This is a genomic window from Bacillus sp. 2D03 (genome assembly GCF_003946765.1).
GTDB lineage: Bacteria > Bacillota > Bacilli > Bacillales > Bacillaceae_G > Bacillus_A > Bacillus_A cereus.
Genome location: NZ_RPSJ01000008.1, coordinates 1 through 57,671, shown reverse-complemented (window position 1 = coordinate 57,671; position 57,671 = coordinate 1). Strand labels below are relative to the sequence as shown.

Below are 57,671 nucleotides of genomic sequence, written 5' to 3'. Positions count from 1 at the left end.
TCCAAAGTGTAATCATCACCAAACTATGTGCAATTTCAATTGTATTCGAGTTCGTTAAGAATAACGATAATATTTCTCTTGAGAATAAGTAAATAAAAGCGATTAATATACCACCAATTATATAATTCATAACAATTCCAGCGCGAATGACTTCCTGTAATCGGTTAAATTGTTTCCCACCAATAGATTGCGCAGCGAAAATAGATACTGTAATTCCAAGACTGACCGCAGGCATCTGAACATAACTTGCAACCTGGTTTACAACCCCATATGCAGCAGTCGCCTCAGAACCAAAACGATTCACAAATGCGATTACCGCAATCTCAGATAATGAAACAAGAATCATATTAATACTCGCTGGAATTCCAAGGCGTAATAATAGTTTTAATAGATCCAAATCCATACGAAGATATTTCCGTACAGCCTCGTCTAAGTTCAGTGGATGATTCTTCTTCTTTAAATAAATAAGCATAACTATAAATGTTACAATGGTTGAAATAACAGAAGCATACGCTGCTCCGTACACACCAAGTTTTGGTATTCCTAGCCAACCAAAAATTAGAATAGGTAATAGAATTATATTTAAGACTGTGCTAACAATTAAGAAATAAAATGGCGTCTTAGAATCTCCTGTACCTCTTATAAATGTTGTATAAGAGAAATATAGAAATAAAACTGGCATAGAATTAAATAAAATACGTGCATAATGTACACTCATATCAATTATATTCTCTGGTGTACCCATAAAACGCATAATGTTCAGTGCAAATACATTTCCCGCTATTGCCAAAATAACTCCTATTATAAAGGTAAATGTCAACGTCGTACCAACTATGGCTTTTAAACGATCTTCATTACGGGCACCAAATGCCTGACCAATTAAAATCGAACTACCTGATCCAATTCCAATTACAAACGAAACAAGCAAAAAGAATAATGGAAAAAATGCTGAAATGGCAGCTAATTCATTCATACCAAGCCATCGTCCTACTACCACCATACCAAATAATTGTCCAACTGATTGTAATATGTTACTTAAAAGCAAGGGAACTAAAAACATAGACATCGATTTCCATGTTGCTTTCTTTCCCTTTTGTTGATTTTTTAATCTTTTACTTTCTTGAATACTATCTATTGATGATTTCATATTTGATTTCCCCTTTTATTTGGAGGAATTATGTCATTCTAAGAATAATACGTTAAAGATAAAAAAAAATTTTAAGTTAACGTTATTATCTTATTCATAGATTTCCCCCTACGTAATAATAGTTTTTAAGAATTTGTTTATTTATTCATTCTTTCTACCATTTATCTCTTTCCTAAAAATTTTGATATAACCGAATTGAAGCTTTACCCTTATAAACCTATTCCTATATTTCTTCTAAGCGATAGTAAACATCTTCCTTACCTACTCTTCAACATGTACAGCAGTTAGATTAATGTGCGTTGCACCGTTTATTTTAATAAAATTATTTAAATTATTAAATGTAATAAACAATTAATAAGCAAAATTGGTATAAAAAAATGATTTTTTCTAATTAACTAATGTCATTTCTTATATTAGGATGTAAAAATTATATAATATAAATATTATATTAGCCCCTTGTTGCTGTGTTTTTAGGGCATTTATGTTGTATATTTTTTAAAGATTTGTCCAAAATATAACTAACCTGTTTTAGAACAAATCGGTTATCGAGTAGCTAGCTTTTGCTAGCTGCTCTTTTTAATGTCGAATTCAATTATTTATCTCATTTCCTATAAGTTAACTTTAACAATCATTTTTGAAATAGATGAGAAATATTCTATCTAATCTTAATGCTCAATACAAAAAGGTTACTTTTAATTTAGGCATTTTTTTATAGTATTTCTCCAAAAAATTATAATAGCTTCTGTTCCTTTCCCTTTAACTTTGTTTTTATTGTGAATATTTTAACCAAACATATACGTTTGATAGTGAAATTGCAGATCAAGAGCACGTAATAACTAGTTAATATAATTCATTTTTCGAATAAAAATGAGCATTTCATCTATACTAAATATTACAACTCGCTCCTTATCCAGGTTGTATGAAATAGAGCAGTTGCTACCACTAACTGCTCTATTTTAATTTTAGTTACATAAACTTGAAGCTTTTGTACATACTATGTGTACTCCTTAAATTCATGGATGTAATGTTCTTATGGCAGTTAGCTTTTGCTAACTGCTTTTTATTATTAAGTATGTTCTCATCAAAATGATGAATTCCTAACTATTAGCTCAGCTCTTTCTATCTAGAAGAGTAGTTTGTACTTTTACTTAAAATTCCTTGAAAACAATTTGAGCATAGATTTTTCCCATAAAAAAAAGGAGAGATTATAATCTCTCCTTCTAATCCATACACTATATAATTAGCGAGTGAATCGACCGACAAGTTGTTCCTCAGCCATTGCTACTAGACGTTTTGTAATTTCATCACCAACAGTCCGTTTGGACGAGCGGTTGCGTCTGCACCAAATTGTACATCAAACTCTTATGCGATTTTATATTTCATTTGATCAATTACACTTTCAGTACCACGAACTAATAATTCGTTACGGCTTCCACTATTCTTACGTATACTCGTCAAATTTCATGCTCATACTGTTTAGAGACGGTAGTCCATGCCATTCGGATTGACCTCCAGCACATGATAAATTTATAACCGTTCCTATAATTAGGAGCGGTCTTATTTCATTTCCTATAATTCTAATGATAAGAAATCATTATTTGTTCCCTTCCGATAGCTATCTATAGTCACCTTTAGAGGGAAACATATCAATTTATTAGGAGAATACCTTTTTAATATGGATAATATAGTATCATTAGATTCTTTAAAGCCACTATAACTCTCTTAACGTTTTTAAATACGAGGGAAGCGTCTTAAAAATGGGCATAGCGTTGTAAACCCGCATTTTTCTGATGGTACCCCATGACCATCAACTTAATAATTTTATAAAACCCCCAGGATGAAAATTTTGTGTATTTCTGATAGAGGGCAACTTATTTTTTCGTTTTGGGGAAGAATGTATTTCTTAACCTGATAGCAATGGGGTATAGCCGAGATACGTATAAAAATAGGCCATAGACTTACGTTTATTTCCAATTTCGTTTGAAATCAGCTATTATATTTTCATAAAATTACAGCTTAGATGATATTTAGCTAATTGTCTAAAGAAAATGTATGCATAGCTTTGCTGTGTGTTTTATCAATGTAGTTTTTGAATTTTAGAAACAAGAAAAGGAATCCTTAATAGCTTAAGGATTCTGCAACAGGAAAGAACAAATATATAATAATAAAAAGAATTACTTATATTATAATTTTTAAAAAAGACAAATATGTTGAGAAAACTCGGAATGGATTGAATATTTATATGTGCTTATTTATAATTAATTAAGAGTTGAAGTAGTAATCTGTCATCTGTTCCTTTTTTAAAGAAGATTGATCTCAATCTTCTATTTTTTTTTGTTTTTTCCTCTTCTCTCGAAAAAAGGAAAAAGAATTACTTAAGAATTGTGGAAATTACTTGCTTGTAGACTAGTTGTTGCTTACCATGAACCATTATTAGGACGGTAATTTTATCTGTTGCAAGGATCTGCCCACGTACTGGAACACCATTCCCTAAAAATACAGTTACTTCCCCTTTTTTCTCTTTCAATTGTTCATACATATCTTCTTGTAAGTTATACATGAAATACGCACCCTATTTGTATCTACTTTTCTTTTAATACTTGCTGCCGCTCATTGTTATCTATTTGTATTTCCCATTCACCTTCTATTTTTCTAAACCATTTTCCTATTTTGCTTACATAATATTTTTTCACTTCACCATTTGGAATCCATATTTCTTGTTCCTGTATTTGACTCATCACTTCATGAAGAATCTCATCATGCTCGTTTTTTCTAGGTTTTCGATGATGCGTTCTTACAAACTGTATGTATTCCCTACGTAACCAATTAGAAATATGATCTTTTTGTTTTTGCCGGAGATGTGACCACTTTTTATTAGTCTGAAGGAGTTTTCCGTTTACCATTGTATGGTTTTTCATCAACACTCATCCCCTTTTACCTTCTAAATGCATATATACAATTATCGTATCACATTTAAATTAATATACGGCTCTAGATACATATTTCGAAAGAAATCTATCCTAAATAAAAATAATATCTCCATTTCACATAAAGTAGTATCCAAAATAGACGAGACCGAATCCATTAAGCGAATTAATTAGAGAGTCCCACCAATAAAACGCGAGTTTCGTACGCTAAGGATTTATTTCTTTAAAGAACTTGGTTTTTTCATACGTTAAGGAGGTTCCTTAAATGGTCGTTTTTAGAATTTGATAATCGAGTATATTTTATTGAAAATTTAGAGTTGACCATAAAACCAATATCCGATATATTGGTTTTATGAAAAAAGATATTATTAAACCCATTAAACGTATGTCATTTAGAGATGAAGTATATCTAACTTTGAAAAAAGCAATCGTTACATTAGAGGTGCAACCGGAGCAACGCTTAAATGACAAAGAATTAGCAGAAGAATTTGGAATTAGCCGTACTCCAGTTAGAGAGGCGTTGAAACGTCTTGAGGATGAAGGACTTGTTGAATCTATTCCTGGTTCAGTTACTCGTGTTGCACCATTAAATATTGAGGAGGCGAAACACGCATTTACTGTGGTAGCAGTTTTACATTCGTTAGCTGCTCGTTTAGCAGTACCATTATTAAAAGAATCGGATATTCAAGAATTAGAGTTCAGTAATAAGGCTTTACTATTATCTATTGAGAAAAAAGATATTATAAAATCAATTGAAGCTGACGAGTTATTCCATAATGTTTTTTTAGATGTGGCAGGAAATCCTGAAATCATTCGTGCGTTAGAACGAAGTATATCTAAGATTCAACGTCTCGAAATTTCTCAGTTCACTTCGATAAATGGTCTAAAGTCAGTAGAACAACATCAGCAAATTATAGAGGCGTGTAAAAATAAAGATAAAGAAACAACAGCGCATCTTGTAGAACAAAACTGGTTAAGCCTTGAGAAATTAATGACTTATGAGGTAGATTAAAGTGAGAAATTTGCGTCCTCTTTTTTTAGGTATATGTGCTGCTTTCTTTTTTGCTTTCACATTTATATTAAATCGAGCAATGGAATTATCAGGTGGTAGCTGGATATGGAGTGCTTCATTAAGGTTTATTTTCATGCTGCCATTCCTTTTACTTCTTGTTATGAGTCGAAAAAAATTAAAAATATTATTACAAGTTATGAGAGAGGATTTAAGTGCATGGTTTTTATGGAGTTTTGTAGGTTTTGGTCTATTTTATGCTCCATTATGTTTTGCCGCTGCACATGCACCAGGATGGATTATTGCGGGGACATGGCAAGTTACTATTATATCAGGATCTTTGTTAGCTCCTCTTTTTATCCAAACTTATCAAACACCAGATGGAATTATTAAGAAAAGAGGAAAAATTCCAATGAAGGGTATGAGTATGTCATTAATTATTCTTCTTGGTATTTTCCTTATGCAAATGGAACAAGCAAAATCGCTTGCTGTAAAAGATATTATGTTAGGTATTATCCCTGTTATTGTAGCTTCTTTTGCTTACCCACTCGGGAATCGTAAGATGATGGAGGTTTGTGGAGATCGTCTAGATGCTTATCAACGTGTCCTTGGAATGACATTAGCTAGCTTACCATTTTGGTTTTTATTATCCTTGTACGGTCTTTTTACAGCAGGAATACCTAGTAAGGAGCAAACTATGCAATCTATTTTAGTTGCTATTTGCTCTGGTGTAATTGCAACTATCTTATTTTTTAAAGCTACTGATATGGTTAAAGGAGATATGCAGAAACTTGCAACTGTTGAAGCAACACAATCTATGGAGGTCCTTTTTGCTGTTATTGGAGAACTAATCTTATTACATTCTTCATCCCCCTCTATTTTATCTTGGTATGGCATGTTTGTAATAATGCTAGGAATGATAGCACACAGTTATGTTTCCCATAAAGGTGAAACAGTGCATAACCAAAATATTAGTGCTTAATTGATATTTTAAAATGTACAGTATCAACCCTTTTCTAGCTAGTAAAAGTAATGTTATTATTATAAGTTTTATGTCAGAAATTAATTAAGTAAAAGAATATGAATAAAAGCCGATACCCTTAATATATAGGGAAATCGGCTTTTTCTTTATAAAATTTTTTCTTAGCTTCCTTTACATTAAAGGATTAGTTTGTATACTTGAGGAGATGTGCGGGACAGGTGTACATTTAGGATGATCTAATATTTTCCATTCGAATATGATAGAATAGAAGTATATCCAAAATGGAGGAATAGCAAATGAACTCAAACACAAAACAGTTTATTTATGATATCCAGCAAAGAAAGAACAATTATATAGAAAATGCTTTAATAGCAATACAGCACCCTAAAAAAGAGCAATCTGAACAGGTCATTCAAAATATAGTAGAAAAGATGGATATGATGATTAGTCTAGTTACTACGTACATGAAGATTGAATCAGGATCTACGGAAGAATTAAAAGAACTTCAGAAAGAAATTATCCATGCTCAAGCATATATCCAAAAAAGAAAATTTGAAGAAACACAGAGATAAACCCCTGTGTTTTTCTTTGGACGTCTATTAAACCAATTTTTTATAAATCAAATTACATATAATTTGATCATTGTTTTGGCATAATCCATACAATTTGTTGAATTCGTACAATATACGGTACCGTATATTCAATGAGCAAATGATCTGGTTTCACATCCTTTAACTTTCCTCTTACATTACCTCTTACAGTTTCAATAACCACATGTTTACCCATTACTGATTGTAATGTCTGATATACGTAGGGATTAGGCACACTTACCATATTTTATTCACTAACGTCATTTCCCTCCAAATAACTCACTCTATAAGACTCCCTTCTAACTTTCATTCTTTCTCCTAATATATGATATAAATCTTATATATATGCTAGAAGGATAATTCATTATAGGAACGGAAATAACATTTTAATAAGGTACGGTTTCTATTCCTAAATTGCTAAAAAACTATTTATATAAAGTTACTTTTACTAGTTAACAGATGATGATATAGGGATATTTTGAATGTACATCTAGTTTATTCCTTTCAGGATATGTATCATTTTAAATACGCCCTTTATTTGAATATTGCTCATGCTTTTTTGAGGTTCTTTAGTAATACGAGCGTTAAGTAAAATTACTAACAATAAAAACACTACATATTTTCCTCCTGTAGCTCCTATGATAACTACACTACTACAAACAAATAAAATTAATAGGAGAAACGAAATAAATACGGTTATAGTTCTTTGACATCTTCTCGTATTTTCTGCGTTCTTTCCTTGCATCCATTTAAATTCCTCCTTTAAATTATCTATTTCACTTTAAATAATGCCTTAAAATCCTCTTTTTTCACCCTCTATTCCTATCATGTGGTATCAGCCTTCCTTTTTAGTAATACTTTAGTAAACTAGACAACAAAAATGATATAGTCTAACATCTGTAAACGGTTTGCAGGATTCCGATTAGTTTTCATAAAAAATCTGTTGTTTTCGTTGAAATGGATAAGTTGTAATCTCATCTGCATCTAAATTTTCATGAAACAAATTGACAGCTGTAATCTGCCGACACTCATAGGTATGGTAATAATAAGTGCCTGATTCCATGCACATTGCGCTGGTATAGATGGTATTATCTAATACTCCTTCTTCCGTTATCACTCCACCTTTAGGAAGCTCGCAAGTTGATAAGATATGAAAAACTGCCGATACCCCCTCCTCTTCGTTATCTATACCTTGGATATTTTGTTTGCCATATGCTGCCCGAACAAATCTTGATGGTGGGGTAAAATCACCCGGAAGCCCTATTGAACCTGAACCTTGTCCAAAAGCACTTAGTGATAAATCCCCCCATTGTGTAGACTCATAGGGCTGCGATCTAAGACCAATATATTGTCTTAAATTTTGAAGATGCCAGTTAAACTCTGGACTATTGGTCATTACCCCTAACGGATTGTCATACACTTTTAGCCCCTCAGTTGTCGGCTCTAGTACAATACATTCTCCCCATTTATCCGCTATAATCCAATGTAGTGGAGGAGTAAGTCCTAAAATAGGTAATGGTACATCCAAAAAAGAAATACTATCAACAGACTTTCTTAACTCTTCAATAGAATTGAACTGCGTGAGACTCCAAGCCACAAAATCAAATGGAGCCAGATTCGTTTTATTGTCATCTATACTTTCATTATAAGTGGCGAAACCTGGGAAATAGAGTGTTGCACAAGTCATACCTGCTTCATTTACTCCATCTGCCAGAATGACCCTTCCTTGATAGTTAATCCCCATCCCGACAACTGCTTGTTTCGTTTCAATGGTTTCACCTGTTATATTGTTCCATCGATAACTTCGAGGAACTATTATTACTTCTTGATTGAAATCTAATGTAAAATCCATCGTTCTTGCAAAAAGATGTTGACCGTTTTTTGTCTGTAATGTCAAACTAGTACACATAAAGAACACCCCTTTGTTTAGTTTATTTAAACAAAAACCCATTTAATTGCTATCCTTAAGTTGATAGGCACGTATCTTTTTTCTTACTCATATTTATTGATACTCCTTTCAAAATTTGAATTTTCTAATACAATAAGTCCATTACTATAAGGAAAATAAAAATGATCAAAGAGATTACTAATCTCCTTTATGATTCCCCCTAACAAGTTAAAAAGCTATTATAAACAAACTTCAATAAAAGATACTTTCTCCCTCCTTTTTTATTACTGGATTTTTAAGTGGTTGGATGTTATCTAAAACAGAATTATTTATTGCATATGCTTCTTTCTAATTAACTAAATCCCCTAGTGAATAAAAATAAATGTTTGATGTGAATGTGTTAGATTTATTAAATGGAATGCAAGCAGTACTTACTTCTATTATTGAGTGCCAAATAAATAATTAATAAAAAATTAGGGGTTATCTGGAATATGTTTAGAATCACTTATTTTGCATTTTTCTTATTCTCCTATTTAAAAGGTATTTACTATGTAATTGTGCATATTAACCAAATACTTAATAAACTCAATATTACATGTGGTAAAATATATGAGAAAGGTACTTTCTATAAAGTAGGTTCTTAGACCAGAAGCCATAATGCATCTTATATTCATGATGTAGCGTTACTGTTATCATCCATACATATGTAAACTATTTTTCAAATGAAGTCTATTGGTGTCTAGGATCCTGTTTTATAGGAAGTGTTTTTATGGGATGGGGAACATATATAGGAACATGGTTCAAGTTAAAGAAAAGGCACTCCTAGGAGTGCCTTTTCTTTAACTATTTAAATGTGCGAACGCTTTCAAAACTATTGGATATAAATTGATGTACGCATTGTATTAAATAGTGCATTTATAGATGTCTTTTGGTACTCAAACGTTCCTTGTGTGAAAAGCATAGTAATAAAACTGAAGTGGTTCTGTAGATTTTTAGTACGGATGGCTCCAACTAAATCTTAGTAAACATTATTCGATTGAGGATATATCAAAAATTCAATTAATGTTAAAAGCTAGTTAACTCAATGTTAGGTGATTTTCTTTAAAAAGATTTCTACATTTCTTTGGTAACGTACCTCTCCTTTCATACAAAAAACTGAACATTATTACATCAAAAAGGTTCTTTATCAAAGCATGTGGAATTAGCACATATGCAAGTTTTTATAAATGAAGAGGTGATTGTGTTGAAGTATTTAATAAAAGCAAAAAACTCATCAACAATTCTGAGAGGGTATTTGGAATCCTATCCGTTAACTTCATTTTTTGTAATGGCATATTTATTTTCATGGGTTGTATTAATTCCATTTATCTTCTCACAATGGGGTATTTTCCCTAAAACAAAAGTATTTGATATTTTCTTTTTTGCCAATGCATTTGCAGGCCCTATGTTAGCAGCGTGTATCATGTTTCGAACTCTTGAAGGCAAAGAGGCATGGAAAAAAGTTAGAAAAAGCATTCTCACTACTAAGGTCGGTTTAAAGTGGTACTTGTTTACTCTCATCGTTATCCCCGCTGCAATGTTTCTAGGTATGGTGATATTAAATGGAGAGGTACCTACTTTCCATGACCTTAATTTTGAATTTTTTATAACCTATCTTTTCTCTTTTGTAGCAATTTTCTTTCTCGGTGGACCTTTACCGGAGGAAATCGGATGGCGTGGTTTCGCTCTGCCCCGATTACAATCGAAATTTGGACCGTTAAAAGCTACATTACTACTTAGTGTTTTGTGGACTTTTTGGCATCTTCCACATTTCTTAACAGCTGCACAAAGGGGTGGCCCAGGTTCTGACCTTTCTCTCCTATATATTCACTTGCCAATTTTTATTTTACTATGTTTGCCGATCTCAATCATTCTTACTTGGGTCTATAACTGCAATCACGGTAACTTATTTATTGTCATGCTAATTCATGCGAGTGTAAATACGTTTAGTTTGGCACAAACTCATTCCACCAACCCTATCTTAAAGAATACAGATATATTTGTAGTGATAGGATTGGGATTTGTCGCTTTACTTATTCTTATTTTCACACGAGGCAATCTGGGATATAAACAAACTTTTAATGAAGTAGAGTACAGTAAAAATGAAAATATAAGTAAATAGAAAAAAATCATAGAATAATAGGTTAATGACAATAGTGTACCGCACTGCTATCAAGTTATAAATCATATTCTTCTTCAAAAAAACGTGCTTCTTTATTCAAGCTAAAATACAATTGTTTGCAAAGAGATTCTCAGATATTTGGTATCATATACCTTGCAGAAATAGGATTTTTTCAACAGGAAAATAATTTATAGCGGAAAGAGTATAATCATATTGATTATACTAATGTGTTTTGAATTGTACCTTTAAGGAGGCGTTGTCGATGAAAAAATATTTATATTTAATTTTGAAAAAAAACAAGAGGATAACGTACCACTAACCCCTAAAATACGTGCTTCCTCTTCAATATTGGAAGGAGAGTATCAGATTGAAGAAACTTTATTTAAAGGCTATTGACAAAAATAATTGGGAAGAAGCAATTAGGCTGTCAGTTAAAGAAGAACAACAAACATTTATTGCATCCAACCTTTATTCTATCGCAGAAGTTCAATTTCTAGATAATTTCTATGCAAAAGGGATTTATTTTGATGAGAAAATGATAGGATTTACTACGTTTGGGATAGATCCTGATGATAATAATTATTGGATTTATAGACTTATGATTGATGAAAAATTTCAAGGGAAAGGTATAGGTAAACAAGCTATATATCTGGTAATTGATGAGATAAGAAGAAATAATAATGCAAACATTTCTATAATAATGATTGGATATGCTCCTGAAAACCTTACAGCTAAATTTGTATATAAAAAAGCAGGATTTATTGAAACGGAATTATCATCTTGGGGTGAACAGTTAGCTAAGTATTCCTTGTAAGCACTTGAATCTTTTAGACTTATTAAAGAAAAGAGTCTGATAGTATAGTAATGCAGATAGGAAATAATTAAACTTTTTTCAAACACGAATTTTTTCTATTCTTAATGGTTCTAATATACAAATAAAAAGTAGGAGGAGCCTATCGTGATAGACTCCTCCTAAAATACAACTCCCGTATACATATCGGAAATGAATTTATTTTACTAATAATGAATATTCACCGTTTTTATCATCGAATTTATATACATTTAAATAATATTTCCCTGGTTTCGCTACGACTTTTCCCTTTATAGTATTTCCTTCATCTTCACCACAAGCTACATAATTTTGCATGTCTGATTCATGATAAAGTACCCATGTCATCCCAATATTTTGTTCATTTACCACAGAAATCTGTTTCAATAAATGATTGATGTAGATGGAAAGGAATACATGAATGAACTATAAAGTAATTTATGTATATTAATTAATAATTACTTATTAATATTTATTTTCAGAAAAGAGGAACTTATTTTGTGGATCTTTACATAAAGTAATACTATAAAAAATAAGTTCCAAATAACACTAGGAATCCATGGTGGAATCCATTTTATACTGTTTTTATATGAAAAATTCTCTTCAAAACGCAAATAAAAAAGGGCAATTTCAGCCCTTTTTTATTTATAAATCCTCTATATCATATTCAGTATATCCCTCATAATAATAACTAATATCAATGCCTTTCATGAATACTTCACGACTATTAATTTTATCTACTAGTGCATTTTTGAGTAAATGCTTAATTTCAATATCTTTAATCGGGCTGCGTTCCATTGCCAGTAAATAATCTTCTTTATCAATCCTATTCCAGTCAACCACCTGTTGAATTTCATTCTTAAAGATTAAATCTAACCATATTCTAGTCGCTCTACCGTTTCCTTCTCTAAAAGGATGAGCAATGTTCATTTCAACATACTTTTCAACGATTTCATCAAAGGTTGTTTGTGGCATAGTATTTATATGTTCTAGTGAATGGCTTAGATACATAACAGGAGCAAATCGAAAGTTCCCCTTCGCTATGTTAACCTTTCGAATCTTCCCAGCAAAGAAATAAATATCTTCAAATAGATAATTATGAATGTCAGAAAGACCCTTAAATGTGCCAACTTCTATGTGGTTTATTTCTCCTGAATCATATAAATCTTTGGCTTTCATTTTTGATAGTCGTTCTTCCACTCGATTCAATTCCAACTGATTTTTGATACCTAATTTATTTTCTAGCACGGTCATTCTCCTCTTTTCCTGCCATTAATCCTTTTAGCATATCCAAATCTTCTTGTGTGGCTAAATTCTTGATGAAACTTCTAGCCATAGTTTTATAATTGAGATATTTCGTTTGTTCTGGATTACGTTTTTTATAGTTTTTTGTGGCTTCATTTTGCGCCTTGCTATATGCCATTCTCTCCCTCACTTTCAAGTATATAAGCATATTATATATGACTTAGTAATATATTCAAGCGAAAGAAAAGCTAGTGCCGAAGCCCTAGTCTAACACTATACCAAATATATAATTTTAAATTTTATCATTTCACAATATTTATCTTTTTAGAATAATCTCTCATATGTAATCAAGATTTTTCACTCTCTGTAAAAAGTGATTTATGTTCTACTGGAGAAGAAAGCACTATTAAGGTTGTAGGCTTTCCATACTCTAAGCACAAATTAATATAGTCTTCAAGTGTATGTACTGATTCTGTCACTACCTTTGTTAGATAACTGTATAAACCGGCAATACGATGGCATTCGACTACATCTGGATGTTCCATTGCAAATTTTTTATATTTGTTGCAATCTCTTGGTTCCATTAAAACAAACGCGGTAATATGTTTTTTTAATTCTTTCGGATTAACAATCGTACGATAACTTATAATGATACCCTGTTCCTCTAGTCTTCTGACTCGCTCTGTAACAGAGGGGGAACTCAAACCTACCAGCTTTCCTATTTCAACCATACTTAAACGTGCATTTTTCTGAAGATGTGAAAGAATTTTTAAATCTGTTTGATCCATTAATGTATCTCCCCTTGATTAATTAAGAATACAATTAATAATTCTTAAATTTTTCAAGAAAATTATAATTAATACATAAATTATAGCATGTTATCTTTTTTTAAAACTTTATATAATTGATATCAATTAACGAAAGAGAGGCTGAGTATCTTGACACAACAATCATTGAAACGTTCAATTACTTGGGTACAAGGGACTGCATTAACCATAGGGGCTGTGTTGGGTTGTGGAATTCTTATATTGCCCTCAATTACTGCAAATAGCGCTGGACCAGCTTCGCTTTTATCTTGGGTTATCATGTCTATATTAGCTTTTCCCATTGTCGCAACTCTGGCGCATCTTGCTAAAATGATTCCTAGTGCAGGAGGAATTACAGCTTATGTTCAAATGGCATTTAATGCAAATACGAGTGCAATCCTAGGATGGATTATGTTAGGATCTATTCCTATTGGATTACCTATTATCGCTTTAACAGGTGCCCATTATATTGGTTATGTTTTTCCAATAAGTAATGCAGGAGTTATAGGCATCGCGGCAGTAATTTTGATTACTTCTTTACTCTTACATATTAAAGGAATTGAGTTATCATCAAAAATAAGTGTGTTTGTCATTTGTATAATTTCACTTCTAATAATTGTGGCTGTTGTCGTTTCTATCCCCTATGTAAAATTAAGTTCTTTTACACCTTTTGTACCAAACGGATGGTCTTCTGTTGGAGCTTCTTCTGTAATTATCTTTTTCTCATTTGTAGGATGGGAGATGATAACCCCATTAGCTGAAGAGTTTAAAAGACCTGCTAAAGATATTTCCATTAGTCTATTTTTAGGGGCAATTTGCATCTCAATTATGTACATTGCAATATCTTTTGTAACAATAGGGACTCACTCATATGGTGATAAGAACCAGATAGCTTCCCTTAGCATTCTAATATCAAAAGGATTAGGATCAATAGGTACATATATAACCACTATTTTAGCAATTTTCATTTCGTTTAGTGCTGTACATGCTAACATTGCAGGTTTTTCAAGAATGATTTACGCCCAAGCTAGAGAAGGACATTTCCCTTCCTTCTTTGCTAAATTACATTCTAAATTCCAAACTCCAACTAGGGTTTTACTAGTTTTAGGCGGAATTTTTAGTTGTATTTTAATTTTTTATGGTATAGCACGACCAAATTTAGAGATGCTTCTAAAAGGCCCTAGTGTAATTTTTATTACCTCGTATATTTTTACAATGTTAGCTGCTCTTAAGTTATTAAAAGTTCAAGATATAGGTTGGTGGATGGCCTTCCTATCTTTAGTTATATGTATTTTTGTATACTCATTTAGTGGTTGGGCGATTTTCTATCCAGTAATCTTATCATTCATAGGTGGGATCTATATACTTATGAATAAAAGGTCCAGCACAGTAATCAATCATCAATTAGATACACCTAATGAAAAATAGTTTCATAATCTCTATAAACTAATTCTACAAATTATATAATGTTATTAACACTATCAGATTGGAATAGATATAAATTCTGCTAACTTATAATTAACTCAAATTAATTTTATGAAATATGAATAATTATGTGTATTCAAGAAAAAACCAGGATAACTTTTTAAAATCATCCTGGCTTTTTCTGTATAAAATGAATTTCGTTATTTTATTTATTTCCCCAATTATATATTTCTTCAAAACGAATAAACAAACATATACATTATTTAATTATGTAAAAAATATATAACTAAATACCCATATAAACTATATAAAGTTTAAATCAGCATATCAGCGAAAGTAGATCCAACGTTGTTTTTACGCTTCATATGCTTTTCTAAATATATTTTAGTCGTTTGAATATTTTCATGGCCAAGTGTTTGCATTAAATGATATAAATCTGCATTACCTTGTTCTACTGCCATAATTGCGAAAGCATGACGGAATGTATGCGCCGTTACTGGATTTTCACGATACAGTAGAAACTCTAAGTTTGTCTTTTTTATCATATCTGTTACTTGATTCGATAGTGTTTTAGAGTTATAAGTATTTCCTCTTTGATTTATAAATAACGGACTCTCATCCCCTTTTTCCAATACCGTTTGGCATCCCCTTCTCCGCCTCATTTCACAAATACACTGGTATAAGTGTTCCGAAATGAAAAGTTCACGCACTTTATCTCCTTTTCCAGTGACTTTTAACCAGTACTTTCCGTCATAATGTAAATCTTTCACTCTCGCGGTGCACAATTCTTGAATTCTTGCACCAGTACTTGCCAGAGCAAGTAAAATTGTATAGTTTACTAAATGTCCTCTTTCTTTATAAAACCCTAAAATTTTCATAACCTCATCATAGGATAAGTCCCGATTTGGCCGATCCTGCTCATTTACATTTGCCCGCTGCAATTCTTCATGAAGAGGCTTTTCAATATAAGAAAATACATGAAGATGTTTTAGAAAAGAACGAATGAGTACTGTTTTCTTTGCAAGTGTTGCGACTGCATATGTGTCACCATTCCTACCGTTCTCTACCCGTTTCAGCCAAGAATTGTATTTACGAATATTCCAAGGTTGCAATGTTTTCAATAAAGAGTCATTTTTCTGTACCTCTTCCCCATTCAATTCAAATTCTTCTGCATGCTGCACCATGCACTGACAAAATGACAAGATTTCAGAAACATAACTCTTTTTCGTATCCTCTTTTCTATTCTTCTTCTCATCCATATCTTTTTGTAAATGTACGAAATGATAAATAACTTCCAGATCACTTAAATACGTATATTTACTCTTTCCCTCTTTTTCTGCAACCTCCATTTTCTCTTCCAATTTATCCACATAACTATCGTTATACAGAAATGGAAATACATCCCTTAAATTCTCTACATATGTATCTATATATTCACTTTGTTTATTTATAATAGATAAATTTTCTTTTTCATTTTTATTATCCATATTTCAAATTCACCTCTCCTATTGAAGATTATAATAATAATTCTCTTTATTACCTATAATTATTATTTTATTTTACTTCTATTAATTATACAAATGATAATTCATTTTCTTTCTGTAAGAACGCTACATTCTTCTCTATTTACTTATAATTATATTTTTTTATAATTTATTATTAAATAGATATCTTTTAACAATTAAATAATTAAAATCCATAGTGATTTTATAATAAAAACAACTATAATAATTCATTAACATATAGATTGAATGAAAAATATTTCTAAACGATAACAATGCATACTATATTTAATAAAATCTATTTCTTATTTTAAATATAAATCAGATTCTGATATGATATATACATACCTAAAATATTAACAAACGATAGTTATGGAGGTGTCCTTTTATGACACAAGATTTATTGTTCATTACAAAACCTACTGTAACGACCAAAGAGGCAGCTGACTTATTAGGAGTAACGGTACAAACAATTTTAAAAAAAGAAAAAGATGGATTAATAGAATGTGTATATAAAGATAACTGGAAGCAATTCGGTAGTAAGATTTTCTATTTAGAGGATATTGAACGTTTACAAAATGAAAATAAGGTTAAAGGCCTTAGCACAAAAGAAGTAGCTGAAATTCTTAATGTTGCACCATCTACTATCTTTACATACATCAAATCTGGAAAATTACCCGCCACAATGGTAGAAAAAAGAGGAAAACAAGTATATCTTATCGATGAGGAAGAACTAGAGATTTTTATGCTTGATTATGAAAAAACCAAAACAAAAGAGCGAAAAACATTCATTACGAAAATTCAAAATGAAGATATATACTTATATCAATTATTAACACATCAACATAACGGAAAAACAGCTAGGGTAATAGAGATCAATGGAGCAGACGGTAAGATTCTTACAGAAGACGAGGATATTTTCCCTCTATCCACTTATAAACAACATGATTACACCTTTAAACCATTCATTAAAAAAGCGGTAATTACAAAACGAGGGTATTTATCTTTTTCCTTTAAAAAACCTCAATTATTTAATTCCATTACTTATAATCTAATAAACTTATTTTATAAGGAGCTAGGTATCACAAATATGAGATTGAGTATTTCAGCAGATACTATCAAATTAGAAATTAAACCTTTCGTATTACAAGTAGATCCATTGCAGTTTCAAGAAGAGATTAAGTACTTACATTCTCATATGAAATCTGGCACGATTCTTCCACATGTAGAAGGTATTTACTTTAAAAGTAATGTAGAGCCATTAACTTTTCATGCAGATCATGAATTTAAGCAAAAAGTAGTTCAAATGGCAGCGGAAGCTGGTATGAGACAGGAAGAATTCTTATTGCAAGCTGTAAAATCTTATATAACAAATTTAAAAAAACACTAAATCTACTACTTATTAAAAGAAGCGTAGAAATAAGATCTTTCTACGCTTTTAAAATATTAGTCACTCGCAATGAATACAACAAAGGGAAAATATCATAAAATTAAAATGTACATTTCCTATTTTTGTGAATTAAAGGGATCCATATCCAAAAATGTATAATTTATTTGTATATAATTATATAAAAGCGATTAATTCTTTATAGATTACTCTAAATAGTCACTTAACTTAAACTGGCTATGAATTATAAACCTAAAAATCAAATAAGCTACCGCTATAATAGGAATAGAATTTCAGTATCCAAGAGTTCGTTATATCAGAATTTAACGAACTCTTGGATGATGGTCAGTTCATCTCCCCTTCTATTATTGTACTGTACAAAGACATGAAACTCTAAACTATTTAGACAAGAAAATCTAAACTTTTGTTTTTAGAACTTGATTGGGACAAGAAAGTCTCTAAACTAAAGCTTTTTTAGATTTACATGCTAAACCAAAAAAAATTTCATTTTGCGGATTAAAAGTACTATACGTATAAACGTTTTAAAACTTGTTTCATTTCTGAATTAATATTAATAATTGAACTAATCTCTTTTGCTGATTGTTCGAGACATTTTAATTTATACTTAAAAAACTACACCCTATATAGGGTGTAGTTTTTTATCGAGGTTATTACTTCTTATTTAATTTCTTTAATATATTTTCTGGAATCTCTTCTTTTTTAATAACTAAAATATCATGCATTCTTGTATCACTTCCCCTTTTCGCAGCTTTAATATATGTGCCAATAGGGAATTTGTTATCTGACCCAAAACCTAAGTCTATTTTATTTAAACTCTCATCATATCCAATTAAATCATATGAATAATGAATTACATCTTTAGGGGCCTTAGTGTCTCTTTTAGCTTCTTCTTTCACTACACCATATACATCTATCGCACTTGCAAACGGACTATAACGATTCCATTGCTCGCAGCCAGCCAATCCAATACTAAATAGCATAGATAACATTATTATAAAAAATCTATTTCTCATTCTTATTCAATCCCACTGTAATTTATAGTTCTATAAAAATAGCGTACAGACGTACATATATGGATTGTTCTCCTAAGATTGCTTCTTAGTTTGTATATCCCTTACAGGCATCAATCCACTTTAAATATTTTGAGTATCGTTCTAGTTCTTCTATTGTTAATTCAATAGCACTATTTCCACTTCCACAAGCAGGAAAAACAGTTATAAATCTTTGTAGTGATACATCCAAATACACTTCTACATCTTTATTTACAGCAAACGGGCAAACACCACCTATTGCATGTCCAATTAACTCTTCCACTTTGTTTGCATCGACCATCTTAGCTTTAACACCAAACTGTTCCTTGTATTTACGATTATCAATTTTAGCATCACCTGCAGTTACTATTACTAAAACACGATCTTCTATTTGAAAAGATAAAGTCTTTGCGATTCTTTGAGGTTCACATTGTAACGCTTTTGCTGCTAATTCAATTGTTGCACTAGATTCCGTTACCTCTATAATTCTATCTTCCATACCATATTGTTTAAAATAGGAAATAACTTTTTCTAATGACATTTTACGGACCTTCCTTTCCCTTTTGGGGTATCATGTTAATGTGAGCTTTATAAATATATTAAGATTTATTTATATATCCTCTAAATAAATGTTTTACATATCTGTTTGGATATAAATCATTAATCATTGCATACGGACTATTTTCATATTTATGTTTCAATACGCCACGTAAACGATACTTTGCAATTAATGCGTTATTCCAATTCTGTTTGATTTCTTCTTCGTTCCAATTTAAAATGTTTGTTACTAAATATCTTGTTACTCTTTAGCCATTTCATTATTTTCATCTAATTTCCAAGTGTTTGGCGGGAATCTATTTCTTTTTCCATCTAATATCTCCTGATAAATTTCCTCTATAGTAATTGCTTTAATCTGCATTTCACAAGTTGCATTCCTTTCCTGGAGTTTGAATGAAGAAAATTCTGACTTTATGATGTGAGTTAATATACTATTACTTTGCTCTTCTAGTGAAAAATTTCAATAAAGCTTTACATGAAAATACAGGTTGGTATCTATAAAATGATTCATATTGCCACTGATCATTATTGGAAAGTTTAAGATCTTTACATTTGGTTTGATTATCATTGAAATCGTTCTTTTTATTCATATATTCTTCTCCATGTAATGCAAGTATTATAATTGAAAGTTAAATTTTAATACTTGCTGAATATGTCTAACACTAGCATGTGATTTTAGTATTAATTATTATTTTTAAGGGGAAATTTCATTTATAATTAGCTTATTGGCCCTGAATTTCGAAGATAGAATCAATTTCCACTGTGATATTCATGGGTAGCTGATTCACTCCAATTGCCGTTCGGGCATGTTGACCTTCCACTCCAAAGATATCATGTAATAATTTTGAAGCAGCATTAATAACAATATGTTGTTGATTGAATTCAATTTCACAATTCACAAAGGCTTGTAGTTTCACTACATTTACAATACGGTCTAAATCACCAATATACTCTTTGACTGCTGCCAGTGTATTAATAATACAAATTCTTGCTGCTTCTTGTGCTTCTTCTAAGGTTCTTTCTCCACCGACTTTTCCTGTATAAGCGGGTGTACCATCTATAAATGGAGCTTGTCCTGAAACAAAAAGGGAATTCCCTAATTGTTTGACAGGTACATATAATGCTTTAGCAGGCGAAGTATTAGTTAATATAATACCTAGTTCTTCCATTCTTTGTTCTATTTTCATGTTCTAGCCTCCTTTTTATTAAATTTGAATCTCACCAATGGCATATACAATTGCTGTTCCCGCAATCTTTACTCTGTCTCCCTCATGTTTACAATATAATGTTCCGCCTCGGTCAGACAGCTGCCTTGCTACCATTTCATCTTTACCAAGACGTTGTGCCCAAAATGGGATGAAACTACAATGCGCTGAACCGCAAACTGGATCTTCATTTACATTTAGTTTTGGAAAAAAAACTCTGGAAACAAAATCATATTTAGCACTTCTGGCAGTAACTGATACGGCTAATCCTTCTGTTAGCTCCTTCATTTTCGCAAAATCAGGAGTTAGATTTTGAACATCCTCTTCATTTTCTAATATGAAGATCAAATCTCTACCTAAGTAGCTTTCAATAGGGTTTATTCCAATGGCTTTAACCATCTCATCTGTTAATGTAATCTTTTCAGGCATTCTGCTTGGGAAATCCATCTCATAAAGATTACCGTTCTTGGATACAACAAGTTTTCCGCTCTTTGTTAGAAATATAATTTCCTCAATACCTTTTTCATAATAATTTGCAATAACGTATGCTGCTGCTAAAGTTGCATGGCCACATAGATCAATTTCTCCTCCAGGAGTAAACCATCTTAGTTGATAGCACTCCCCTTCTTTTACAGTATAAGCTGTTTCAGACAGATTATTTTCTATCGCAATTTTTTGCATCATCTCATCTGAAATCCAATCTTCCATGATACAAATTGCTGCAGGGTTTCCTTCAAATATGTTTTCTGCAAATGCGTCTACTACATAATATTTCATTACATATACCTCCATAGTGTCCCATTGTGTATTAAGATCAAATGATTATGATGTTTTTATCTCAACATCGGAACACCTTTAGGTGCCTCAGCATGTTCCGAAAGTACGTTCCTTATTTCTTGAGATAATGGAATTGATTTTTGTGATTGAAAATTAAAATGAACTAAAATAACTTTTCCTCTTGCAATCCAATTTTGATTTTCATCTTGTATAACATGTTCAACTTGAAAACTTGCATTACCAATTTTGCTAATCCATGTAGAAACAACTAATTTTTGACCATAAACCACCTCACGAATAAAGTCACATTGAGTTGAAGCAACAATTAAATTCCAAGATTCTATTTTTAGACTCGGGTTAAAAATTTTAAAGAGGTCATTTCTTGCTTCTTCAAAATACGTAAAATAATTTGAGTTGTTTACATGTCCTAAAGAATCACATTCACTAAAACGTACAATAGTATCGTGTTTAAACATAATATCTCCCCTTTTAAGCGTGATAATATTGCAATCTCTGACTACCTAAAAAATTATTTGATCAAAATTAAATATTTGCATGAATCTTAAAAATCACGTATATTGCCTCTATACTATAAGTCTCGTTTAATTCACATTACTTAATGGGTTATAAATATAAATCGCTTTTGTGCGAGATAATTAAATTATCATCACATATGGGTATCATTTTAAGTAAAGACGTTTAACCTAATACTTATTAATAGAGCTATTACCTCCTTTCGCATTTTAAATTTTATTTTAAAAATCCCTTGAACTACTTGTATGTTATATCGAAACCCTATATAACACGCAACCGCCTTCTATAACACTGAAAGGAGATTTAATATGCATTTTGAAATTCAACGCAATAGTGAAATTTCACTTTCCAGCCAAATATATCTATCTATTGTGGATCATATACGTTCTGGTTTTCTACAAGAAGGAACACAATTACCTTCTATACGCACACTTACAAAACAATTGAAGGTGAGTCTAGTAACAGTAGCAAAAGCATATAAGAAACTCGAGGAAGATGGCTTCGTTACTTCTATTCAAGGGAAAGGGTCTTTTGTTAATCCCGAAAGAAAAGAAGTTGTTAATCGACAACCAAAAGTTTCACCTTATAATTGGCAGCTCTCAATTCAGGATTACTTACCTAGATCTCAATTTTCTCGTTTTCATCAAGTTCCAGAAATGATTCAATTATCATCTTCAATGATTGATCCCAGGTTATTTCCTAACCGCTTTTTAGAACAAGAAGTTCAAAAAATATTTGTTCATAATCCAAGGATCTTATCCCAGTATGCAGAAGTTCAAGGAGATCTTGAACTAAGACATGCAATGGCTGCATATTTAAAAAGAACTGATATTACTACGGATCCAGATAATATATTAGTTACAAATGGCTCTCAGCAAGGAATCGGTCTAATTGCTCGAACATTTATCGGGCCTGATGATGTGGTTATTATGGAGGCTCCTACTTATCCAGGAGCAATCGATGTTTTTCGTGGGAGAGGTGCTACAGTCCTTACCGTTCCAATTGATAAAGATGGCATGAGGATAGATATTCTTCAGAGTTTATGCGATAAATATAAACCAAAGGTTATATATACAGTCCCTACTTTTCATAATCCAACAGGTGTTATCACAACTGCCAAAAGGCGTAGACAGATTCTTGATATAGCCCAAAGTAGCAATAGCATAATTATAGAAGATGATCCATGGAATGAAATTTACTATAGTAAAAAACCACCGATTCCTATAAAAAGCTTAGATGATTCCGGGCATGTTATTTATTTAAAAGGTTTAAGTAAAACATTTGCACCTGGTTGCAGAATTGGGGTTTTAGTTGCTTCTGGTTCCATATTTAATCGATTGTTAGCAGCAAAAGCTAACGCAGATTTGGGTAGTCCTTTACTCACTCAGAAGATGATTTTACCGTTTATTAAATCAGAGAAATCAATGGAGCATATAAAAAAGTTACGAACTGCTTTGAAATTACGAAGAGATCTAGTTTTAGATTTATTATCAAAGTATGCTCCTTCTGAAGTTTCATGGTACACTCCTGAAGGAGGATTAAATCTTTGGATTAGTCTTCCTGAGTGGGTAGATACAAATTCTATTCTTTTAGAAGCACAAAAGAAAAAAGTGACATTTTTGCCTGGTTCAGCTTGTTATCCTGTAGAATTAGAAAATCATCATATGAGATTAAGTTTTTCTTATATGAGTGAACAAGAATTAAAAGAGGGTGTTAAAGTTTTATGTCATATATTCCATTCGGTTATTTCATCGAAGACAACTCATGACAATTCACCATTCTTTTAATTACAGTATGGTGCCAAATGATTAGTAGTTCAAAAAATCTATTCAATCTTATAAATATAACAATAGGACTGCCTCATTTAAAAACATATAACCTTATCAAAAAATAACTTGTAGCTAGACTACAAGTTATTTTTTGATAGTAATAAGATTAAGGGTTAGATGTTAAATAATTTAAACTGAAAAATCAAGATTTTATACATATGTTGGTTGGTATAACTAATAGAAAAGTTTAGCGATAATTAAATAGACAGTGTTGTATTAAGACAAAATCCATTTAGATACTTGTATGTTACATTGGAACCATATATAACACTCCCCCCCATTTATAACACTGAAAGGAAATTCAAAATGTATATAATGATGCTACTCATAAGACCCATACATTACGGATAATTACATCTATAAATTCAGATTTTTAAATTTCGAACTCTCTCTTTTTATTTACTTTTCCTCCGTATATTACAGAATTTTTATGATATTAAAATCCAGGTGTTATAATCAAATATTGACTGTTATATATACATACCTATTATCATATTCCTTGTAACTGGAGGATTGTTCATTAATCTGTATATAGCACTTTCATCAGACCGAACTGTTCGGTCTGAAATAATTATAGGATGTGTATAAAATATGAAATTTCAAGTTGTTTTATTTGATGGGTTTGATTTAATGGATGCACTTGCTCCTTATGATGTCTTTCACGTTGCAGCAGCTCTTTCTCCAGAAGAAGTAATAGTGGAGTTAGTAACTGTCGAAGGGAAAAGATTAGTTAAAAGTGGAGTAAATGGCGTAAGAATCGAAGCCACAGGCATACTCGATCCAACCGCTGAAGGTGTAATTTTAATTCCAGGTAGTGCTGGCGAATCCTACGATGATGGACCAAATTCAGTTGTAAATAGGTTAAAAAAGCTTCTGAGACAGAGTTGAAAACTATACTACACCAAGCAGCACACAACCCTAATATTACTTTAAATACAGTATGCGTAGGTGCTAACCTTTTAGGCATGTTTGGACTACTAAATGGTCGATATGCTAGTACACATTTTATGGGGATGGGTGCTTTACCTAAAATGGGAGCTACACCAGTGCATGCTCGTATCGTAGATGATGGAGATTTAGTATCTAATAGTAGTTAGCCACACGAAACAATCTGAATTTATTCTGAAATCTCGATACAATGTAGCAGCTGCAGCTTGTAGCATCACTTTGCCCACCGTCAGCAGTAAACAACATTTCGTATCGATCACCCAAAACAACATGTTGGATGTTTTTATCCATATCAAACATGCTGTAGATAACACCTTGAGGCATTACTCGTTTACCATACCAATCTCGTTCCAATAGATACGGATTCTTAGGGAAAACCTCATGTATTTCCTGCTTACGTTGTTCTGATAATATCGGATTATCATTAGGAGTCCAATGAGTCCAACGTGTGTTTTGAACGTCGAATACTTCCGATATAACAGGATGGTTAGGAGCAGGAGGGTTTAGTCTGCTAAATGATAACGGTCCTGAGCAGCGAATGTACGACGGAAGCACTCTTGGATCATACCCATGTTTAATAAGTTGATTTCACAAAAGACTACACTACCGAGTGACATACCCGTTATAGCGCCGACACTGTTACTTTTGCCGCCGTCTTTATAAAAAAGTCTCTTTATGCCTCGCGGCGTGTGTATCTCTAAATGAGATCCGAGCTCGTTATGTTTTATAACCGCTAAATCTCCGAATATATGAGCTAATCCAGTTCCGTCTCCATCAATAAAAAGTCGTTGCGCCTGTTCTTGATTGTACGCAACGACTAAATGGTTTTCATCTCTTGAATTAGTTAAATAACGAGCATATCTGAAGTGCCCGGCAGTTGTCTTACCGGAACGTGGCGTTATGTGCCTTCATTAACTTCTAGCGTGTAATTGAAAGGGGCTCTAATTACTTGTAATTGTTTATCACTGAAGTTGATTTTAGGCATAGCACCACCTCCTTTTATACTAATTCGACTTTATAACCTTTTATCGAATTGTAATATCTCTTGCTAACTTGTTCAAATCTCCATTATGAAGTGTAAGACTCATTACTTCTCCTCCTTATCTTTCCTTAACAACAAACAAAACGCCACCCAGATCACGGCAGCGCCTACGATAATTGATATACACATGTTTGTTCTATCTACATAGTAAAATAAAACACCCATAATTGACATATCATAAGATTAGTAACCATATTTTCTGTTCGTTAATTATTATGTTTATAGGCCTAGATTGTGCACATCTATATTCAGTGAGCGCATACCCTATTACATGAATACTACTTTAGGAGTGATTATATTATGAATCCTTTACCGATGAGGATTGTTGTAGCTCCAGCTTCATCTTGGCAACATTTACCTCAATATCCTTCATATGGTCAATATGGTATGCAACCTGGGCACATTCCCTTTACTCCTACAATTCCGCCTTCTCCCGTAATATACCAGTATCATTATCCTTTCCCGACATTGTATTTCCAAGAGTTTCACGGTACATTTAACATCTAATCTAAATAGAAAAATATCCGTTATCTAATTTGTTGAATTCACGTTATACCTAAAACAGTATTTAAATACGTTTAATGTGTAATTTCTATATAACAAAGAAAAAAGCACCCGTTATGGATGCTTTTTTAGATAGCTTTGTATAAGTCGATAATGGACTTTGAATATTTTGATACCCAATGCTTATTAGAATCTTTTGTACTGCTTAAGAAGAACTCTTTCCCATTATCAAACTTTACTTTTAATTGATGTTCATTATATTCATACAGTTTCTTAGTTAGAGACTTAGACAATACTTTTCGGTAGATAACATCGTCATTGACGACATACATATTTCTTATGTATTAATAATTTAGACCCGTATATTCGCAAGTTTGCCAGTCCGTTATTTTGGACATTCTCACCATAGATATTTTGTAGCATCCCGACCTATCCATTACCATATGATTTCTCACTTAGGTTTTGTTCAGCCGACTTCACCTAGCTTCATACAATTTGCGACTACTATCACGCTTTGCATGTAGGAGTATCAGATAAGTAGTTTCAGCTCAACTTGACGGCTTTAATTCCTACTTTCAGTCAATCAGTTATTGTTATCAAATTGATAACCCTCCTATTTCGTGTTTACACACTTATAAGGAAACGTGTCGCGCAAAGGATTATTTTGTTCAAATTTTTGATAGATGTTAATATTTTCTATAAAGGGGGTCTACTAATGAAAAATTCCTGGAAGAAAGTTTCTTTAATTGCTTTCATAGTAATTGTCCTTTTAATAATTTTATATTTTGGCGGTATATCACTTTTTTGGAACCAGCCCTGAATAAAACTCAATATTCCGTCAATACTGTAGACACATGGTTATCTTTCTCCTTGTTCCCCCTTGGAGTACCGAGCAGTTGGCCATTGCTAGCTGCTCTTTGTTTTTCTTCCTGTCTCTTTAAAAACACTTTCGCTTTCGTAATTGCCTCTGCCCTTGTTTGACCTTCAGCTATACCTTTTAATCCAGTGTCGTCCTTAATGCACAACATCTTCTTCTTGCCATTATCCATAACAACTTCAACATGCGAATAATAAGCACTGTGTAATGTATCGTCTTCAAGAAGAAAACTCATAAATTCCGCACCGACTTTACCTGTAAACTCTTTAACCTTCCTCATATCCATTCCTCCTTGAATAAATCCCTAAACCTTGTCCATACTATAAATGCACTTGAGTTCTGAACTTCCTTCTTAATGCTTTTCTGGAGAGCAGTTAGCTCTTGCTAGCTGCTCTTTATTTGTACAAGGTACTCAATTAACTGACGCACATATAATATCCTGAGTTCCTTTCTTTATAAAATAGTCGTTATAAAATGAGGCTCGTCACGAGAGCGCTTTACTAAGTGCTCTTTTTATATTCCAACTTAATACAAAATGAAATTTTTGTTTAGTTTTCTTTCATGCATATTATTTTGATATTTGTTTATAATATAGTTGTAACTTTTTGTTACAACATATATCTGTATCTAGTTGTACTTCTAAAATTGTACGACAAAGCAGTTAGTTACTTCAGCTAGCTGCTTTGTTGCGTTCAATGAATTTTTCATTAGATTATTCCTGCATAACATTTTCAAATCTGTTTATACTATAACTGTAACTTGTGGTTACAATTTGCGTATTCATGTGGAATAGTATTTACAGCAGGCAGTTAGCTACTTCAGCTAGCTGCTTTGTTGTGCCAAATAGCGTTTTTGTTTAAAATAATGCCCCATTTATTTGGATATATTTACCGGTTTTTTTACCAAAAAATTCATGATATTGTTAATTAGTCGAGTACGTCATTCCTTGACAATTACCCTTAGAAGCCCCGTGAATAAACGGGGTTTCTTTTTTTAACATTCGAGTCTCAATATATATCTGTAAAAATAATCAGTTAAATGTTAAAATTCCATAGATACTCTTTAGGGAGTTTTCATGTAATTAAACAAGAGTTTAAAAATTCTCGAATCTTAGCCCCCTGGAGCGCTCTCAATTTGCGCTCTTTAATTTTAAAATCTTTTCACATTTAAACTGGACAAGCATATATTATTGTATCTCCTCTTTTCTTTCATAGAATGTTACATTTGTTGAGAGAACATTCCCCTTCGGATGTTGTCTTTTTTTATGCATCCAAATAAGAAGTTTGTTTAACAATTTAATAAAATTCAATATTCCGCCAATAGTAATCACAATAAAATCTGTTTCTTACCCAGGTTGTAATTCACAACAGAGAGCAGTTCAATGCATGTTGCTCTTTTTCATTTTATTTTTTTCATTTCTGCATAACATTTTCTACCCTGTTCATACTATTTTTGTAACTTAAATTTACAAACTATTTCTGTAAGCGCAGCGTTTCTTTTGTACAACAAGCAGTTAGTTTTGTTAACTAGCTGCTTTGTTGTGTAAAAGAAAGATTTTGTTTTAAAACTGAACCTATCTAAAAAACATACATATAATATCTTGGGTATCCTTTTTCAATATTAGTTTTAGTCAGAGAGCACTATCAAAAGTGCTCTTTTAATGTATTGCAATGTATCACGTTTTCCATACAATAAACATAGAATGCAATGGGCACGCAAGACATAGTTTCTATATAAAAACTGCACATATACTAGAAACATACATACATACATACATACATACAATACTCATGATCATTTCAGAATTAGCCATTGAGCACCTTTTACGGTGCTCTTTATTTGTTACTAAATAAGAAGTTTGTTTAAAATTCATTAACCTTATTGATTCCTTTGCATACATTACAATCACAAGGAATTCTACAGGTTTCCCTAGGCCAGTTACCTTGTATTCCTTGCACACCTTAAGGGAAGAATCCGTTTATAACAAACGGGTTCTTTTATTTTGGGTTATAAAATAACTATTTTGTCCAGTTTTCTAAAATCTCTAAATTCACATATATATTACCTTTTACATGATTCAGATTTACTAAGCTCCACAGCAATTCAGCATGATCCACTCCATTACAAATCCACCAAGCACCTTCCTTCTGCTTAACTACTCCTGTAAATCCATGTTTTTCTGATATACGATCATAAAACTCTTGATATACAATGGCCCCTTCGAATATTTCCGTGTCGTACGCATCTTTTTGTCCTGTATATTGGAGTAGTTCTGCATCTTCAAACTTCCTTCCCCAATACAAATTTGTTTTTTGATCTTTAATATGAACTACACCAGAATCAAAATTTATATTTAATACGTCACACATGATTTGTTTTCGTTTATCCCACGCTTGTATGTTGAAATCCATTTGAAACATTACTTTTGGGAATACAATTACTATTATAATCGCAATTTATTTTCTACAAACTGATTGGGTTGCAACCCAAACTGCGGCTTTATTCCGCACTCCTTAACAAATTGTTAAGGAACTTTTTTATTTGTCCTTTAATTGCAAAAAATAAAGTTTTCATTCTGGGGGTATCTTAAATGGAAATTTTGTTTTTTTTTACTTTTATCGTTTTGGAGGCGTTTATTTTTCTTAAGTTGATGGGTATGGGTCCCGCCATCATTTTAACGAAAATATACACTAAGTAAATTTCGACATAAAAAAGCCGATTATTCCCACGTTAAGGAACTATCGACTTTAATTTATTTAAATTATAAGTTTCTGTACATTCATGAGTAAGTAGATGGTTCCCAATTATTAAGATTGATAGTAAGGCAATAAATACAGAAGTAAGATCCTTGCCACTAAACCAACTCAAAAATCCCATATCTTCATCACGGTTGTTCCCTGCTTATTCATAATTAAACTTTTTATTAATAATCCAATAATTCGTTACGAAGAGTGTGAATAAAATCAAAAAAACAGTTAGTAGCATATTGCTTATTGCGCTTGAATTTACTAATCCCGTAACTAGCGTTTCCATTGCATGTTTACTCATACTGGCTGGATTAATCTGATTCATTATTGGACTCAAACCGACGATTAATCTACAACCTAAAAGGAAAACAATTGAAATTAACGTAATAATACCTTGACTGTAAAAAATAGCACTTATCATTGTTGTGAAAGATACGATAAAAAGAACCCAAATTAGATAAAATATTAATCCAGTAATCATGTGTAAAAATGGAACAGCAGTAAAAAAATAATTTACATATAGATAAGAGGTAAAGTATCCAATTGTTACACTAAAAGCTACCATTAAATAATTAGATACTATTTTCCCACCTATATATGAAGTAACAGTAACGGGCCTTGTTAAAATAAAGGCCAACATACCGTTTGCTTTATCTGTTTGAATGACACCCATCATAGAAATTACCAGAATCATAATTCCAAGCTGATCAAACTGAGATCCCAAAGTACTCGCTAGTACTTCGCCTCCTTTTTGTGCTGCCATACTCGAATCAATGGTAATACCCTGACCGCCACCTAATGCTTCTAGAATTGATGGCAAGTAATGAGTTACTACTGGCTGTATTGCCCCTAAAAATATAAAAACAACTGGTAGCCAAATCACCTTAAAATCACGTGACATTTGAACACATTCTTTTTTTATCAATACCATTAAGTTATTCATTTTTGCACCACCAATTTCAAGAAAATTTCTTCTAAAGTATCGTTGCTCACTTCAAACTTAATGATGTCCACTTTATGTTCCAGTGCATTTTGTAGCAATAAATTTTTGTTTACTTCGATACTTTCAACCTTCACTTTAACTTTAAGCCCAATCACTTCTACGTCCTTCACATACGGTAATTTTTTAACAACGTCAATCCATTTTTGATCTTTAGCTGTGATTTCAATAATTAATTTATTTTCACTATTACGTTGTAAAAGCTCAGTAATCGTTGTATCTTCTATTTTTGTTCCATCTTTTATAATGACAAATCGTTCACAGATTTCTTCTGCATCGCTTAATATATGGGTTGATAATAAAATGGTTGTATCTTTTTTTATTTCTTCAATCAGATTCAATACTTCCCGTCGGCCGATTGGATCTAATGCGGATACCGGTTCATCCATGACAATTAGCGAAGGTTTATGCAATAATGCTTGTGCAATACCAAGTCGTTGTTTCATTCCACCAGAAAATGTACCAACCTTTGAGTTTTCTTCGCCCCTTAGTCCAACTTTCTGCAAAATTTTTGGAATTGACTTTGACAATTCCTCTTTTTTCAATCCCGAAAGTTGCCCCATAAACGTAAGGGTTTCTCTCGCTGTCATCCAATGAAAAAAATTAGGGTATTGCGGTAGGTAACCAATTTCTCTTTTCATTTTTGATATTTTTATCCCATTCAACAAAACTTCACCAGCATTCGGATTAATAATATCCGAAATCACTTTTATTAATGTGGATTTACCTGCTCCATTCGGCCCAATTAATCCGACGCATTCCCCCGATTGCAGTTCCATCGAGAAATTATTGACAGCAATTTTCCCTTTAAATGATTTTGTTACATTTCTAATTTCTAATTTCATAATTTCTCACTGTCCTTTCTCCCTATAACAAAGTACAGAATAGGTCCCAATACATTAACAAAAAGAATAATTAGCGTCCATACAAGTACATTTTTTCTTGTTTTCCTATGTCGGTATAAATCAATTAGTGCAATGAAAACTAATAGTGCCCCCACTGCAATAATCGGCAATACAATGGGGAGAAAAGCCATAATATCAATGTCTTTAAGGTCATTCAATCCATAATGTAGTTGCATTTTCACCATTCCTTCCCAAATTCATTATCATTATTAATAATGATAAAACAAGAGCTGATACATTGCAATCATTATTCTCATTATTTATAATGAGAATAAAATAAACAATAAATAAGGTGATATAGTGAGTAATAAAGTTGAAGTTTTAATGCATCCCGTAAGAATGAAAATTTGCCAAGTACTTATGAGAAATAAGGAAGATGGGTTAACACCATTAGAAATGGTAAAAATCATTGAAAATGTACCACAAGCAACTCTATATAGACATCTACAAACCATGGTTGATTCTGGTATTGTCCATGTGATTAAAGAAAAAAAAGTGAAATCTGTTTCTGAAAAATATTACGCAATAAATGAAGAAGATGCAAAAATTGAAGGAAGTGAATGGAAGGGATTATCTAATAAGGAAAAGTTAAACTACATTTCCTATTACCAGTTATCACTTATGACACAATATCAAAGTTATCTTAAGAAATTAGATGAACAAAACAGCCAAGAAGATAATGCTTCTTTTTCTGTAGTGGAATTAAAGTTAGATGAGGAACACTTTATAAATTTTCAAAATGAACTTAATGAATTAATGACCAAATACTACCATGCCCAAAGTAAGGGAAACGCAATAGAGGATCCAGTTCGGACCATCGCTATTACAATTATTCCAGAAGCTTAAACTAATTCGATATAAAAAATACAGGCTGATGATTCTTTAGCATAGGAAAAATCGGCTTTTTTTATGTCTAAATTTACTTAGCGTATGTTTTTCGCTTTTTTTGGTAGGACCCCATGCCCATCAACTTAAGGAGTGTAAACACCCCCACAACAAAAAATGAGCTGACTTCTCAAAATAACTAACTGTAGAGAAAGAGAATTTTCATTTAGGGGGTACTTTTATGCTAAAAAAAGGCTTATAAAGTTGGTAGCTCAAAAATTAAATTAGGATACTCCGTAAGTATATGCTAGACTTGGTTTACCATTTGATTTACTGTTTTCATGTCCTTTACGAGTCGGGGGTTCTTTGTTTCACGGAAAAAAGCAGACTCTTATAAAAGAGCCTGCCTTCCCTGGTTTGTAAAATTAAGAAGCTTTACGTACGTTTGAAGCTTGAGGTCCACGTTGACCTTGCTCCAAATCAAAAGTCACTGCTTGACCTTCTTCTAAAGTTTTGTAACCTTCGCCTTGAATCGCTGAGAAATGAACGAATACATCGTCTCCACCTTCACGTTCGATGAATCCGAAGCCTTTTTCGCCATTAAACCATTTTACATTACCTTTTTCCATTTGTATTGCCTCCTAGTGTGTAAACACACACAATGTAATACTATCCTTGCTCTCAGTGATCATAAAGGTGAAAAGTTACAAATCCTTTACACCGAACAAAAATAATTCAATTTAATAATAACATTTTTTGTAATAAATGTAAAGGTGAAGAAAAGACAGCTACTATGTTTATGCAAATGTTAGAGCTAAAGAAAAACACGTTTCATAAAATAATGACGGAATATGAGGAAATAAAGTAGGATCTCTCTTATTAGAAATCCTACTTTTTCTTTGGTTGTAAGAATCTTGATGTTTTTGTATCAGAATAGTATTGTGTATATCGAAAAAAATAAAAGACAACTCCAATTAAGAGTTGTCTTTTTGTGTAATAAAATCCCCAAAATATGAAAATATACAAACAAATATAATACGCTATGGTTGATATTATAACAAAACCGATGAGTATTGAAAATAAAAAGAATGTAGTAATGATTTTTTAAGGTTTTAGTTAAAAAAGCCTCGAAAATAAACCTTTTATAAATGTTTCCTTTAAATATGATTATTGTATTTCGAGGGGTTCCTTATAAATCTTAGCTATATATTTTACAAAATCAATGACGGGATAGTATATGAGTGAACGGTGCTGCGTAAAACGAACCCCTGCTTTTTCCATTTTCGAAATGAGTTGTTCAACTTCCATCTCTTTTTGTTGTATTCTATCATAATTTTGATATACAATGTTTTTCCATTGATAGGAAGAGCCGTGAAAATAACTCTCCCCTTTTACCCTGTGACTAAATATAATTTCTATTTTTTCTCTACGTTGTTTTTCCTTCATATGCGCTTCTGTTGACTGCATGTTTATCGCCTCTTCCCTTTTTTGTTGTATAACAAAATTTGGTCTAACTCACCATACATAGCCAATGTACATTGTTCTAGTTGGGATTTGTCGTTTAAGGCTATCTCATCCACTTTATTTGGTTTTCAAGTGCTTAATCTAATATATTGGATTTACATCTAAATAAGTTGTTAATGTGTATAAAACACTATCTATCTTTATTATAAAATGATTCTTTATAAGCATGCACCTTTTTACACTCACGAAGATTTATAACATGAAGAGTATCTTCATCCATGAATGTTATTCTGAATTTACTGAGGTTAGTTTCTTTATTTAGGCTAACTAACATATTGTATGCCTCAGTATCTATTTTATAAAAAAAAGAAAATAGATGTAACGGTCCCCCTTTTAATAAAAAAATCCTATAAAAATATAGCGCTCTTAAAAGGTTTTGTTACAAATTTATTATGTTTGACTAAAAAAAAGGAACGTAATATTTATTTGTAGAAAATTTTAAGAGTAAAAATAGAATGACTATCTGTGATAAGAAATGGGGGGACTTTTATGCTAACAAATGATTTAGATTTCCGATTAGAACCACGTTTAAAAGAACTGTATGAACAACATAAAATTAGAGCGCAGAAGATAGACTGGGGTTATCATGAGTTTTTACCATGGGATAAGGGAATGGACTTTAAAAGAGTTCCTTGGGATGAAAGTCAAGTTACTCTTCCTACTGGTGTAATTACAGCCATTGAAACAGCTTTATTAACAGAAGTGAATTTACCTTGGTTTACCACGTATTTATCTGCGACTTTTAAAGGGTCCCTCTCTGTTATTACAGACTTTATTCATACTTGGACATCAGAAGAGGATCAACATTCGAATCTATTGGAGACATATTTACTACTCACTCGAAGTGTGAATCCTAAACGAATACATGAATTAAGAAAGTCAGTCGTTGAGGGAGGATTTGAACCTGATTTTCATACACCAATCGAAGCTATGACGTATACGACGCTACAAGAACTTGCAACGATGGTGTTTTACAATAATGTTGCTAAGGTTGCAAGTAAGCATGATCCAGATCTTGCTACGTTATTACGTCGTCTTGCCAAAGATGAGACTCTTCATTATGCTTTTTATCGAGACGTCATTCGAACACATTTGGAATTAGAACCTAATTATTGCTATCATATTGCCAATGTAATTAAGAATTTTAAAATGCCAGGTGCCGTCATGCCTGATTTTGAAAATAGAATGGCTGTAATTGCAAAAGAAGCGAACTATGGACCACTACAATATTTTGATCAAGTACTTGATGTAGTGATTGAGTATTGGGGGTTAAAAGCCCTACGACCAATTGCACCTCTAGCTGAAAAAGCAAGAATTGAGATTTTGGATTACCACACAAGATTGAAAAAAATAAGGGATCGATTTGGTCGTTTTCAAGGGAAAAACTGATCTACGTTAATGAGTAGAGGTTTCAGAATATACGAGGGGAAATTCCCCTTCCCTTTATGGGAAATCTGACACACTCCCTATGTTTTTTGTGCTATTTTTATTCGATTTGATTTTTAAAGAAAAAGTAATTGACAGCAAAAATAATTTTATGATATTATTAAATATTTGATAAAAAAACACATATATGTTAAGGTTAAGAAGGTTACCATATATGGAGGTGGATTATATGTTTCAAATTGGCGATAACATTGTTTATCCAATGCACGGAGCAGGTATAATTGAAGCCATAGAAGAAAAAGAATTCTCAGGAAAAAAACAACAGTATTTTGTCATAAAAATGTCGATCAGTAATATGCAAGTCATGATTCCTACGGGTAAAATATTGAATTCGAATATACGCCCAGTTATTGATATACTTGCATTAAAGCACATTATACACATTTTTCACCATGAAGAATCCTGTAAATTACTGCCGTGGAAACAAAGGCATAAAGTGAACACGGACAAAATAAAAACGGGTGAAATACAAGAAGGTGCTGAAGTTGTACGGGATTTAATGCGTATGAAGAAAGAAAAAGCACTCAATACAAGCGAAAAAAAATTGTTGGATGATGCATATAGATTTTTGGTCAGTGAACTAGAATTAATTAAAGGAATCACTGAAAATCAAATAAAAAGTTTCTGTTAAGGTTCATTATAAATAATTCGTTATATCCTCTAAAAACATTCTAAATCTTTCGGGAATATGATGAGTATTAAAAGCAACTCATTTCAAAGACATTCAATTTCTTCAACTCACTTTTAGAGTAGGAACCTCTTTTGTTATTACTTCAATCTAATCCATTTTTATTTTTAAATTTCTTTTACGAACGTTCGAAGTTTCATTAAATAACTCGATCAAATAGTCACTTGAATTTTTGCAATCCTGATTCACACTGGCACGGACAAGGAGCCGTAAGGATGAAAGAGAGGTAGGGCTTTCATTGTTTTAGGTATATATCTAAGTCATTATTTCTAAAAGAAAAAACAATCAATCTCATCTCTATCTTTAAGAATTTTTACATTCACTGAGACAGTGAATAGTAATTGTTTATCTTCTTTTCATAAGAGAGATACGCGAGTTGGTAACATCTAAATATATGGTCAACGATACAAATTGATGGGATTTCTAGAACTAGAAACCATTTTTACAATTTATTTAACATAATAAGATTAAATGAAACAATAAGAAGGAGTGAAGATATGAAACGCATGCCAACGCAAGAATTAAGTAACGAGTTAAAGAAGCGGAAAGGGATTACTTCTATAAAGATTGAGCCTTATGAAAAAATTGAAGTTGGTGGAATTGTTGTAGATGGACCGGCTGTTATTTTAATCAATCAAGAATACCTGAAAATTGTTGAATGAAGAAAAGGATGATCCTTTACGAAAAGGGATGATCCTTTTTGTTTGCTGCAACTTTTATTTGATGTGTTGGGATTAAAAGGAAGGAGAGGGTCGGAATTATCATAATGGAAAGCTTAATATTGGTAGGGTTTCTTTTTACGTTATATAAATTAGTTGATAAAAAAACAAACTAATTTACATAACGTTATATTATTTCCTTTTTAAGGGTGAGATTTATTTGATAGTGAAATGGATAATTTAAAGGAGGAATTTAGATGAATGCAAGGAAAGAACGCATAAAATACGAAAAGATGTCAAAGAATTATGACCGTATTTATTCAGTTTCGTTTATCCTATTAATTATACTTGTTTGTAGTAGTGTGATTATCATAGGAGCTACAGGAGGAAAATATGGAGTGTTTTTATTGTTAGCAATTTTACTTAACGCACGTATTACGAAAGAATCTCAAAAAAAGTATGAGCACTATTCTAATAAAGGCCGTATTTAAAATGATACATATCCAGAAACGAACAACCTAGATGTATATTCAAAATATCCCTTTATCATCTCCTATTAACTAGTAAAAGTAACTTTATATAAATCATTTTTTTAGCAATGTAGAAATAGAAACCGTACCCTATTAAAATGTTATTTCCGTCCATATAATGAATTATCCTTCTAGCATATTTATAAGATTTATATCATATATTAGTAGAAAGAATGCAAGTTAGAAAGGAGTCTTATAGCATGAGTTATTTGGAGGGAAATGACTTTAGTAAACAAAATATGGTAAGTGTGCCTAATCCCTATGTATATCAGACATTACAATCAGTAATTGGTAAACATGTGGTTATTGAAACTGTAAGAGGCAATATAAGAGGTAAATTAAAGGATGTGAAACCAGATCATTTGCTCATTGAAGATACGGCGCCATATATTGTACGCATTCAACAAATTGTATGGATTATGCCAAAGCAATAATCAAATTTTTAAAAAATTAATGTCATAGTCCACCAAGTAAAAACACAGGGTTTTATCTCTGTGTTTCTTCAAATTTCCGTTTTTGAATATATGCTTGAGCATGAATAAGTTCTTCCTGAAGCTCTTTTAATTCTTTTGTAGATTCGGATTCAATAGCCATGTAAGTAGTAACTAAACTAATCATCATATCCATCTTCTCTACTATATTTTGAATGACTTGTTCAGATTGCTCTTTTTGAGGGTGTTGTATTGCTATTAATACATTTTCTATATAATTGTTCTTTCTTTGCTGGATATCATAAATAAACTGTTTTGTGTTTGAGTTCATTTGTTTTCCCTCCGTTTTGGATATATCTTCATTCTATCATATTTGAATAGAAAATATTGAATGGGCCGTTCTTACTTGCAATATTCATCGGTTAAAGAGGTACAACCGAGATACGTGTAAAAATAGGCCATAGCCTTACTTTTTTTCCAACTATGACCTATTGAGCTTATAGGGGTAGCACCATACATCCATCAAGCTAAAGTTTTGAAGTACCCTCTAAATGAAATTTTTCTTTCTCTACATAACGTGACCTAATTGATACTACGAAATACAAAAACATCCTGCATGTTTGAACCATGCAGGATGTTTTCTAGTTTTTGTTTTTCATAATGTAAGAAACCAGACGAAGGATCTCTAGATATAACCATACTAATGTCATCATAAGTCCTACTGCGCTGTACCATTCCATATACTTTGGTGCTCCACTATGAGTACCATGTTCAATTGAATCAAAATCTAGTAATAAATCTAATGCAGCAACAACAATTACAATTGCACTTATGATAATACTAATTGTCCCACCTTGATGAATATATGGAACATTCACCCCTAAGATGCTCAATAAGAAAACAATAAAATACATAATAAAAATTCCAAGTGTTGCAACCGTTACAACCGCACGAAACTTTTTAGTTACTTTTACTATTCGAGTTGCGTATAACACTAACATGGAAAATAAAATCGAAATTGTTAGTAATACGGCAGTTAAAGCGATAGAATCACCAAAGCGCATTGTATAATATGCTGAAATACTTCCTAATAAAACCCCTTGTAATATTGCGTAAATCGGTGCGCAAATTGGGGATATGCGCGGAACGAATATAACCATAAAAGCGACAATTAGAGTAACTATTATAATTCCAATTAACACGGGTATTTTCATTGTCTCTTGTGTCATCTGTACGTAGGAATAGACAGATGCTGCAAGAAGTAAGATAAGCAAAATGAATGTTTTTCCTATCGTTCCACCTATTGTCATCGTAGAAGCGCTTGTCTTCTTTTCATGGAATTTGTCTTTTTTTAACATTGGATTAGATGTTTTCATGCTTTCCTCCCAAAATATCTTTTACTTATAAAGTGATTTTTTATATCTCTAATTTCTTATTGATAATGCGACCTGTAATCGCTACGAGTACAATTATTAACAAGCAAGTAAAACATAGACCCAAAATAGTGAAATCTTCAATAGGGTAAAATGATGTATCAAAAAAATCATTCTTATCCATGAACCCAGAACTTTTAATAGTAACTGCATATTTCTCTAATTTACTTAACACATTCATTACTATTGTTTGTATTGTTGAAAAGATAGCAACGAAAATGATGAATAAAATTATTTTACTCATCCATGACTTCACTGGAAACAGCCTTATAATGGCTATGATAAAATAACAAGAAATAAGGATACTCATGAAATCGATTCCCCATAAAAGAAAAGCAAATATGTGTTGGAAGATTCCGTAACTATACAACTTGTGATATTCTTGTCGAAATTCTCCGGTTACTTCCCCACCATAAAGACTCGGATTATAACCAATTACTTTTCCATCATAAAGACTTTGTGAAAAATAATATGAAAAAATTAAGCCTATACCTAATAAAATAATAAACATTAATGTAAAAAATAATAAATTCGTATATATATATTTTTGGGTTGGAATGGCTGTATAACGAATCATAGAATTTTTTAATATTTTATTGAAAGAAGGCAGCACTATTAGAAGAAGTAAAAATGCAGCTATACCAATTATTATTAGGTATATGAGTAATACTAAATCCTTTATAAACGGAGGTAGTACCCTTGAGAGTCCTATCGTACTAAATAAAAGAAGTAAAGAAATAATAATAAAACCAGAATAAAAGACTGCTATTTTTTTTCTATTGCACTTATATAAATAGAGAAAAAGTGGGTTCATTGCTCAAACACCTCCCTAAACAATTCATGTACTGCTTTCCCGTGATGAAAACGAATTTCCTCTACGTTTTCATGTAATATAATAGTTCCGTCTTTTAAAAAGATTACTTCATCAAATATATTTTCGATTTCTTCTATTAAATGAGTTGAAATGAGAATGGTACAATCTTCTCGGTAAAATTTAAGAATTAAATCTAGTACATGTTTTCTAGAAACAAGATCAATTCCACCCAATGGCTCATCTAATATATATAACTTTGCTTTCCTGGAGAAAGTTAAGATAAGTTGTAATTTTTCCACTCCACCTTTTGATAAAGCAACTATATGCTCTTCTAATGGCATTTTAAACTCAGCTATTAAGTCCATTGCCTGATGAAAATCAAAGTCACTATAAAAATCCCGATAGAAAACTACAGCATCTTTTATCGTCATCCACTCGTCAAAAACAGGACTATCAGGCATAAATGAAACAGTTTTCTTTGTTTCTATTCCTACCTTCTGACCTTCAATTGTGATAGTTCCTTTAGAAGGATAACGCAAACCAGCAATCATTTTTAATAATGTCGTTTTTCCGCTACCATTATCACCAACAAGACCAATAATTTTCCCTTCAGAAATTGTTGCACTTAAATCTTGAAGCACTGTTTTTAAGTTATATCTTTTCCACAGATTTTCAATTTTTAATAACTCTGTCATTAGTTTTCCTTCCTTTTCTTTTCTAATGAAGAATGGAGGATTGGAAGAATTTCTTCTTTCGTAAATCCTAAATTGTCCATTCCATTTATAAAATTATCAAGCAACTCTGTTGCCATTTCTTTGCGTAGTTCAGTAATCTTTTCTCCTTCACTTGTTACAAATCTCCCTGTTCCTCTTCGTGTCACAGCAATACCTTCTCGTTCTAGCTCTTGAAATGTGCGTTGAATCGTATTGGGATTCACTTGTAATTCACTGGCTAGTTCACGTACAGCTGGGATTTTATCACCCGGTGCTAAACGACCTGTTACAATTTCCTTTTTTATGTATTCCATTACCTGAATATAAATCGGGATATTAGGAGAAAAATCAATTCCCATTTATTCCCTCCTCAGTATTAGTGTACTAGATGAATAATACACTAATACTGATTGTGTGTAAATGGTAATTTTTCCAAACTATATATAATAAATAAAGGATGATATCTGAAAGAAATACGGCCAAAAACCAGTTCTTAAACTCATTACTAAAAACAAAATCCCATAACAAACATTAAATGTCGTTTATGGAAATTTGTTAACGTACGGTAAAACCCAGGTTTTCAACTTAGAAATTCCTTAGCATACGAAGTTCGCGTTTAGTTGGCGCGACCTCATTATTAACTCGTCTATTAATTTAAATGTAGCTCTGTTAATCTCGAAATACACTTTCAACTTACCAACTCTGAATTTTATTTTCATCTGCCTCACTCTCTTTTTTGATTTGATAAATCATTTTAGTTAATCGGACACGTAAATATAATTCTTAAGCTGTTCGACTGTTTTTTATGTAAAAGTAGCAATTGTTCATAACAACCAAAATAACAGTGTTTTGAATGTATCCTTTTTGGATATTTATTCGAAATATGAAGAAATGTTATAAACACAGTGATTGAAAGAAAGTAAACTTTTGGGTAAAAGTTTACTTTCTTTTTATTGTATTATTATTGGCTAAGTAGTTTAGAGTTTCTTGTCCTATGTTCAAAAAGTTTAGACTTTCATGTCCCGTTATTGAGACATGAAAATGGATACTTTTTAGACACGAAAGTAGATACTTCTTGAATATCTTTCGTTACTAATATAAATTCCAAATGAATTTTCACTTCACATTTAATAAGGTTTTGCTGAAATGCAAAAAAAAGAGAGCAAAACTCTCTTTTCATTTAATCAATATTATTTTTAAAAATTTAAATAATAAAAAATAGCCAGTTAAAAGAGCGTGTTGTTATATATTTAGCTAAACACACTCTTACCAATATTTAAACCCTATATTAATTTCTTATTCCATTCATTTAACTTATTCATCCTTTTTTTTATTCGGTTATAAGCTTCAAATTCATAACCTTTTTCATTTAATCTTTTTATAATCTGTGAGCTGCTACCATCCTGCACTTGCATTCATACCAGATCCCATAAAATTAATAAATAACGGCCATAATAACGGCCATAACGTAAGAAGTATATTTAGAATTATAAGTATACTATATACCCTAGGGAAATTATGATTTTTACTATTTACCAATACTAAAATCGATAATAATATTATGGGTATTAAATATAAAAATATCATTATAAACCAATACCATGTCATTAAAGTAAGACTCAATGGTCCTAATATCTCGTGTACAACTCCGAATGATATTCCTAATGCTCCAAAACTAAAGGTTGTAATTATTGTTTTTAGAAGCACTTTAGCCAATTTTGAATCGTACGTTTTTCTACTATATAGACCTATCACAATATACAACGATAGATATGCCATTAATACACCTATCCAAATCAATAGCCAGTCTGCATCTAACATAAAGATGTCAAACAGCGCCCAACACACCCCTACTATTGAAAAAACAAGGGAAATAATTATATATTTTAAAACTGGTTTCATGTTCATTTCACGTCCTTTAAAAACTCAAGAATACATTATTAGCTTGTATTCTTCTTTTTCTATCGCTTTACTATAGTCTGTTGTATATTCAATAACAGTAATCCCTTTACTTCTAAGTAGATTTTTTTCCACGGTTTCGCATCAGTTGACAGTTTGAAAATTAATATTAATTTATTTTAATTAAATATATTAACATTACATTAAGTATAAGTAAATAAAATTAATTTAAATTTAATATACTCCACTTATTTAATGGAGATTATTTATATGAACAATATTAATGTTGTTCAAAAAATTATGGCATTTCGAAAAGGTGCAGGATTAACTAGTAAACATTTAGCTGAAATAGCTGATACAACGCCTTCCATGTTAAGTAAGATTGAGCAATGGATCACGAATCCACCCTTACAAACACTAAAGTTAATTTCTGTAGCATTAAATATTCTTTTATTAAATTTTTTCTTGGAAGATACCAATACAGAAGAATTAGTTGTAAGAGCTAACCAAAGATAAAAATAACTTTCCCTGAAAGCGGTAATGTTTCGTATGAGTTATTATCTCCTAATTTAGATGGATCACTGGAATTGGCTTTAATCAATCAGCTACCTCAAACCGCTTCATCTATGGAGCCTGTGGCACATAAAGGTGAAGAAATAGCATTTATTATAAAAGGGCACGTAAAACTATATCTAAATGATGAGGTTTTACTTGAGATCCAGGTGATAGCGGTAAAATACATCACCATTTGCTAGTATTCTTCCATTACTTCTTTTTGAATTATACTCCCTCCTGTTCTCCATACAATATACCTACCTAGATTCAATTTATGTTTTAAATTGTTATTTTTTATCCACCTCAATCAAGCTAGCAAAACTAAATATCATTTTACTTTTTTATTATATAGACTATACTAATTTCTCTTCCCACTTATAGGTTTCGTTTAAGCTAAAAAATATAGCCTCAAGAACGGGATCCTGAGACTCTATTTTTATTTTAGAAAGGACAGCATAACTTTCTCTGTTTCTTCTTTACTTAAATCACCTGCAAGAATTATGACTTGAAAAGCGCTATTCTTTCCTTTTGCAGGAACAATCATTTGCATTACTTTATAGGTTTCCTCTGTATCAAGACTTTCAACTAAGGTTATTTTTGTACCTTCTAATTCATAATTTGTTACCTTTTCATTATAATCCGCTTTTTTATTCGAGAATTCTATTCCCTCAGCAGTAACTGCAGATTGGTGCACAATATATACATTATCTTTACTTTCATTTTGATATTCATAAATAAAATCGGGATTCATTTTTCCAGTAGTCATCGGTGTATTAACACCTTCTCCAGTTAATTTAAACCCTTTTACCACATAACTTGGGGTGTTAATTGGAAAATCAACATATTTCTGTGCTTCCTTTTTAGTTAATCTAAAATGCGAATGAATTTTCTCTCTAAATGGTCCAATTTCTTCACTGTTTTTCTCATATTTTTTTTCCTCTTCTGGGTCTAACTTTTCAGGACTTCCTACTTGCCTTACTTTTTTATCTAAAATATGTGCTTCTGTTTCCAATGTAATGAATCGATCAAATTCTTCTTTCGTAAACAGATTCCTCGCCACTCCAATCTCTGTAAGTAAAGTATTATAGTCTCCTTCGGAAACAAAAAATTCTGCTTCTGCCTGTTTTTTTGTACCAATCATTTTTTCTACAATTTGTTGTATAGGAATATCGGTTTGCGTTTTTGATTCTTTCATATTATTTTTCACTTCTATTTGTTGTTTCTCAGAATTAGTCGGCATATCAGCCCGGGCATTTAATAAGGATACAGATGATACAGCAATAACTGCTACAGCTCCTAGTGCAGACCAACGATACGATTTTTTTTGGAATTTTTTAATCATTAAAATTCTCCTTTTTAACATCCTTTTGTTTTTACTGAAATTTGCCATACTCGGTACTTTATAGTAACTTGAGTAATGTTCCAAAAGACTAATAATAGTATGTCCATACGCAATTTGTTCCTCTGAATCTATATATGTAAGGGCTAATGCATCGCATGCTAGTTCTTGATCTTCTCGCATACATGAGTAGGCATACCATAGAATGGGATTAAACCAATTTAAAATTAGTAAGCCATGCATAAGCCAATTTACACCAACATCTCTTCGCTTGATGTGAGCTAATTCATGATGAAAAATATATCGTAACTGTTGTTCATCTAATATTTTCATATGTATAGTTGATAATAACAACTTTGGCTTAATAAACCCCAACACTGTCGGACTGGAAACCTTTCCAGATACAAGCAATGGGATATTCCTTTGAACAGACATAGATTGCTTACACTTTTCAAAAATTTGAACAATCTTCTCATCTGTAATAACAGGCTGTTTTTTTATGTAAAGTAATAAACGCCTGTTCATTACAAAAGTAGCAACACTTAGAAGGATAACGCCAGTAAGCCAAATGTATATAAAGATTGTATAAAATGAAATCGTCTCATCATCTTCATTACTGTGTGTTTGTGTCTTGTTTACCTGACCAGTTTTTGTTGAACTTGTGGTATAAGTATCTTCTTTTGTGAGTAACTTTTTATTGTCTATATCTTTTAATTCTTGCATACGTTCTTTTGTAAGAAAGCTAGCTACAGGGTTTTGGCTAGAAATGAATGCATCATCACTCTTGTAAGTAAGAACAGAATAGATACTATAGGAACTATCTGGCGACCAAGGTAATACAAGTCTTATAATTAATATGATCCATAGCATATACTGCCAGCGTGGCGTTAACTTATTTCTAAACAAAACCTTAATACACAATATTAGTCCCACTAATATACTAGCCATAATAGAAGTCTCAATCATCCAATCAAAAAAAGCAGGTAGATAGATATTTATAAATTTTTCTATCACTATAATCTATCCTTCCTCTGATTTTCCTCAGTTTTCTCATCCAAAATACGTTTAAGTTCGTTAATATCTTCTGAAGACAGCTTTTCTTCTTTTAAGAAATTTACAAGTAAAGGTTTAAATGCTGCACCATAGAAACGTTTAAGTAAAGATTTCGTTTCTACCTGTAAATAACTATCTTGCGATACCAAAGGATAATAAGAGTACAAACGCCCTTTATCTTGATGATAAGCCACTGCTTCTTTGTGAACTAATCGATTAATCAACGTTCGAATCGTTTTCGGTTTCCAATCCATTTTTACCTCCAACGCTTCAATTACTTCATTTGCTGTTTGTGGAGATTGTGACCATAATACTTTCATTACTTCTAATTCAGCCTCCGAAATTTTAGGTAATTCTTTCATTGTTTAAAATTACACCTCTCTGTATTACATTTGTAATCTATAACTGCATATTACACTTGTAATCTCGCGTTGTCAATCGTATTTAATGTTTGTAGAATCCTTTCCTATGCCCATTAACATAAATTTAGACTATCATGTTCTCCTAATGAGACAAGAAAGCAGATCTTTCATAAATATTTTTTGTTACTAATATAGACTTAAATTTTAACTTCAAACTTTGTGCATTTGTTGTTGTATAAAGGCATGAACATGGGAGCTTTTTAGACAAGATAGTGGATACTATTTTATAAACAATAGCTTCTGTAAAATTTAATATTATTATATTATAAAGACATTTACTTACTCTAAATCATAAGTAAATGTCTTTTGATTAAAAGATAGTTATTTCTATATAATAACTCCCAGTGGGAAATCCAACAATATAATTAACTATTTAAATTTAACTGTTAATCAGACTTAAAAATTGCCCTATTTTAATAGCAATTTTTTATTATTTTCACATTATATTTGATTGCTCTTTGTCTTGCTTCTCGATAGTAAATTTTGAAACTAATGCTGACAATGCTTCTACTTTTTCTTTTATTTTGTTAGATTGATTCGATATCTCCTTGATTGATGCTGCTTGTGATTGGATAGATTGTACAGTTTGAGTTGTTTCCTTAGCTACTTGCGTGGCAGTTTCAGAAACACTGGACATAGAGGCATTGACTTCTTCTGTACCCGCAGACATTTCTTCTGTCGCTGCAGATACTTCTTGAATTTGACTAGTGATTTTATTAATAGCCGACATAATAGATGTGAATGCTTGATCTGCTTTATTAGCTGTTTCTTTTCCTTCTGAAGCTTTTTGTTGACCTCTTTGCATTGCAACAACTGTATCTTTTGTATCTTGTTGAATGGCTTGTATTAAATGATTGATTTCATATGCAGATGTTTTAGACTGCTCAGCTAAATTTCCTACTTCCGCTGCCACTACTGCAAATCCTTTTCCGTTTTCTCCAGCACGTGCAGCTTCAATTGAGGCGTTCAAGGCAAGAAGATTTGTTTGTTCTGCAATATTAGTGATTGCATCCAGGGCTTTATCTATTTGTTGCGTACGTGTAACAAGCCTCTCAATTACTTTAGAAGTTTCTTCAACAACCTCATGAATACTATTCATTTGAAGTATAGATTGTTTTATCACTTCACTACCAGAATTGACTTGTTCTGTTGTTGTGACAGCCACTTCTGTAACCGTTGCTGAAGATTCAGCTACTGTTTGAACGCCAGTCGCAATTTCTTCCATTGAGGATGAACTTTCTTGAATACTTGTAACTTGCACTTCTATTTTTTTATCAACCTCAGATATTGTTTGAACAACTTCTCTTGAAATATGGGATGCTCGTTTAGTATCTTGTAACATCTCATCGGTCGAAGAAATAACCTCTTGTGTCGTGATTTTTACTTCTCCAATTAATTGTTGTAAGTTATCCAACATACTATTAAAAGATGTTACAATACTTCCTAATTCATTATTTGATTTATAAGAAGTACGTATCGTTAAATCACCTGCAGATACCCCTTCCATATCTTTTTCTAATAATACAATTGGTTGATTAATAGCTTTTTTAATAATATAGCCAATAAAAATAACGATTGCGATTGCTATAATGGAGATACTAACAAACAGCATCATGGTATTTGTTGCACTGTCAGTATTATTTTTTTGTAATTGATCTGCATTATTATTATTAAATTGGATAAGTTCGCGAATTGCCTGAATTGACTTTTTCATATTAGGATCAACCTCTTTTAGGTAATAAGCATATGCTTCTTCATTATTAGATTGTCCCAAATCTTGCACGTTTTTCAGTTGTGTTCTTAAGTCTTTGAATATTGTATAAAATGTGTTATACAATTCCTTTTCTCTATTAGAACTAACTCTTGTCTCAAATTTCTTTAATAATTGATCAGTTTCTGCACGAGCTACATCTATTTCTGTTAAAAGTTCTTTTATTCGTTTTTCATCTTTTGATAGGATCGTTTCCTTTACATTCATATTAATAAGATAAAAATTAGACTCTATAGCTCCTATCCACTGAATTGGCAATAAACTATCTTCATACATAGTAGTAGAAGCATGCTCCCCTTTTTTAAGGCCCCAAAATCCTAGTATAGATAATATGATACAAGAGACACTTGCTATAATTACCATTAAGTTTAGTGTTGTTCCAATTTTACTGTTTTTTAAAAACGACAATTAAATCCACCTCATTGTTATATAGTAATTAAGTAATTGAATGTATAAAAATAAAAACCATTTAATTAATTATTTTTATACATTGAAAAAACCTATACTTAAATTTAATAATAAAAAATAAATGGTTAAAAGAGCGTGTTGTTATATATTTAGGTCAACGTGCTCTTACATATATTTAAACCCTATATCAATTTCTTATTCCATTCTTTTAACTAATAAATACTTTTTATATTCGGTTATCATGCCAGAAGTTTATTGAAAAATGATTATTCTCCTCATAAGCTTCAAATTCATAACCTTTTTCTTTTAATCCCTTTATAATTGCTGGAACTGCCGAGACAGATTGTGGATGAATATCATGCATTAAAATAATTTCTTTTGAAGACGTCGCACCAGCTAAGACATTTTGAACAATTTTTGCGGCTGCTACATCAACGGGGAATTTATTGTATTTCCAATCTAAAGAATCAATTGTCCAATCCCATACTTTTAAATTATTTCCGACCACTTCACTTCGAAGTGATTCATTTAACCCGGGCATCGATCCATATGGTGGGCGTGTTAATTTCGGTGAGTTTCCAATAACATTTCTAATTAAAGATTGATCCTCTTTCATTTCCTTAACATATTGCTGATTGGTGTATAGCTTTTTAAAATCATGTGTCATACTATGCATGCCCACATAATGGCTCTCTACATGCTCTCGTTTCACTAAATCTGGGAACCTTTTCACATTGTCGCCAATTAAAAAGAATGTTGCTTTCACATTATTTCTTTTTAATATATCTAATAGGTTAGCTGTATATTTTCCTGGTCCATCATCAAATGTTAAATATGCAACTTTTCTTTCTTTACCATCAAAACGAGTAGGTATCGATTTTTTCAATTCATTTTTAGGTAGACTGCTAACATGTTGAACACTGTATACTTCTTCTGCATTTACCAGCTTAGGATTTGTAATAGATTGAAACATGTAATACCCTATTGCTACTAATGTAATAGCCAACAATACACTTATAATTCTTTTTTTCTTAAGCTTAATTTTCATATTATAATCTTCTTTCTATCCTATTATTTCACTTTATGTTGTTTAGTTATATTATCCTATTAGCTTATAAAGTTCTTTAACTTAACCAATGTCAATTTTGGATTACTTATTTTAATAATCTATATAGGTAAAAATTAGTGTCCTGCACTAGCATTCATGCCATTTCCTATGATAGTTAGAACCAAAGGATATAATACTGGTCCTAGGGTAAGGAAAATGTTTAAAATTACAATAAATATATATAACAGGCTGTAATTTTGACTATTTTGATGTACATATACTAGGATAACTAATGTTATTATAGTAATGAAATGTAGTAATAACATTATCAACCAATAATACATCATTATAGTAAGATTCGCCTTTCCTAATAGTTGGCATGTTATCCCTATTATTATTCCTAATACTGTAGCATTAAAGGAAATAAACAAAGTTCTTTTTAGTATTTTAGGAAATGTTTTGTGATCCACAGTTTTATTATATAAGCCTATTAAAATGCCCAAAGATAGATATGCGAGTAATAACCCTACCCAATCCCAGATCCAATCTTGACCTTCCATTAAAGTAAACAAAAGCGAAATGACCCCTCCTACTGCAAGAATCAAGGAGATTATAATGTTAGTTAAAGCTGATTTCATAATGTTTTCACTTCCTAAAAAATTTTATAATAAAGCATTGGTGTTTACTCATATGTTGTCATTTATTTATTAGAACTTCTTTTTAATTAACTGAGAATCTGTTTGATAGTATTTTCTTCCATTACTTTTTTTGGAATCATACTTCCTCCTGCTCCCTATACAATTTGTGTACCTTGATTCAATTTATGTTTTAAATCATTATTTTGTAAAGAGCCTCTCCCCCACTTTATGCAATTTAATAGGTCTAATCATTCCTGCTAATATTGTTGGTTCTAGCTAAATAACCTCTTTACCCACTATTTTTTTTAATAGTTTATATAAATGATTATCACCAACTGTATATGCCCCACATAAAAATGGTTCCATTGCTTCCCCTACAAACCCAAATGCTATTCCAAGTGCCAGTCCATCCGCTATTGCATTATTGTCAATCCCAAAATCTTATACAGAAATTCAATCATATAATCAGGTCATCATACTTAATAGTTCACATGGAAAAATAAGTATCAATCATTTTTCGTCTTATTTACTATTCTCACAACTATGCAGGTGCTTGAAAATTAATCATACTTTATTATAATTAAGTATATTAACAACATGTTTAGTATAAGTGAATAACATTAATTTTAATTTTATTTACTTATTTAAAGGGGATTACGCATATGAACAATATTAATATCGGTGAAAAAATTATGATATTTAGAAAAGGTGCTGGATTAACTAGTAAACGGTTAGCTGAATTAGCTGATATAACACCTTCCATGTTAAGTCAGATTGAGAAAGGAATCACGAATCCATCCTTACAAACACTAAAACTAATTTCTGCAGCATTAAATATTGCTTTATTTAATTTTTTCTTAGAAGATACCATTACAGAAGAATTAGTTGTAAGAGCTAATCAAAGAAAAAAAATAACTTTCCCTGAAAGCGGCAATGTTTCGTATGAGTTATTATCACCTAATTTAGATGGATCACTGGAATTAGCTTTAATGAATCTGTTACCTCAAACCGCTTCTTCTATGGAGCCTATGGCACATAAAGGTGAAGAAATAGCATTTGTTATGGAAGGACAAGTAAAACTCTATCTAAATGATGAGGTTTTACTTCTTAACCCAGGTGATAGTGTTAAAATCCCACCATACGTAAAACATAAATGGGAAAACACTTCTTTACACAAAGTCACTGTTATATTTGGAGTAACCCCACCATCTTTTTAATTTCAAGTACTAGCGCATAAAAGTTAGAGAAAATAATTCTCTAACTTTTTTGTGTACATAACTATATTTAAAAAAGTAAAAAACTTGTCTCATAATTATATGTCATTTAAATCTAAATGATTATGAGTAGTGAAAGAGACCTTTCTAATTACATACTTAATTTACTTTTTAATGTCCAGTATTTTTCTCCAGTAGTGTCAAAAGAGAATTCCACCCATCCATTTGGATCTTCACGATAAATAAAGATGTTTGTTCCACGAGTTACTGTACCAACTTTATTTTCCTCGACTGCTACATCTGAGTTACTTTTAATTTTTAAGTTAAATGGATACGGTACATGGTAATAAGCAGCTGTTGACACAACATTTACTGTTGTCCCATCTTCATACATGTTATATGGAATGTTATTAGATAACGCTTCAACATCTAATATTTCAGGATTTTTTGGTAATTTTTTTGCAGATGTATAGTCTTCCGCACGGAAAGGTTTAATGCGTTCCATAATATTTGCAATTTTCCCAGCCCAGCCTTTGTCTGATGCATATTTTACGTTCATACCAGCTAATGTTGGTCCATTATAATGCATGCCATCTTCTTCTAAATATCTTTCTCGTACATAATTGGCGTTATAAGCAATACTGTCACCGTAGGTTGGTAAATATTTTGCATATTTAAACGGATCCTTATCATACGCGCGTAACCCAAATAAATTGTGTTTTCGATATGCGATTTCTGATTTTCCATATCCAGACTCTAAAATTGCATGTGCTGCTAAATACTGTGCATTGACACCGTATTGATTTTGCGCATTAATAAAATCTTGCCCATGTCCAACTAACGGACTATCTGAATGGTATTTTGCAATAAAACTATCAATCTCTTGGGCTGTAATTTTCGAAGCCACTGTTAAATTTAAATCCTCATACGAAGTAGCAGTAATGATTTCTTTGTCTTTTAAACCATTATTTTGATTTTGTTGCAACATATCTGTTTTAGCAGTAAGTTGAGCGGCCTCAGCGCGTGTTATAGACCTATTTGGTTGCCAACCATTATCAGTACCATTGGAAATATTTAAGTCAATTAAAATATTGGCATACTTTTCTCCCCAATGCCCTTTTAAATCCTCAAATTTACTTTGGGCATTATTATTTGCTGTACCTTGTAATTTATAAGCATTTACTAGCATCGTCGCCATAGCAGCACGTGTAACTTTTCCAGTTGGATTGAAAAGGCCATTCCCTTCGCCTTTAACAATGCCAGCTTTTTCTGCTGCAGCGATATAAGGGGTAGCCCAATGGTTTTGTGCATCTGTAAAGGATGGTTTTGCATCAAAGTCAATTTGTATACCTAATACTTTTGTCATAATTTTCGTAGCGGAAGCTCTGTCTAATGAATCATGTGAACCAAAAGTTCCATCTGGATAACCAATTATGACTTGTTTATCCACTAAATAGTTTACAGATTGCTCTGCCCACTTGGGAACATCAGGAAATTTGTGAGTATCTGCAAATATATTAGATGAGTAGGATAGTAGACTTCCTGCAATAATTCCTGTAGCAATTAACTTGGATTTCATAAAATATTCTCCTTCTAAATCTTAATTTCTATCCATTTTCATGCATTTAATTTACATTATTCCTTTATTAAGAATTAGTAATAAAAATTGCAATAAATGTTGGTGAGCTTATTGAATAATTAACTATATTGTTAATGGACAATATATATAAAGAGTTGCATAAATAAAGGCTCTTTCCCCAACAGATTATATAGAGAAAAGATTTTCTATCATTTTCTATCAATATGTATCTTTTAAAAATTTTTAAGCATAACTTACATTTGGTTCAACGATTTTAGCCGCCTGTATATAAATGTCAATGAACAAATATAAGTTTATATTCAATTTTTTTAATTAAATTCAAGTTAGTTTTTGTATACTTGTTAAACTAGTATACAAACTTGAAAATCAATCTCAATTAATCACGATTAATTATAGTTAAGTATACATTAATACGTCAACACCTTATTAATTTTCAGTAAATAAAATTAATTTATACTGATTTTTTATGTTAATATTGAACATTTTTGTAAAAGTTATTCATTGACACTCATGCATATAAGTAACTATAATCGTTACACCAAATTGAATAGATGTCAGCAGCGTCACAAACATATAAATATAAAAATAAAAAATCTCAATTTGGTAATACAATAGATTGGTAGAGGTGTGTATTTTTATGAAGCGCAAATTAATTACAACAGGTATCCTTGCAGGAGCTATATTATCTTATTCTTCTAATATTTTAGCGAATACTCACAAATTTCCTGATGTTCCCAAGTGGGCAGAGCAATCTGTAAACTATTTAGTGGATAAACAAGTCATAATTGGTTATCCAGATGGAACTTTGGGCTCAAACGTTACGTTAGATCGAGCTTCCGCTGCAACAATTATAACAAAAGCTTTAGGAATAGAAATCGATCCCAAAGCCAAACCTTCTTTTACAGACTCTCAAGACCACTGGGGCGCTCCGTATATTGCTGCAGCTGAAAAAGCTGGCATTGTTAAAGGAGAAGGGAATAGCATCTTCAATCCATCCGGTAAAGTAACTCGCGCTGCTATGGCGACAATGCTAGTAAATGCTTATAAACTACAGAATACAACACATGATAATGGCCAAAGTAAATTTGAGGATTTAAAAGGACATTGGGGAGAAAAGTATGCCAATATTTTAATTGACTTAAATATTTCCAATGGTACGGATAACGGATGGCAACCAAATAGACTCATAACACGAGCTGAAGCCGCTCAACTTACTGCTAAAACTGATATGCTGTCAAGAGAAATGAATAGTGAATTAAAAGAAAAAGACTATACAAGTACTAATACTCTTCTAAATCAGCACCAAAAACTTTCAGGCAAAGTAATTGAAAAAACGGATGATGGATTGGTTGTTTCTGGTAAAAATTCAAGTGTATACGCTATTGTTTCTTCCCCTGAGGTACTTAAAGATATTAAGATTGGGGATACCGTTACCATTTATGCTCCTATTTTTATAAGCACAATACCAGGTGATCCAGCTACAGCTAAATATGCAATTGTTCAAAAAGAAAATGAAGAAAACGTGTTAAAAAAACAATATAAAATGCACACTGGAAGTGTAATCAATAAAACGAAGGAAACAATCCAAATTTCTAGTGAAGGCCTGACTGTTACTGCTGTTGTTTCTTCTGAAGTGCTTGAGGATATTCAAGTTGGAGATACCGTTACTATTTATGGGGCATCTTTTATGAGTAATATGGCAAGTGGTGAATTATCTGCTAAGGCTCCAATCATTGAAAAATTGGCAAGTAAGACAATGACTCCTAATACAAGTGTAAATAAATCGAAATCTATATCAGAAGTCGATAAAAAAGAACAAAATGCTCTGGATCAACATCAAAAACTTTCAGGTAAAGTTATTGAAAAAACGGAAGACGGATTAGTGGTTTCTGGTAAAAACTCAAGCGTATACGCTATCGTTTCTTCCCCTGAGGTACTTAAAGATATTAAGATTGGGGATACCGTTACCATTTATGCTCCTATTTTTATAGGCTCAATACCAGGTGATCCAGCTACAGCTAAATATGCAATTGTTCAAAAAGAAAATGAGGAAAACGTGTTAAAAAAACAATATAAAATGCACACTGGAATTGTAATCAATAAAACGAAGGAAACTGTCCAAATTTCTAGTGAAGGCCTGACTGTTACTGCTGTTGTTTCTTCTGAAGTGCTTGAGGATATTCAAGTAGGGGATACCGTTACTATTTATGGGGCATCCTTTATGAGTAATATGGCAAGTGGTGAATTATCTGCTAAAGCTCCAATCATTGAAAAGTTGGCAAAATAAATATTAGGTTTCCAATGGGAAAATCCCCATACTAATAAGTATATAGATGCTATTTCTCTAATAACTATGGTTGTGTTAGTTATTTAAAATTGATATAAATTTTCTTTGTCTAAAACTAAAAACAAGAGGCTTCTTACAATTAAGAAGCTTCTTGTTTTTTGTATAAGTGAATGAGATTTATAATTATTAAAATGGAACATTTTATCCCCTATAAATCTATTTTTTAGAATACTTCCATGGATATTTTATTATAAGCTAAGTAGTTTAAGGTTTCTTGTTCCTAGTTCAAAAAGTTTAGACTTTCATGTCACATTATTGAGACATGAAAGTACCTACAAAATTTATGATAATGGCTATTTATCAACGAATGTTCATGAGATTTTAGTATAGAGATTTATGTCTTTCTACACTAGTAGCAAAACGTCATACTAAAAGTAAAAGAACCACCCAGACGTCTGCCAAACGTAAGAAAGGTGGTTCAAAGAAAAATAATTAAACTTTGCAATATACCACCTAAAGACAGCGGTTACAAATCAGACGGGATTTTACCAGCATCTCGGCTTTTATTATTATGCACATAGTTAGTGAGTTAAAACCTTTAATAAAAGGTTTATCTCTACACTCTCATTATACATTTTATCTCATTGGAGAACAATATCATCTTGTTTGGTATTTTTTATAATGAATTCTAGATTGATACTGCTTAAGACTTTTTTATTTTGGTGAGCTTTTTTCAACTACTTCTTTCTTTATATATGTCTTTTAATACCGCTTCATTTATTTTCAAATCCGATTTATCAACTAAATTCTTCTATATATAGGATTGTCCTTTTTATCTTTGCATTCCTTTTATGATAATTTGAGATGCATTGAGTTGGTGACTTGCACTACCTTATCAAAATTAATTAATTCAAGCTAATCCGAACATATCAGATGTAAATTTTTAATAATTTCCCTCTACAAATAAGAACTTCATTCGTTTCTGCATTCGCAAAGTAACAAGTGCACTATGTCACCAGTATGGCTTTGAGGATCTCTAGTTCTTCTATCTCTAAGTTTGGCTATCTTGTCACTCAATAGACAAACGAATTGAATTTCATGGTAAAATAGTAAATGTTTTTAAATAAGGGGATGGAGGGGTTTCAAGTGAAACTTAGAAAGATTTTTATGATTTGTTTTTTATTTATATTCACATTAACTATTGTGACTGGTTGTAGTTCTTCACAAAGTTCTACAACTGTAAAAAATGGAAAGGCATCTTCGTCTTCGAAGAACGTGGAAATTGAAGTTGAAAATGCTGAGTACGTATTACCATTAAGTGGGTCAATAGGAGGAATAAATAAAGATAAAGTATTGAAATTCAAAGTGAGTTTGAAAAATAAAGGGGATGAAATGTTAGAGATATCACCTTATCTCTTTACACTATATCAAGGTGATGAAAAAATGAAGAAATATGATAAGGCTGATTCAGATAAATTACGTTTAATAGAATTAGAACCTGGTAAAAAAACATCGGGGATTCTCTACTATGAAGTGAATAAAGCCTCATCATATGAGCTCGTTTATTCCAATGAAGAAACAAAAAAAAGAGACGATGAAACAGAAAAAGTTTCTTTCAAAATTGATACACAAGAAATAGAAAAGAATACAAAAGACTTAAACAAACCAGCTGAAGCTCTAAAAACCTATATAAACGCTGTTTATTATGATAAAGATATAGACAAAATTAATGAATTGTCCGGTGAAGATGGAAAACAATTTACTCAAAATATACATCAAGAATTTAAAAAAGATGCAATGTCCAGTACGCATAATGGAATTAGTGACCAGGAATTTGAAAGCTATTATAAAAAGTTAAAATCTGTACTGCAGGAAAAAGTTACATTTACAGTAAAATCAGTAGGTTCTTCTCCTGAGGAAGATAAAGTTGAAGTGGAATTAAAAGTAAAACCATTATTATTAAGCGAATTGCAGCCAAAATTAAATAAGGAAAATGAAAAATTGTTAAAAGAAAATCCAGGAATCGAACAGCCTAAATTATTTAGCCAATCGTTTAGTTACTTCATATCTATTTTGCCAGAAGCAAAAGTTTCAGATAAAGAAAAAGTAATAAAGGTTGAGATGGAACGATATGGAAAAGAACAATGGCGTTTTTCTAAAGGTAAAGTAACCGATTCAGAGGACGTAATGGAAATAATGGGAGAGTTTTTAAAACAATAAAAAGATATAAATGAAAACGAAGTTTGCAACAACCAAACTTCGTTTTTTCGATTTATAATAACTTACAACAACTGTTACCTCCAAACGATAAAAACACAAACTTTCAATTTAGAGAATATTTTAAAATCTTAGCTTGATGGATATGTGTCGGTACCCCACATCCATCAACTTAAGGATTCGGGCTATTTTTGAAATTAAAAGCGCGTTACTATTTTCTTATATTAATGAGAAAGGGTGACGTGCTTTTTATGAATATGCATCAAAAGCAAGAGTTGTCT

At 31.6% G+C, this 57,671-nt stretch carries 52 protein-coding genes and 9 pseudogenes (1 of these 61 running past the window's edge); 22 read left to right on the top strand and 39 right to left on the bottom strand.

Features of this window, described 5'->3' with window-relative positions; genetic code table 11:
- The 4 genes and pseudogenes from EBQ15_RS18635 to EBQ15_RS18620 all read right to left on the bottom strand — a co-directional run.
- Positions 1-1,147: the 5' portion of an MATE family efflux transporter gene (locus tag EBQ15_RS18635; protein WP_000842523.1), read on the bottom strand. 263 nt of this gene lie to the left of the window's left edge; 1,147 of the gene's 1,410 nt are visible here — the first part of the coding sequence; the start codon lies at positions 1,145-1,147; the stop codon falls past the left edge of the window.
- 1,240 nt (positions 1,148-2,387) lie between these two features.
- Positions 2,388-2,596 (bottom strand): annotated as a pseudogene (locus EBQ15_RS18630) (alpha/beta-type small acid-soluble spore protein).
- A 922-nt stretch (positions 2,597-3,518) separates the two neighbouring features.
- Positions 3,519-3,707: an RNA chaperone Hfq gene (gene hfq, locus EBQ15_RS18625; RefSeq protein WP_000282530.1), complete on the bottom strand. Its 189-nt coding sequence runs from the start codon at positions 3,705-3,707 to the stop codon at positions 3,519-3,521.
- 22 nt (positions 3,708-3,729) lie between these two features.
- Entirely contained in the window at positions 3,730-4,065 is a 336-nt protein-coding gene (locus EBQ15_RS18620; protein WP_000788719.1) for a hypothetical protein, read from the bottom strand.
- A 361-nt stretch (positions 4,066-4,426) separates the two neighbouring features.
- Between EBQ15_RS18620 and EBQ15_RS18615 the strand changes: the two genes are divergently transcribed.
- The 3 genes from EBQ15_RS18615 (at position 4,427) to EBQ15_RS18605 (ending at position 6,637) form a co-directional block, all read left to right on the top strand.
- Positions 4,427-5,086 carry a GntR family transcriptional regulator gene (locus EBQ15_RS18615; protein ID WP_000710781.1) on the top strand — a complete coding sequence of 220 codons (660 nt, stop codon included), beginning with the start codon at positions 4,427-4,429 and terminating at the stop codon, positions 5,084-5,086.
- Between the two features lie 10 nt (positions 5,087-5,096).
- Entirely contained in the window at positions 5,097-6,065 is a 969-nt protein-coding gene (locus EBQ15_RS18610) for a DMT family transporter (protein ID WP_002000258.1), read from the top strand.
- Positions 6,066-6,361: 296 nt separating this feature from the next.
- Positions 6,362-6,637 (top strand): hypothetical protein, encoded by a 276-nt coding sequence (locus tag EBQ15_RS18605; RefSeq protein WP_001087710.1) that lies wholly within the window; start codon positions 6,362-6,364, stop codon positions 6,635-6,637.
- Positions 6,638-6,704: 67 nt separating this feature from the next.
- Here the strand turns inward: EBQ15_RS18605 and EBQ15_RS18600 are convergent, their stop codons facing one another.
- From EBQ15_RS18600 to EBQ15_RS18585, 4 genes and pseudogenes are all read right to left on the bottom strand, one after another.
- On the bottom strand, positions 6,705-6,899 hold the full coding sequence (locus EBQ15_RS18600) for a YuzF family protein (protein ID WP_000255396.1): 195 nt from the start codon (positions 6,897-6,899) through the stop codon (positions 6,705-6,707).
- Positions 6,900-7,176: 277 nt separating this feature from the next.
- A pseudogene (locus tag EBQ15_RS18595) lies at positions 7,177-7,404 on the bottom strand (hypothetical protein).
- A 173-nt stretch (positions 7,405-7,577) separates the two neighbouring features.
- Positions 7,578-8,564, bottom strand: coding sequence for a choloylglycine hydrolase (gene bsh / locus EBQ15_RS18590; protein ID WP_000337607.1), 987 nt, complete (start codon positions 8,562-8,564; stop codon positions 7,578-7,580).
- Between the two features lie 850 nt (positions 8,565-9,414).
- Positions 9,415-9,492, bottom strand: a pseudogene (locus EBQ15_RS18585) (DUF4879 domain-containing protein); the annotation flags it as partial.
- Between the two features lie 261 nt (positions 9,493-9,753).
- Between EBQ15_RS18585 and EBQ15_RS18580 the strand changes: the two are divergent.
- Positions 9,754-10,704, top strand: coding sequence for a CPBP family intramembrane glutamic endopeptidase (locus EBQ15_RS18580; protein WP_002000255.1), 951 nt, complete (start codon positions 9,754-9,756; stop codon positions 10,702-10,704).
- Between the two features lie 367 nt (positions 10,705-11,071).
- Positions 11,072-11,518, top strand: coding sequence for a GNAT family N-acetyltransferase (locus EBQ15_RS18575; protein ID WP_000737862.1), 447 nt, complete (start codon positions 11,072-11,074; stop codon positions 11,516-11,518).
- A 195-nt stretch (positions 11,519-11,713) separates the two neighbouring features.
- Here the strand turns inward: EBQ15_RS18575 and EBQ15_RS18570 are convergent.
- The 4 genes and pseudogenes from EBQ15_RS18570 to EBQ15_RS18555 all read right to left on the bottom strand — a co-directional run.
- A pseudogene (locus EBQ15_RS18570) lies at positions 11,714-11,911 on the bottom strand (pre-peptidase C-terminal domain-containing protein); the annotation flags it as partial.
- 267 nt (positions 11,912-12,178) lie between these two features.
- Entirely contained in the window at positions 12,179-12,787 is a 609-nt protein-coding gene (gene fic / locus EBQ15_RS18565; protein WP_033667260.1) for a protein adenylyltransferase Fic, read from the bottom strand.
- On the bottom strand, positions 12,768-12,956 hold the full coding sequence (locus tag EBQ15_RS18560) for a hypothetical protein (RefSeq protein ID WP_000331759.1): 189 nt from the start codon (positions 12,954-12,956) through the stop codon (positions 12,768-12,770). Before EBQ15_RS18560 ends, fic begins: the two co-directional genes overlap by 20 nt.
- Before the next feature lie 169 nt (positions 12,957-13,125).
- Complete coding sequence (locus tag EBQ15_RS18555; RefSeq protein ID WP_000372882.1) at positions 13,126-13,566, bottom strand: Lrp/AsnC family transcriptional regulator; 441 nt, start codon at positions 13,564-13,566, stop codon at positions 13,126-13,128.
- A 150-nt stretch (positions 13,567-13,716) separates the two neighbouring features.
- Between EBQ15_RS18555 and EBQ15_RS18550 the strand changes: the two genes are divergently transcribed.
- Complete coding sequence (locus EBQ15_RS18550; protein ID WP_000193984.1) at positions 13,717-15,012, top strand: APC family permease; 1,296 nt, start codon at positions 13,717-13,719, stop codon at positions 15,010-15,012.
- Positions 15,013-15,323: 311 nt separating this feature from the next.
- Here EBQ15_RS18550 and EBQ15_RS18545 read toward each other — a convergent pair whose 3' ends face one another.
- The gene (locus EBQ15_RS18545; protein WP_000369037.1) at positions 15,324-16,496 is read right to left on the bottom strand and encodes a tyrosine-type recombinase/integrase; all 1,173 of its coding nucleotides are present in this window, start codon (positions 16,494-16,496) and stop codon (positions 15,324-15,326) included.
- 403 nt (positions 16,497-16,899) lie between these two features.
- Here EBQ15_RS18545 and EBQ15_RS18540 point away from each other — a divergent pair, with 403 nt between their 5' ends.
- Positions 16,900-17,901 (top strand): helix-turn-helix domain-containing protein, encoded by a 1,002-nt coding sequence (locus EBQ15_RS18540; protein ID WP_000189828.1) that lies wholly within the window; start codon positions 16,900-16,902, stop codon positions 17,899-17,901.
- A gap of 668 nt (positions 17,902-18,569) precedes the next feature.
- On the opposite strand, the gene EBQ15_RS18535 is transcribed toward EBQ15_RS18540, so the two are convergent.
- From EBQ15_RS18535 to EBQ15_RS18510, 6 genes and pseudogenes are all read right to left on the bottom strand, one after another.
- Positions 18,570-18,932, bottom strand: coding sequence for a YxeA family protein (locus EBQ15_RS18535; RefSeq protein ID WP_033683025.1), 363 nt, complete (start codon positions 18,930-18,932; stop codon positions 18,570-18,572).
- A gap of 85 nt (positions 18,933-19,017) precedes the next feature.
- Positions 19,018-19,491, bottom strand: a complete 474-nt coding sequence (locus EBQ15_RS18530) for a YbaK/EbsC family protein (protein ID WP_000051119.1) — start codon at positions 19,489-19,491, stop codon at positions 19,018-19,020.
- A 79-nt stretch (positions 19,492-19,570) separates the two neighbouring features.
- A pseudogene (locus tag EBQ15_RS18525) lies at positions 19,571-19,869 on the bottom strand (DUF4046 domain-containing protein); the annotation flags it as partial.
- A gap of 361 nt (positions 19,870-20,230) precedes the next feature.
- Positions 20,231-20,695 (bottom strand): RidA family protein, encoded by a 465-nt coding sequence (locus EBQ15_RS18520; RefSeq protein ID WP_000687853.1) that lies wholly within the window; start codon positions 20,693-20,695, stop codon positions 20,231-20,233.
- A gap of 18 nt (positions 20,696-20,713) precedes the next feature.
- Positions 20,714-21,490, bottom strand: coding sequence for a PhzF family phenazine biosynthesis protein (locus tag EBQ15_RS18515; RefSeq protein WP_000878689.1), 777 nt, complete (start codon positions 21,488-21,490; stop codon positions 20,714-20,716).
- A 56-nt stretch (positions 21,491-21,546) separates the two neighbouring features.
- On the bottom strand, positions 21,547-21,966 hold the full coding sequence (locus EBQ15_RS18510) for an acyl-CoA thioesterase (RefSeq protein WP_000472448.1): 420 nt from the start codon (positions 21,964-21,966) through the stop codon (positions 21,547-21,549).
- A gap of 366 nt (positions 21,967-22,332) precedes the next feature.
- On the opposite strand from EBQ15_RS18510, the gene pdxR reads away from it, so the two are divergent.
- The 3 genes from pdxR to EBQ15_RS31640 all read left to right on the top strand — a co-directional run bounded on the left by pdxR (position 22,333) and on the right by EBQ15_RS31640 (position 24,950).
- A complete protein-coding gene (pdxR, locus tag EBQ15_RS18505) occupies positions 22,333-23,811 on the top strand; it encodes a MocR-like pyridoxine biosynthesis transcription factor PdxR (protein ID WP_000545352.1) in 1,479 nt (492 codons plus the stop codon).
- Positions 23,812-24,444: 633 nt separating this feature from the next.
- Positions 24,445-24,741 carry a type 1 glutamine amidotransferase family protein gene (locus EBQ15_RS31645; RefSeq protein ID WP_002000240.1) on the top strand — a complete coding sequence of 99 codons (297 nt, stop codon included), beginning with the start codon at positions 24,445-24,447 and terminating at the stop codon, positions 24,739-24,741.
- The gene (locus EBQ15_RS31640) at positions 24,738-24,950 is read left to right on the top strand and encodes a type 1 glutamine amidotransferase family protein (RefSeq protein WP_232292411.1); all 213 of its coding nucleotides are present in this window, start codon (positions 24,738-24,740) and stop codon (positions 24,948-24,950) included. The genes EBQ15_RS31645 and EBQ15_RS31640 overlap by 4 nt, the downstream gene beginning before the upstream one ends.
- On the opposite strand, the pseudogene EBQ15_RS32075 reads toward EBQ15_RS31640, so the two are convergent.
- A pseudogene (locus EBQ15_RS32075) lies at positions 24,940-25,786 on the bottom strand (PBSX family phage terminase large subunit); the annotation flags it as partial. The gene EBQ15_RS31640 and the pseudogene EBQ15_RS32075 sit on opposite strands and share 11 nt — an antisense overlap.
- A gap of 357 nt (positions 25,787-26,143) precedes the next feature.
- Between EBQ15_RS32075 and EBQ15_RS18490 the strand changes: the two are divergent.
- A complete protein-coding gene (locus tag EBQ15_RS18490) occupies positions 26,144-26,350 on the top strand; it encodes a hypothetical protein (RefSeq protein ID WP_001068931.1) in 207 nt (68 codons plus the stop codon).
- Positions 26,351-27,252: 902 nt separating this feature from the next.
- Here the strand turns inward: EBQ15_RS18490 and EBQ15_RS18480 are convergent.
- The 5 genes and pseudogenes from EBQ15_RS18480 to EBQ15_RS18460 all read right to left on the bottom strand — a co-directional run.
- Positions 27,253-27,510 (bottom strand): annotated as a pseudogene (locus EBQ15_RS18480) (hypothetical protein); the annotation flags it as partial.
- Positions 27,511-29,242: 1,732 nt separating this feature from the next.
- A complete protein-coding gene (locus EBQ15_RS18475) occupies positions 29,243-29,635 on the bottom strand; it encodes a YopX family protein (protein ID WP_000347053.1) in 393 nt (130 codons plus the stop codon).
- A gap of 490 nt (positions 29,636-30,125) precedes the next feature.
- Positions 30,126-30,914, bottom strand: a complete 789-nt coding sequence (locus tag EBQ15_RS18470; protein WP_001061467.1) for an ABC transporter permease — start codon at positions 30,912-30,914, stop codon at positions 30,126-30,128.
- The gene (locus EBQ15_RS18465; protein ID WP_000764126.1) at positions 30,911-31,816 is read right to left on the bottom strand and encodes an ABC transporter ATP-binding protein; all 906 of its coding nucleotides are present in this window, start codon (positions 31,814-31,816) and stop codon (positions 30,911-30,913) included. Before EBQ15_RS18465 ends, EBQ15_RS18470 begins: the two co-directional genes overlap by 4 nt.
- On the bottom strand, positions 31,813-32,052 hold the full coding sequence (locus tag EBQ15_RS18460; RefSeq protein WP_001175966.1) for a PLD nuclease N-terminal domain-containing protein: 240 nt from the start codon (positions 32,050-32,052) through the stop codon (positions 31,813-31,815). Before EBQ15_RS18460 ends, EBQ15_RS18465 begins: the two co-directional genes overlap by 4 nt.
- A gap of 124 nt (positions 32,053-32,176) precedes the next feature.
- On the opposite strand from EBQ15_RS18460, the gene EBQ15_RS18455 reads away from it, so the two are divergent.
- The gene (locus EBQ15_RS18455) at positions 32,177-32,722 is read left to right on the top strand and encodes a transcriptional regulator (protein ID WP_000066861.1); all 546 of its coding nucleotides are present in this window, start codon (positions 32,177-32,179) and stop codon (positions 32,720-32,722) included.
- 404 nt (positions 32,723-33,126) lie between these two features.
- Here EBQ15_RS18455 and EBQ15_RS18450 read toward each other — a convergent pair whose 3' ends face one another.
- Positions 33,127-33,330, bottom strand: coding sequence for a cold-shock protein (locus EBQ15_RS18450; RefSeq protein ID WP_000410775.1), 204 nt, complete (start codon positions 33,328-33,330; stop codon positions 33,127-33,129).
- Between the two features lie 131 nt (positions 33,331-33,461).
- On the opposite strand from EBQ15_RS18450, the pseudogene EBQ15_RS31635 reads away from it, so the two are divergent.
- Positions 33,462-33,569, top strand: a pseudogene (locus tag EBQ15_RS31635) (integrase); the annotation flags it as partial.
- 299 nt (positions 33,570-33,868) lie between these two features.
- Here EBQ15_RS31635 and EBQ15_RS18445 read toward each other — a convergent pair.
- Positions 33,869-34,168: a hypothetical protein gene (locus EBQ15_RS18445; RefSeq protein ID WP_001191997.1), complete on the bottom strand. Its 300-nt coding sequence runs from the start codon at positions 34,166-34,168 to the stop codon at positions 33,869-33,871.
- A gap of 546 nt (positions 34,169-34,714) precedes the next feature.
- Between EBQ15_RS18445 and EBQ15_RS18440 the strand changes: the two genes are divergently transcribed.
- The 5 genes from EBQ15_RS18440 (at position 34,715) to EBQ15_RS18420 (ending at position 37,982) form a co-directional block, all read left to right on the top strand.
- Positions 34,715-35,614, top strand: coding sequence for an acyl-ACP desaturase (locus tag EBQ15_RS18440; protein ID WP_000957108.1), 900 nt, complete (start codon positions 34,715-34,717; stop codon positions 35,612-35,614).
- Positions 35,615-35,840: 226 nt separating this feature from the next.
- Positions 35,841-36,302 carry a CarD family transcriptional regulator gene (locus EBQ15_RS18435; protein WP_000486305.1) on the top strand — a complete coding sequence of 154 codons (462 nt, stop codon included), beginning with the start codon at positions 35,841-35,843 and terminating at the stop codon, positions 36,300-36,302.
- Positions 36,303-36,856: 554 nt separating this feature from the next.
- Positions 36,857-37,021 (top strand): BC1881 family protein, encoded by a 165-nt coding sequence (locus tag EBQ15_RS18430; protein WP_000827566.1) that lies wholly within the window; start codon positions 36,857-36,859, stop codon positions 37,019-37,021.
- 254 nt (positions 37,022-37,275) lie between these two features.
- Positions 37,276-37,509 carry a hypothetical protein gene (locus tag EBQ15_RS18425; RefSeq protein WP_000993974.1) on the top strand — a complete coding sequence of 78 codons (234 nt, stop codon included), beginning with the start codon at positions 37,276-37,278 and terminating at the stop codon, positions 37,507-37,509.
- A 239-nt stretch (positions 37,510-37,748) separates the two neighbouring features.
- On the top strand, positions 37,749-37,982 hold the full coding sequence (locus EBQ15_RS18420; protein WP_000120817.1) for a YuzF family protein: 234 nt from the start codon (positions 37,749-37,751) through the stop codon (positions 37,980-37,982).
- A 52-nt stretch (positions 37,983-38,034) separates the two neighbouring features.
- Here the strand turns inward: EBQ15_RS18420 and EBQ15_RS18415 are convergent, their stop codons facing one another.
- From EBQ15_RS18415 to EBQ15_RS18390, 6 genes are all read right to left on the bottom strand, one after another.
- Complete coding sequence (locus tag EBQ15_RS18415; protein WP_001087724.1) at positions 38,035-38,310, bottom strand: hypothetical protein; 276 nt, start codon at positions 38,308-38,310, stop codon at positions 38,035-38,037.
- A 310-nt stretch (positions 38,311-38,620) separates the two neighbouring features.
- Positions 38,621-39,355, bottom strand: a complete 735-nt coding sequence (locus EBQ15_RS18410; protein WP_000858313.1) for a Bax inhibitor-1/YccA family protein — start codon at positions 39,353-39,355, stop codon at positions 38,621-38,623.
- Between the two features lie 40 nt (positions 39,356-39,395).
- Positions 39,396-40,226: a hypothetical protein gene (locus EBQ15_RS18405; RefSeq protein WP_001068585.1), complete on the bottom strand. Its 831-nt coding sequence runs from the start codon at positions 40,224-40,226 to the stop codon at positions 39,396-39,398.
- On the bottom strand, positions 40,223-40,921 hold the full coding sequence (locus EBQ15_RS18400) for an ABC transporter ATP-binding protein (RefSeq protein WP_000137759.1): 699 nt from the start codon (positions 40,919-40,921) through the stop codon (positions 40,223-40,225). The genes EBQ15_RS18405 and EBQ15_RS18400 overlap by 4 nt, the downstream gene beginning before the upstream one ends.
- Positions 40,921-41,298 (bottom strand): GntR family transcriptional regulator, encoded by a 378-nt coding sequence (locus EBQ15_RS18395; RefSeq protein WP_000510488.1) that lies wholly within the window; start codon positions 41,296-41,298, stop codon positions 40,921-40,923. The genes EBQ15_RS18400 and EBQ15_RS18395 overlap by 1 nt, the downstream gene beginning before the upstream one ends.
- A 1,036-nt stretch (positions 41,299-42,334) precedes the next feature.
- Entirely contained in the window at positions 42,335-42,841 is a 507-nt protein-coding gene (locus EBQ15_RS18390; RefSeq protein WP_000805761.1) for a DUF3902 family protein, read from the bottom strand.
- A 267-nt stretch (positions 42,842-43,108) separates the two neighbouring features.
- Here EBQ15_RS18390 and EBQ15_RS31630 point away from each other — a divergent pair.
- Positions 43,109-43,577, top strand: a pseudogene (locus EBQ15_RS31630) (helix-turn-helix domain-containing protein); the annotation flags it as partial.
- A 252-nt stretch (positions 43,578-43,829) separates the two neighbouring features.
- Here EBQ15_RS31630 and EBQ15_RS18375 read toward each other — a convergent pair.
- The 5 genes from EBQ15_RS18375 to EBQ15_RS18355 form a co-directional block, all read right to left on the bottom strand.
- Positions 43,830-45,746, bottom strand: coding sequence for a M56 family metallopeptidase (locus tag EBQ15_RS18375; RefSeq protein ID WP_000570337.1), 1,917 nt, complete (start codon positions 45,744-45,746; stop codon positions 43,830-43,832).
- Positions 45,746-46,147, bottom strand: coding sequence for a BlaI/MecI/CopY family transcriptional regulator (locus EBQ15_RS18370; RefSeq protein WP_000661434.1), 402 nt, complete (start codon positions 46,145-46,147; stop codon positions 45,746-45,748). The genes EBQ15_RS18375 and EBQ15_RS18370 overlap by 1 nt, the downstream gene beginning before the upstream one ends.
- Positions 46,148-46,643: 496 nt before the next feature.
- The gene (locus EBQ15_RS18365; protein WP_000008934.1) at positions 46,644-48,386 is read right to left on the bottom strand and encodes a methyl-accepting chemotaxis protein; all 1,743 of its coding nucleotides are present in this window, start codon (positions 48,384-48,386) and stop codon (positions 46,644-46,646) included.
- Between the two features lie 226 nt (positions 48,387-48,612).
- Positions 48,613-49,434 (bottom strand): peptidoglycan-N-acetylglucosamine deacetylase, encoded by an 822-nt coding sequence (locus tag EBQ15_RS18360; protein ID WP_000694601.1) that lies wholly within the window; start codon positions 49,432-49,434, stop codon positions 48,613-48,615.
- Between the two features lie 134 nt (positions 49,435-49,568).
- Positions 49,569-50,072, bottom strand: coding sequence for a DUF3902 family protein (locus tag EBQ15_RS18355; RefSeq protein WP_000833553.1), 504 nt, complete (start codon positions 50,070-50,072; stop codon positions 49,569-49,571).
- A gap of 662 nt (positions 50,073-50,734) precedes the next feature.
- On the opposite strand from EBQ15_RS18355, the gene EBQ15_RS18345 reads away from it, so the two are divergent.
- On the top strand, positions 50,735-51,289 hold the full coding sequence (locus EBQ15_RS18345; protein ID WP_001059761.1) for a helix-turn-helix domain-containing protein: 555 nt from the start codon (positions 50,735-50,737) through the stop codon (positions 51,287-51,289).
- A 148-nt stretch (positions 51,290-51,437) separates the two neighbouring features.
- Here EBQ15_RS18345 and EBQ15_RS18340 read toward each other — a convergent pair whose 3' ends face one another.
- Positions 51,438-52,865 carry an S-layer homology domain-containing protein gene (locus EBQ15_RS18340; protein ID WP_000837502.1) on the bottom strand — a complete coding sequence of 476 codons (1,428 nt, stop codon included), beginning with the start codon at positions 52,863-52,865 and terminating at the stop codon, positions 51,438-51,440.
- Positions 52,866-53,523: 658 nt separating this feature from the next.
- Between EBQ15_RS18340 and EBQ15_RS18335 the strand changes: the two genes are divergently transcribed.
- Both EBQ15_RS18335 and EBQ15_RS18330 read left to right on the top strand, forming a co-directional pair.
- Positions 53,524-55,173, top strand: a complete 1,650-nt coding sequence (locus EBQ15_RS18335; protein WP_000823691.1) for an S-layer homology domain-containing protein — start codon at positions 53,524-53,526, stop codon at positions 55,171-55,173.
- A gap of 1,113 nt (positions 55,174-56,286) precedes the next feature.
- Positions 56,287-57,393 (top strand): DUF5105 domain-containing protein, encoded by a 1,107-nt coding sequence (locus EBQ15_RS18330; protein WP_001988265.1) that lies wholly within the window; start codon positions 56,287-56,289, stop codon positions 57,391-57,393.
- Positions 57,394-57,671: the final 278 nt, after the last annotated feature.

Bases quoted from the DNA above. Each gene is read 5' to 3' on its own strand.
- EBQ15_RS18370 (WP_000661434.1), bottom strand. From the start codon at position 46,147: ATGAAAGAATTACCTAAAATTTCGGAGGCTGAATTAGAAGTAATGAAA.
- EBQ15_RS18420 (WP_000120817.1), top strand. From the start codon at position 37,749: ATGAGTTATTTGGAGGGAAATGACTTTAGTAAACAAAATATGGTAAGT.
- EBQ15_RS18330 (WP_001988265.1), top strand. From the start codon at position 56,287: ATGTTTTTAAATAAGGGGATGGAGGGGTTTCAAGTGAAACTTAGAAAG.
- EBQ15_RS18545 (WP_000369037.1), bottom strand. From the start codon at position 16,496: ATGGATAATAAAAATGAAAAAGAAAATTTATCTATTATAAATAAACAA.
- EBQ15_RS18440 (WP_000957108.1), top strand. From the start codon at position 34,715: ATGCTAACAAATGATTTAGATTTCCGATTAGAACCACGTTTAAAAGAA.
- EBQ15_RS18390 (WP_000805761.1), bottom strand. From the start codon at position 42,841: ATGAAACCAGTTTTAAAATATATAATTATTTCCCTTGTTTTTTCAATA.
- fic (WP_033667260.1), bottom strand. From the start codon at position 12,787: ATGACCGTGCTAGAAAATAAATTAGGTATCAAAAATCAGTTGGAATTG.
- EBQ15_RS18460 (WP_001175966.1), bottom strand. From the start codon at position 32,052: ATGCAACTACATTATGGATTGAATGACCTTAAAGACATTGATATTATG.
- EBQ15_RS18560 (WP_000331759.1), bottom strand. From the start codon at position 12,956: ATGGCATATAGCAAGGCGCAAAATGAAGCCACAAAAAACTATAAAAAA.
- EBQ15_RS18555 (WP_000372882.1), bottom strand. From the start codon at position 13,566: ATGGATCAAACAGATTTAAAAATTCTTTCACATCTTCAGAAAAATGCA.
- EBQ15_RS18515 (WP_000878689.1), bottom strand. From the start codon at position 21,490: ATGAAATATTATGTAGTAGACGCATTTGCAGAAAACATATTTGAAGGA.
- EBQ15_RS18335 (WP_000823691.1), top strand. From the start codon at position 53,524: ATGAAGCGCAAATTAATTACAACAGGTATCCTTGCAGGAGCTATATTA.
- EBQ15_RS18410 (WP_000858313.1), bottom strand. From the start codon at position 39,355: ATGAAAACATCTAATCCAATGTTAAAAAAAGACAAATTCCATGAAAAG.
- EBQ15_RS18580 (WP_002000255.1), top strand. From the start codon at position 9,754: ATGCAAGTTTTTATAAATGAAGAGGTGATTGTGTTGAAGTATTTAATA.
- EBQ15_RS18530 (WP_000051119.1), bottom strand. From the start codon at position 19,491: ATGTCATTAGAAAAAGTTATTTCCTATTTTAAACAATATGGTATGGAA.
- EBQ15_RS18445 (WP_001191997.1), bottom strand. From the start codon at position 34,168: ATGCAGTCAACAGAAGCGCATATGAAGGAAAAACAACGTAGAGAAAAA.
- EBQ15_RS31645 (WP_002000240.1), top strand. From the start codon at position 24,445: ATGAAATTTCAAGTTGTTTTATTTGATGGGTTTGATTTAATGGATGCA.
- EBQ15_RS18490 (WP_001068931.1), top strand. From the start codon at position 26,144: ATGAATCCTTTACCGATGAGGATTGTTGTAGCTCCAGCTTCATCTTGG.
- EBQ15_RS18345 (WP_001059761.1), top strand. From the start codon at position 50,735: ATGAACAATATTAATATCGGTGAAAAAATTATGATATTTAGAAAAGGT.
- EBQ15_RS18600 (WP_000255396.1), bottom strand. From the start codon at position 6,899: ATGGTAAGTGTGCCTAATCCCTACGTATATCAGACATTACAATCAGTA.
- EBQ15_RS18340 (WP_000837502.1), bottom strand. From the start codon at position 52,865: ATGAAATCCAAGTTAATTGCTACAGGAATTATTGCAGGAAGTCTACTA.
- EBQ15_RS18520 (WP_000687853.1), bottom strand. From the start codon at position 20,695: ATGAAAATAGAACAAAGAATGGAAGAACTAGGTATTATATTAACTAAT.
- EBQ15_RS18470 (WP_001061467.1), bottom strand. From the start codon at position 30,914: ATGAATAACTTAATGGTATTGATAAAAAAAGAATGTGTTCAAATGTCA.
- hfq (WP_000282530.1), bottom strand. From the start codon at position 3,707: ATGTATAACTTACAAGAAGATATGTATGAACAATTGAAAGAGAAAAAA.
- EBQ15_RS18475 (WP_000347053.1), bottom strand. From the start codon at position 29,635: ATGGATTTCAACATACAAGCGTGGGATAAACGAAAACAAATCATGTGT.
- EBQ15_RS18540 (WP_000189828.1), top strand. From the start codon at position 16,900: ATGACACAAGATTTATTGTTCATTACAAAACCTACTGTAACGACCAAA.
- EBQ15_RS18400 (WP_000137759.1), bottom strand. From the start codon at position 40,921: ATGACAGAGTTATTAAAAATTGAAAATCTGTGGAAAAGATATAACTTA.
- EBQ15_RS18510 (WP_000472448.1), bottom strand. From the start codon at position 21,966: ATGTTTAAACACGATACTATTGTACGTTTTAGTGAATGTGATTCTTTA.
- EBQ15_RS18605 (WP_001087710.1), top strand. From the start codon at position 6,362: ATGAACTCAAACACAAAACAGTTTATTTATGATATCCAGCAAAGAAAG.
- bsh (WP_000337607.1), bottom strand. From the start codon at position 8,564: ATGTGTACTAGTTTGACATTACAGACAAAAAACGGTCAACATCTTTTT.
- EBQ15_RS18615 (WP_000710781.1), top strand. From the start codon at position 4,427: ATGAAAAAAGATATTATTAAACCCATTAAACGTATGTCATTTAGAGAT.
- EBQ15_RS18355 (WP_000833553.1), bottom strand. From the start codon at position 50,072: ATGAAATCAGCTTTAACTAACATTATAATCTCCTTGATTCTTGCAGTA.
- EBQ15_RS18430 (WP_000827566.1), top strand. From the start codon at position 36,857: ATGAAACGCATGCCAACGCAAGAATTAAGTAACGAGTTAAAGAAGCGG.
- EBQ15_RS18405 (WP_001068585.1), bottom strand. From the start codon at position 40,226: ATGAACCCACTTTTTCTCTATTTATATAAGTGCAATAGAAAAAAAATA.
- EBQ15_RS18535 (WP_033683025.1), bottom strand. From the start codon at position 18,932: ATGAGAAATAGATTTTTTATAATAATGTTATCTATGCTATTTAGTATT.
- EBQ15_RS18425 (WP_000993974.1), top strand. From the start codon at position 37,276: ATGAATGCAAGGAAAGAACGCATAAAATACGAAAAGATGTCAAAGAAT.
- EBQ15_RS18415 (WP_001087724.1), bottom strand. From the start codon at position 38,310: ATGAACTCAAACACAAAACAGTTTATTTATGATATCCAGCAAAGAAAG.
- EBQ15_RS18465 (WP_000764126.1), bottom strand. From the start codon at position 31,816: ATGAAATTAGAAATTAGAAATGTAACAAAATCATTTAAAGGGAAAATT.
- EBQ15_RS18620 (WP_000788719.1), bottom strand. From the start codon at position 4,065: ATGAAAAACCATACAATGGTAAACGGAAAACTCCTTCAGACTAATAAA.
- EBQ15_RS18435 (WP_000486305.1), top strand. From the start codon at position 35,841: ATGTTTCAAATTGGCGATAACATTGTTTATCCAATGCACGGAGCAGGT.
- EBQ15_RS18360 (WP_000694601.1), bottom strand. From the start codon at position 49,434: ATGAAAATTAAGCTTAAGAAAAAAAGAATTATAAGTGTATTGTTGGCT.
- EBQ15_RS18395 (WP_000510488.1), bottom strand. From the start codon at position 41,298: ATGGGAATTGATTTTTCTCCTAATATCCCGATTTATATTCAGGTAATG.
- EBQ15_RS18450 (WP_000410775.1), bottom strand. From the start codon at position 33,330: ATGGAAAAAGGTAATGTAAAATGGTTTAATGGCGAAAAAGGCTTCGGA.
- pdxR (WP_000545352.1), top strand. From the start codon at position 22,333: ATGCATTTTGAAATTCAACGCAATAGTGAAATTTCACTTTCCAGCCAA.